Genomic DNA, 49367 nt, shown 5'->3' on the forward strand with positions numbered 1-49367 from the left:
GGTGGCTAAAAAAACCGTGGCGCTTTTACTGTGGGTCTGTCTTGCTTTTATTGCGGCTTCGAACTTTATGTGGTATTTCATTCCCCCTGAAGATTTTTTCCTTTACCTTCAATCCCCTGCTGAGCACCCTGTTTTATTTGGGTTCATTTTTGCTATTGCGGGATTTTTGATTTACGATATTCTCTTGCTTAAAGAAGGGTTTTGTATCTATGTTTGCCCTTATGCGCGCATCCAATCGGTCATGTACGATGATGATACGATTCAGACGATTTACGATGCTAGGCGTGGGGGCGTTGTGTTTGACGCCAAAGGTAAAAAACTGTGGAGTAAACCCCCAGGTGAAATGGATGAGTGCACGGGGTGCGAAGCCTGTGTGCGCATTTGCCCAACCCACATTGATATTCGTAAAGGAATGCAACTTGAGTGCATCAACTGCCTTGAATGTGCCGACGCCTGTACGAAGGTAATGAACAAATTAGGAAAGCCCACGTTGATTTCTTGGACAAGTCCAAACGCCATTAGTTCTGGAGGAAAAACAAAATTCTTACGCTTCCGCACCCTTGCTTATGGGGTTGTCTTGACGATTGCCTTTGCGTTGCTTCTCTTTATGGGAACAAAAAAAGAGTACATGCTTCTTAATATTAACCGCACGACAGAACTCTACAAGGTTCAAGAAGCAAGCGTTGAGAATGCGTATACCTTCTTATTTCAAAACACAGACAGAGTGGACCACACGTATTATTTTGAGGTGAATGACCCTGCGATTACAATCGAGCGTCCCACTGAGCCTTTCTTGCTCCAAGCAGGGCAAAAGGCAAAGCGCATTGTTATTCTCTCCACCACCCAAGAATTGGCCCGTGATGATCGAAAAGACACGCCTATTCCCATCGTTATCACCGCTTACGCAACCGACCAAAAAGACAAAATCATCATCACGCGCGATGCGGTTTTTGTCTACCCAAGACAAAGTGTCATCGAACACGCACGTACCCGCTAGCCTCCTACTGCCGCATGGCCTCTTCGCCTGCGGCAGCCTCTCTTCTTTATTGCCCTAAAACATCCTTACATGTAAGAAATACAAGAGAAATCTCTCCAATGGAACTATTGGGCGGTGCTTACATGTAGAGGTATCGCGGGAGGAAGAGTGAAAAATAGAGGAAGGGGAAAGGAAAGAAGGAGCAAGGAAGTTTCCTCACTCCTGAAAAATTAAAGGGCGGCTTTGGCTTTGGCTGCAACCAACGCAAAGGCTTCAGGATCGTTCATTGCCATGTCTGCTAGAATCTTACGATCAAGCACGATATTGGCTTTATTAAGACCATTGATAAACCGTGAATAGCTCACATCATTTAATCGGCACGCTGCATTAATACGCGTAATCCAAAGGCGTCTAAAATCTCGTTTTTTCTGTCGTCTGTCGCGGTATGCGTAAACTAAACTACGCTCAAGTTGCTCTTTTGCTTTTCTAAAATGTTTGCGACGTCCGCTAAAAAAGCCTCGTGCTAATTTTAATAGTTTTTTGTGCCGTCGTCGTCTGACAACCCCAGTTTTTACTCTTGCCATAGTGTCTCCTTGACCTTATTGGTGCCTACTGCTAGGACTTTCCCTACTCTCTAGGGGGATAGCAATCTTCAAATGGCGCAACCGCCAAAACCTTGTTTCTAGCGCGCTTATTTTTGGCAAAGCATGAGTTTCACACCGTTAACATTGGTGCTATCCACATACTGAGATTCTTTAAGTCCGCGCATACGCTTCGTGGGCTTTTTGGTCAAGATGTGGCTACGAAATGCTGAACCACGTTTAATCTTGTTTTTTGTCGCTTTAAAGCGCTTTGCCGCACCACGTACCGTTTTCATTTTCGGCATAGTAGTCTCCTTGCTGTGTCTCTTGAAAAATAAAGGGGAACCCCTAAGCATTTTTCAAAGCCAAACATGTTAGCCAAAAAATACTTAGAGGTGCGTTAAATTACTTGGAGTTGTCTTTTTTGGGGAAGGTCATCATGTTCACAAAGCGCCCCTCAAGGGCAGGTTCTTTGTCACGGTCTGCGATGTCTTCTACAAGGGGCCACACACGCTCAAGCACGTCAATGCCAGCTTGGGGGTTTGCCATTTCTCGTCCTCGCAAGAAAACACGAAATTTGACATGTTTGCCCTCTTCTAAAAATTCGCGGGCATGCTTAATTTTGTAATTCACATCATTTTGTGCGATTTTGACAGAAAGCTTAATCTCTTTAACCTCGATACTTTTTTGCTTCTTTTTTGCTTCTTTGAGCTTTTTGTCCTGTTGGTATTTGAACTTACCGTAGTCCATCACCTTACACACAGGTGGCGTGGCCTCAGGTGCTATGAGTACCAAATCCAAGCCCATTTTCTCAGCAATTAAGAGTGCTTCATTGCGGGAGATAATCCCATACTGGGTACCGTCGTCCCCAATACACCTCACTTCATGTGCTCGTATCTCGTCGTTAAGCATGACGTCTTTTTGTTTACTCAAAAGCGTACCTCACTCATTTTCTCCTTCATATGTTGTAATAGCTCCTCTAAAGACAACGTGGATTGTGTTCGCTCACGTCTGTCCCTTAGGGCAACACTTTGGTTTTTGACCTCTTCTTCGCCTACGACTAAAATCATCGGAACCCGCTGTTTTTCAGCAGTACGAATGCGCTTGTTGAGGCTTTCGTTCTTTGCTGAAACTTCTGCATCGATGCCAAGTTCAAGCAACTTACGTGCCAACTCTTTGGCATACCCGTGGTGTTCTTCACCAATAGGCACAATTACCGCTTGTGTTGGGGCGATAAAGAAGGGAAATTCCCCGCCGGTGTGTTCAATCAAAATCCCAATAAAGCGTTCAAATGACCCCAAGATAGCGCGGTGAATCATCACAGGCTGAGCGCGTTCGTTGTGTTGGTCAATATAACCAAGGTCAAAACGGCTAGGTAAATTGAAATCCACCTGTATGGTACCACACTGCCACTTACGTTTCAAGGCGTCAGTGATTTTGATGTCGATTTTTGGGCCATAAAAAGCGCCACCACCCTCATCAATCCCATAAACAAACCCGTGCTCATCTAGCGCGTCTTTGAGCCCTTGGGTGGCTTTTTCCCAGACCGCGTCCTCGCCAATGGCCTTAGCTGGTTTGGTGGAAATCTCCATCTCATAGGTAAAGCCGAAACTTTTCATGATTTGGTCAACAAATTCTAAGATTTCGATGACGTTTTCTTTGATTTGTTCGGGGGTACAGAAAATATGGGCATCATCTTGGGTAAACTCGCGCACACGAAACAAGCCGTGCAAGACGCCGCTTTTCTCATGGCGATGCACCACGCCGTATTCGAAAAATTTTAAAGGCAAATCACGGTAAGAGCGCACATCACTTTGAAAGACTTTCAAATGGCCCACGCAGTTCATGGGCTTGATGCCATACTCCATCTCATCAATCACCGTAAAATACATATTTTCGCCATAATTGTCGTAATGGCCGCTCACTTTCCAGGCATCTGCTTTGAGAATTTCAGGGCCCCGCACGGGTTGATAGCCTCGTTTACGGTGCGCAGCAAACAATAAATGCTCCAATTTGGAGCGCAATCTGCTGCCATTGGGAAGCCAAATGGGCAATCCCGAGCCGATTTCATCGTCAAAGGTAAAGAGTTTCAGTTCATTGCCAAGTTTGCGATGATCACGTTTTTTGGCTTCTTCGATCATGGCCAAATGCTCTTTGAGGGTTTCTTTATCAGCAAAGGCAGTACCGTAGATGCGTGTAAGCATCTCTTTGGTTTCATCGCCGCCCAAATACGCACCCGCAACGCGCATCAATTTAAAAAAGCGCAAGATGCTTACATTGGGCACATGGGGGCCACGGCAAATGTCTTCAAAGTCCCCTTGTTTATAAATAGAAACACTTCCCTCGGGAATGCGTTTTAGCACTTCTTGTTTTAAATCGTCGTGGGCAAATTTTTCCGCGACCTCCGCCTTGGTAAGCGCGTAGCGCTCAATAGGATGTTTTTCTTTGAGAATGTCGAGCATCGTTTTTTCGATGGTTTTTAATTCTGCCTCGGTGATCTTAACTTCTGTGCGAAAATCATAATAAAAGCCATCCTCAATCACCGGTCCTACGAAAAATTTCGCCTCGGGGTACAAACGTTTGATAGCATGTGCCATCAAATGGGCCGTGGAGTGACGAATTAGTTCAAGTGATGCTTCGGAATTGTCAAAAAAAAGGGGTGAGCCTTGGAGGGATTTTGCGGCAACGGTTTGTGTATCGACGGGCATGCCGTCCACGAGGTATGCGATAGGTTCGCTCATAGCTGTCTTTCCTTTTACCTGCTGAACTCCCATACGGGCGGGAGAACAAAAAATGGTGATCACGATTGGACTTGAACCAACGGCCCCTACCATGTCAAGGTAGTGCTCTACCAACTGAGCTACGCGATCCCACAATTTAAAGAGTTGAGATTATAGCTCTCAAAGGTTTTAATTTGGCTTAAATGCCGCTTTTTAGGCCTTACATGTAAGGCCTAGGTTGGCTCATTGGGGTGCTTTTTTAAACAGCACAAAGGTTTGCAATAAAATAATGGCTACGGCAACATTAATCACCACATCGGCAACATTAAACACCGCAAACTCAAACCAACGGTGCCAAAATACATAATCCACCACGCCCCCGTGCACAAAGCGGTCAAATACATTACTACTGCCCGCGCCCAAGAGCATCCCCAAAGGAATATGGTGGTCTTGCACCATGGTTTTGTTTTGCACCAAGTACCCTAAAATTCCCGCAATCAGTCCCACCTGAATCACCTTAAGCCACGGCCCCAACGAAGCAAACATGGAAAAAGCGACACCTTTGTTATAGGTTAAAATGAGGGAAAAATACTCCCCGTGCCACCGAAACCCGCTCTCAATAAAAAAGCCTTTTATCCACTGATCCAAAAGAAAAACAACACCAAAACTGACTGCAAAAATGGCCCAAACCTTAACCATTAAGTGCCTTTTTAAGGAAGGTTTCCAAGGTTTCCATGTGCTCGTGTAAACGTTGTGCGTCTTCCCCCTCGAGCAATAGACGCAGTAAATTTTCCGTCCCCGAATAGCGTACCAACACGCGAATTTTTTCCGCTTGAATACTTTGCTCTAGGGCTTCGTAGCCCTCGATTTTTTCCAAAGGTACCTTGGTGCCTACGGTGATATTGTGCAAAAGCTGGGGGTAAAGCTCAAAAGGAGAAAGTAGCACGCTCGCTTTTTTCTTGGAAACCAACAAATATGCCATCACTTGCATGGCCGCCACAAGGGCATCCCCTGTTTTAGCAAAATCAGAGAAAATGATGTGCCCGCTTTGTTCTCCTCCAAAATTCATCCCTTTTTCCCGCAGGGTTTCAAGAACGTATTTATCACCCACATTGCATCGGTGCAACACCATATCGTGTTTTAGGGCAAAATCTTCCAAGGCTTGGTTGCTCATGACGGTGGTAACCAAGCCTCCTCCTTGCAACATGCCTGCGTGTTTTAGGTGCAACGCCAACGCACCCAAAAGTTTATCACCCTGCACTACCGCGCCCGTCTCATCTACCACCACTAACCTATCCGCGTCCCCATCAAACCCAAACCCAATATCTGCGCGCAGTTTTCGCACTTGGTCGCTAAGTGCTTCAGGATGGAGCGCGCCGCAGTTGAGGTTAATATTGCTCCCATCGGGGTCATCGTTAATCACAAAGGTCTCCGCACCCAGTTCGTTAAAAATCGTCGGTGCCACTTTATACGCCGCTCCGTTAGCCACATCAAGCACCACACGCATTCCACTTAGAGTCAACGCTTTTGGAAAAGAGTTTTTAATCTGCACAATATACCGACCAATCACATCATCAATCCGCTTGGCACTGCCAATCTCTAGCTCTTCTTTTTGGTTTTTCTCAATTAAGGCATCGTTAAAAAAGATTTTCTCAATAGCCGCTTCGGCTTTTTCGTCTAGCTTATTGCCTTGGTGGTCAAAAAATTTAATCCCATTGTCGTAGTACGCATTGTGCGAAGCACTAATCATAATCCCCGCGTCACACCGCATATCTTCAGTTAAAAAAGCGATGGCAGGGGTGGGCATCGGGCCAATTTGCCGCACGTTGTACCCCACTGCTGTGAGTCCCGCGACAATCGCTGTTTCAATCATATACCCGCTACGTCTGGTGTCTTTGCCGATGATAATTTTATTGGTTCTGGAGTGTTTTCTAAAATAAATCCCTGCCGCCATGGCCAGCCGCATCGCGGTGGTTGCATCCAGTTTTCGCCCTGCTTTGCCCCGCACGCCATCGGTTCCAAAAAGTTTCATACCATAACCTTTACATGTAAGCTAAAAATCATGGCGGTATTGTAACACAAACTCTTTCAAAGCTTTTAGGGGTACTAAAGCGGGAAAAAGAGCCTTTTTTTCTTTAAATCTTACTGAAAATAAGTTTTGTTTAATTTTTAATTCTGTATAATCCAAGACTAAAATTTTACACGAAAAGGCATTTGAAATGGCGAATCATAAGTCCGCTGAAAAACGCGCGCGACAAACCATCGTAAGAACTGAACGCAACCGATTTTATCGCACCAGAATGAAAAATCTTACCAAGGCAGTGCACGCTGCTATTGCTGCTGGCGATGTTGACGCAGCACAAACTGCATTTAAAGCTGCAAACAAAAGTCTTCACAGCTACGTAAGCCGCGGGTTCTTAAAGAAAAACAGCGCTGCTCGCAAAGTTAGCCGTCTTTCTAAAGCAGTTAGTACCCTCAACAGTGCCGCAGAATAATTTCGCGGCCCTCTCTTTTTTTTGCACACTTACCACTAGTTTACCGCCATGTTAAGAGAAAAACTTCTTCCGTTTTTGAATCGTTACAATGAAATCACGAGGCTCTTAAGCGACCCAGGGATTGTCACAGACATCAAACGCATGACGGCACTCTCCAAAGAACAGTCCAGTCTTGAAGGCATCAAAGATGCGGCGACTTCGTATTTGGATACGTGCGAACAGCTGGCGCAAAATAAGCTCTTGCTTGACGATGCGGAACTGTGGGAATTGGCCAAAGAAGAGATAAAAGAGCTCGAACCCCGCAAAGAGGCCTTGGAAGAAGAGATTAAGATTCTCCTTTTGCCCAAAGACCCCAACGACGACCGCAATACCTTTTTAGAACTTCGCGCGGGCACAGGTGGCGATGAGGCTGCGTTGTTTGTCGCAGACCTTTTTAAAGCCTATCTGCGCTACGCCGAAGTGCGAAACTGGAAAGTGGAAATGGTTAGTCAAAGCGAAGGGGTGATGGGCGGCTACAAAGAGGTGATTGTTGTCATCAAGGGGCAGGGGGCGTATAGTCGTATGAAATACGAAGGGGGCGTTCACCGCGTCCAGCGTGTTCCAGCCACTGAGTCTCAAGGGCGCGTTCATACTTCTGCCATCACCGTAGCGGTCATGCCTGAAGTGGACGACATTGAGATTGACATCAACGCAAGCGACCTAAAAATCGACGTGATGCGCAGTTCCGGTAACGGCGGTCAGTCTGTTAACACCACCGACAGTGCCGTGCGCATTACCCACCTTCCCACAGGCTTGGTGGTTGTCAACCAAGACGGCAAATCCCAGCACAAAAACAAAGATGCGGCAATGCGTGTACTAAAAGCACGATTGTACGATTTGCAAGAGCAAGAGCGCATGGCCAAAGAGATGCAAGAGCGTAAGCTTCAAGTGGGGACAGGGGATAGGAGTGCGCGCATTCGCACCTACAACTACCCTCAAAATCGCATCACTGACCACCGCGCGAACCTCACTCTTTACCGCCTTGATGCCATCATGGAAGGCGGCTTTTTTGATGAGATTATTGACCCAGTAATAGCCCACTTTCAAGCGGAAGCAATGAAGCTAGCGGGGCTCTAGGCGTATCGTAAAGATGAAAGTTATTTTCCTGCATCGCTTTTTTTAGCATCTCCACGTACCGCTCTCTAATCTCCGAATAATAAATCATCGTCTTGGCGGCCTCTGTGCCGCCAAAGGCTTTTTGTTTTTGATGGGCTTGGGCCCTCTCTTTGCGAAACATTTCATAAGCATAATGACGGTTTAGGTTAAGCGCGTACGCTTCCACGGATTCTTTCAACGAGTCAAAAATGCGAATCCGATGGGTCATGCCCTCCGTGCGGTTTAACGGCACCAACCCTTTTTCACCCCACGTCCAGTGGCCAAAAATGTTATTGGCTTCTCGCACAAAACGGCTCTTTCCCCAGCCGCTCTCAATGGCTCCTTGCGCAAGTGCTAACGAAATAGGAATAATATCAATACGCCTCAAATACTCCGCACGATCGTACAAAGCCTCTACGCGGTACTTTTTTCGCAATGCGGCAAGTTTTAAAAGGTCATGGTCGGGCACCTCGCGAAAGGCGTGGGGCAAATAGGTCTGAAAAAATCGCTTTACAAAGGCGCGCTCGCTTAAAATCTCTTGGTTGGTTTTTTCCACCAAAGGACGCAAGATTTTCCCAAAAGCTTGGCGTTGTTCGTTGCTTTTTTGGATGGCATAGTACTCCTGCGGAAACCCTGCTCCATTCATCCACAGCACCGTCACCATGAGGCCTAGCCATAGCCGCATCATACGCTCTGCACCTGAGCAGTAAACGCGAGCTTTACAGCGCCTTTAAGAAAAAGGGTTTCGCCGCTTATACGCACTTGCAACCGTTCGCCACTGGTGGGAATGACTTCCAAGCATGCTGGACCATTTTGGTAGCGATAAACACTTAAAAAAGCAGCGACCATTCCCGTCCCACACGCTTGTGTTTCCCCCTCAACACCCCGTTCGTATGTCCTTACATGTAAGGCCTTGTCGTAGGTGCAAAAATTCACATTGGCATTGTACGTTTCCCGCATTGTTTTAGCCAAGGCAAGGTCAAAAGGCAGGTCAAACGTCACCACGTGGGGTACGCCCGTGTCAAAGAAAAACCACCGCGCGCCCTTGGCTTCAAAGGGGGCCAATACTTCCGAGGCAAGGGTAAGTTCACTCTCCACCACGTTTCCCTCTACCACCGCGCCAATTTCGCCCGCGCCACTCATGAACCGCATAGAAGAGGGTGCTAGTCCGTTAGCTAACGCGTAGTGCGCACAGGCCCTTGAGCCGTTGCCGCACATGGCAGGTTGCGAGCCATCACTGTTGTAAAATTCCCATTCAAAATCGCACCGCTCGTGGGGGATAAGGACTATCATCCCATCCGCACCCACGCCTTCATGGCGATCACACAGCTGTCGCGCCAAGGCGGAGCGGTTTTGTTTTGCTAAGGTGTGAAAAATGACAAAATCATTGCCACTCGCACTGTATTTACTCACTTGCATTGCATTCCTTTAACCAGCGGTAAAACCGCAAAATCTCCTCTTCGAGATGCGCTTCATCACGCGAATTATCAATCACATACTCCGCCCATTGGCGCTTATGTTCACTGTCTATTTGTGCTTCCAAGCGGGCTTTAATGGCCGCATCGCTTAGCCCATCTCGCTGCTTTACGCGGGCGTATTGCGCCGCTTTTGGCGCGTACACCAAGGCAACTTTAAAGCCCGCATACACACTCTTTGTTTCGTAGTACAAAGGGACGTCTAACACGCACAGTTGGCCGCTTTGGCGGCACGCTTCCCACGCTTCCATCATCGCGCGGTGGATTTTGGGGTGCAACAAGGCTTCAAGTTGCTTGCGCGCCTTGGGGTCAGAAAAGACAATCTCTCCCAAGACCTTGCGGTTTACAATCCCCTCTTCAACGCACGCTTTTGTGAACAATTGTTCGATTTCTTGATGGTGTTCTTGCAATAAGGCATGGGCAATACTGTCCGCGTCAATCACTTCTACGCCAAGGGCACGCAAACGGCGACACACGGTACTTTTTCCTGTGCCAATGCCTCCTGTAATGACCACCCCTTGCACCGTCTTAAATCCTTTGCTTCGTGCCTTGTATTAACCCCGATTTTAACATGTTTTAGCTAAAATCACCTAAAATTTTGCGTGCAAGAGTTTGTCTTGTGTGCGTAGAGCACCTTGGGCAACTCATGATGGCTTTCGTATTGGGGCTGATTTTATTCCTAGCGTGGAGTGATTTTGTATAATTTGCGGTGATCTTGCACCCCTTTGTGGGCGCAATGATTTTAATCTGGGCGGTAACAAACGTTTGTCCTTCAACCAGGACAGTACGCAAACGTGTGCCGCCATGCCAATGGGAAAAATAAATGAAACAGAGTGTGAGCTATAAAGAAGCGGGTGTAGATATTGATGCAGGAAATGCCTTTGTTGAGGCCATTAAACCTCTTGTAAAAGCAACATTTAGCCCCAATGTCATGGGTGGCATCGGGTCATTTGCGGGAGCCTACGAACTCCCCAAAGGCTTTCAAGAGCCTGTCTTAATGGGCGCGACTGATGGGGTAGGGACCAAGTTAAAACTGGCTATTGATTCCCACCGCTTTGACACCGTTGGGATTGACTTGGTGGCCATGTGCGTCAACGACCTCATCTGTAACTTTGCCACGCCACTCTTTTTTCTTGACTATTACGCCACGGGCAAATTGGAACTTGACGCGTCTATCGATGTGGTCAAAGGTATTGCCGAGGGATGTAAGCGGGCGCAAACAAGCTTGATTGGTGGCGAAACAGCCGAAATGCCGGGCATGTACCATGGGGGAGATTTTGACCTTGCGGGCTTTGCGGTGGGCATTGCAGAAAAAAGCGAAATGGACCGCGCCTTACATGTAAAGGACGGGGACGTGTTAGTGGCTCTTCCAAGTTCGGGCATTCACTCCAACGGCTATTCCCTTGTGCGCAAACTCTTTTTTGACAAACTAGGCTACAGTTTTGAGAATGAAATTGCAGGAAAACCCCTCATCGACATCTTGCTTGAACCTACGCGCATCTATGTTCATGAATTTAAAACCCTCAAACCCTACATCAACGCCCTTGCGCATATCACAGGTGGTGGCATCGTAGAAAACCTTCCTCGCGTCTTTCCTGAGGGCCTTGGGGCCGAAGTGGAAAAAGCCTCCATTCGCACCTTGCCGGTGTTCAATTTCATGAGCGACTACGTGGAAGAAGCAGAAATGTACCGCACCTTTAACATGGGTGTGGGCATGGTGCTAGTGGTGAGTCCTGAAAATCTAGATACCGTCCTAGAAGGCTCTGATGGCTATGTTATTGGCACCATGAAGGCGGGAATTTCGGGTGTTCGCCTCCTTTAATGTTTGTCCTTTCTAAACTTTTTACCGCTTTTGTGCTGCCCCCTGGGATGTTCATCCTAGTGCTTTTAGGGGCAGCCGTGTGGGCCAAGCGTTTTCGTTTTTTCTTCTTTTGTTGCGCTTTAGCGCTTTATGGCCTTTCTACCCCTTTTTTGGCCGCAAAGCTCCTCTCCCCTTTGGAAACTCCTTATCGTGTCTTTAATGCCCCATTGCAAGCACCTGATGCGGTGATTGTGTTAGGAGGTGGCGTGATTCAAGGACAACCCTTATCCCTTACCAGTGATGGCCTCAAACGCGCTCTTGCAGGCCTAGGACTTGCTAAAACTTATGACGTTCCGTTGGTGTACACTGGGGGTGGCGACAAACAACTTACCGAAGCCCAAGGGTTTGCAAACTCCCTTGAAGCCATTTTCTTGCCTTTTGGGATTGCATTTTCTGAAACAGGGGAGGGGTTTAGGGTTATTTTGGAAGACAGAAGCCGCGATACTTACGAAAACGCAGTGTTAACGCGCGCGTTGTTTGGGGAAACACCGCGCATCGTGCTTGTTACCTCTGCATACCACATGAAGCGCAGTGTGCGCTTGTTTGAACACGTAGGGTTTGAGGTAGTGCCTTACGCAACGGATTTTAAACTCGATGCGCCTCGTGAGGGCTCTTGGCAAGACTATTTTCCCTCTTTTGGAAATTTATCACGCAGTTACTTGGCTCTGCATGAGTATGCAGGGATACTAAGTCTCATTCGTCTGTGGAAGCCTTTTTAGGCGCGTCTTTCGTGCGGATTTTATGGAGCCACTCATCCAACGTTTTTTCAAACCCGACCCCACTGGAAGTGTAAAATTGCACAGGCTTGCTCGTGTACGCTTGTTTTACCCAACCCCCAAACGTGTGCGGGTAAAGGTACCCTTGACGGGTGGGCTCTTTAAGGTGGGCAGGCACCTCTAGGCGCGGCTTGTTTGTCACATAAGCTTGGGCTTTATTGATGGCATCATAAGCGCTATTAGATTTGGGTGAAGAGGCCAGATAGACCACACACTGGGCAAGAATGATGCGCGATTCGGGATAGCCTATCATTTTCACCGCCTGCATGGTACTCACTGCGAGATTAAGCGCGTTTGGATTAGCATTGCCCACATCTTCGCTCGCTAAAATCACCAAGCGTCTTGCGATAAACTCAGGCGTCTCAGCCCCGTCAATCAACCGTGCCAAATAATACAACGCCGCGTCCACATCTGAGCCTCGAATGCTTTTAATAAGCGCACTGGCAAGTTGATAATGGGTGTCGTCGCTACTTACGCCATCTTTAAGTGGGGCAGGGCGTAAGGATTTGAGCAAAGGCAAGTCAATGTGCGCGTTTACATGTAAGGCGTATTCAAGCAAGTTTAGCATGGCCCGCGTGTCTCCTGCACTTGAATCCACCACATAATCGGCAGCTTCAGGCGTGATGGTAAACCCAAGGGCGTTTTGAACCCGCACCAAAAGGGTGTGCAAATCCCCTGCTTCTAGGGGCTTGAATTCAAACAACATGGAGCGGGAGCGAATGCCATTACTTAGGGCGAAGTAGGGGTTTTCTGTGGAAGCGCCAATGACGGTGGCTTCGTGGTTTTCCATGGGCAAGAGTAGCACTTCTTGCTGGGTTTTGCTCAAACGGTGCACCTCATCCACAAAAATAAGCGGCTTGACAAGGGCGTGTTGATGGGAAGCGAAAATCTTGCGAAAGGATTCCACTTTCAAGCTCGTGGCATCCAACTCATAAAAAGGCGCATCAAGCATGCTTGCCACAATGCGCGCAAGGGTGGTTTTACCCGTTCCTGGAGGGCCAAAAAACATGGCGTGGGGCATTTTGCCCCCTTTTAAAAGAGCGCGAAGGGGGCTTCCCTCACCCACAAGGTGCCCTTGCCCCACCATCTCTTCGAGGGTTTTAGGGCGAAAGCGTAACGCCAAGGCGTCCATTAGTAGCGGATGCCTCGCTCTTTAAGGAAGCTACGCAAATCTTCGTACTCGCTGTTTTCCAAAAAGCGGTGCTTGCCAGGTTTTAGCATGTCTAGGCTCACGCGTCCGTAACTTACCCGTTTTAGCTCCACCACATCGGCATCAAAATAGCCAAAAAAGCGGCGTAACTCTCGGTTTTTACCTTCGCTAATAACCACTTTGAGCCGCGTATAGCCTCCTGTGCTGTTTAAAACACCATAAGCCAAAAAAGGTGCGAATGTCATAGACCTAATCTCACTTTTTTCATGCCCACCCTTGGTGGCATCGGCGGCAACCAGGCCATTGCGCATGGCTTCAATCATCGCTGGCGTCACGTCACCTTTGATTTTTAGGTAATACATCCGTTCCAAGTCACTGTGCATGAGGGCAGAAGCGATGACGGGAGAGTCCGTAAGGAGCAACAACCCCTCACTGGCAAAGTCCAAACGCCCCACACTGAGGTAGTTGGCATAGCGTTTGGGCAAGGTGTCGTAGATGGTTTTGCGTCCACGGTCATCCTTTTTACTCACCAATTCACCCTTTTGTTTGTGGTATACCAAAACGGTAAAATCTTCCTTGGGGTGAATAGGGCGCTCATTGATTTTCACCTTGTCACCCTCTTTAATCTGGATCGAAAGGTCAGTGGCAATGTGGTTATTTACCCGCACTTTGCCCTCTTGGATGAGCTTGTCCGCTTCGCGCCGCGAATACTTGGTGTTATGGGAAATAAATTTGTTAAGCCGTTTGGTTTCGGGGTTCATTGAATGCCTGCTTCCACGAGGTCGTGAATGTGTAACACCCCAAGGGGGCGCGAATGGGAATCCGTGATGACCACCAATTGAATCTTATAAGACTCAATCAAGGCTAACGCATCACTGGCTAACATGTTTTCGTTAGTAAACGTTTTGGGGTTTTTAGTGGCGTAACAAAGGGAGGCATTTTCCAGTGAAAAATCCTGATGCATCAAAGCCCTTCGCAAGTCGCCATCGCTTAAAATTGCGGTGAGCTTGCCCTCAGAATCCACTAACAGCACGCTTCCTAAGCGCCCTTCGCTCATCACCGTAATCGCATCTTTTAGCAAGGTAGTTTCGCTAATGATGGGTAGATTATCCTTGCGCATCACGTCACTAACACGCACAAACAACCGCTTTCCAAGTGTGCCACCAGGGTGGAAGGAAGCAAAATCTTCTTTTTGGAAATTACGGTGCTTCATGAGGCACACCGCCAGTGCGTCGCCAAGGGCCAACGTAAGAGTCGTAGAACACGTCGGTGCCGCGTCTAGTGGACAAGCTTCTTTTTCTACATGTACGGGCAAAAAAACGTCGCTGTAGCGTCCTAGTGTGGTATTTTTGGCGCGTGCCATCCCAATGAGCGAAATATTAAGACGCTTAATGTGTGGCAAAATACGCACCAACTCTTCACTTTCACCACTGTAGCTGATGGCTAAGACTGCGTCATCTTTGCCAATCATCCCTAAATCTCCGTGCATCGCCTCCGTGGGGTGGAGAAAAAAACTGCTCGTGCCTGTACTGGCCAACGTCGCAGCAATCTTCGCTCCCACAAGTCCGCTTTTTCCCACACCCGTAACAATCAATTTGCCCTTAGTGTTTGCCACAAGCATGACGGCGGCTTCCATCTCTTCACCAAGGGTTTGTGCTGTATTGAGAAGTTCTTTGGCTTCAAGCATCAGCACTTCCTTGGCGATTTGTTGGTAGTTGTTCATCTTTCCACCTTACATTACAAAAATAGTTGGCACGATGGTTGGATATTTTTTAAGGGAACGGAAAATATGTTTTCGCACCACTTGACGCACTTCGTTTTCAAGGGCACGTTGGTTTTGCAACAGCTCTTTTTTGGCATTAGTAATAAACTGAATCAGCACCTCTTCAAGCTCTTTTGAAAAGGCTTTGTCTTCACGATCAGGCACCAATCCATAGCTCACCACGCGCGGTTTACCTGCAAGCTTGTGGTCGTCTTTGTTAATTTGTGCAATCAACATCACCACCCCTGCTTCTGCCAATTTTTGGCGGTCGATAACCACATCATCGGCAATTTGTTTGTTGATTTGATTGTCGATAAACACCTTGCCTGTTTTGACGGTTTTGACTTTTTTGATGTACTTTGTGCACACTTCAATTTGATCACCATCGGACATAGTAAGGGTATTTCGTGCTTCTACGCCACACTTAATCGCCGTTTCTTGGTGTTTTAGCGTGTGGTTTAATTCCCCGTGCACAGGGATGAAAAACTGAGGTTTAACCAAGCGAATCATGAGCTTTTGCTCTTCTTGGGCAGCATGGCCACTCACGTGGATTTCACTAAAGTCTTGGTAGGCAACGCTCGCACCGCTTTTGAGCAAAAAGTTAAGCACTGTAGAGACGCTGTTTTCATTGCCCGGAATGGCCTTAGAAGAGATAATAATCTGGTCAGTAGGCTTGATTTTGATGTGACGGTGCTCGTCTGTTGCCATGCGATAAAGGGCCGCCATGGTTTCCCCTTGGCTTCCCGTGGTGACGATAAGCACCTCATTGTCGGGGTATTTGTGCACCTCATTGGCATCAATAAAAATACTCTTATCAAGGTCAATGTAGCCAAGCTCGCGCGCCATATCTAAGTTGCGCTCCATAGAGCGTCCAATGACCGCAACCTTGCGTCCGTAAATCAACCCGTGCTCAATCGCCTGATACACACGGTGGATGTTGGAGGAAAAGGTGGACATAATGACACGTCCTTTGGCTTTGGAAAAAATGGCATCAAAGGTTTTACCCACAGAACTTTCAGAGCGCGTAAAGCCTTCTTTGTGGGAATTGGTGCTGTCGCTTAACATACACAAAACGCCTTTTTCTCCATACTCCGCGAAACGGTTCAAGTCGCTCACATAGCCATCGATTGGCGTGTGGTCGATTTTAAAATCGCCCGTGTGGAAGATGGTGCCGGCTTTACATGTAATAGCCAACGCGGAAGCATCGATGATAGAGTGGGTGATGTGCATCCACTCTACATCAAACTCCCCAATCTGATAAATTTTGCGTTTTTCCACAGGACGAAACAGTTTTTTAGCTTGCTTTAGACCATGCTCGTCAAATTTATTGGAGAGCATTCCCAGAGGAAGTGGGGTAGCGTAAATGGGGAATTGCATCTCTTTAAAGAGGTAAGGAACCGCCCCGATGTGATCTTCGTGGGCATGGGTAATAACAATGCCTTTAACCTTGTCTTTGATTTTGCGAACGTAGTCAAAATCGGGCACCAAGATATCCACTCCGTGCATATCTTCGCTAGGAAAACTCATCCCTACGTCGATGATAATCGCACTGGTTTCTGTCTCAATTACCGTCATGTTTCCACCGATTTCCCCAAGACCACCCAAAGGTGTGATGCGTACTTTTGCAGTAGATGTATTTTTAGAAAACATGTTTAAGCGCTCATGGTGGGCTTTTTTGTTAGCTTCGATGACCCGCGCAATGTCTTTTTGCCATGGCTCATTACCCACAATAGGAGTAGGAGCGTTTTTGCGTCGGTTTTTATTGCCCTGGGCTGGTCTGCTTGGTTTGCCCTCAGACGTGTGTGCTACTGTCGCCTCAGGCGCGTCTGCTGATTCTACGGAAGGGGTTAGGGTAGCATCTTGAGGAACTGGTTTTTGTCCTTGAGGTTTTCGAGGACGTCTGCGTCTGCGTGGTTTTGCGGGTGCCTCAGAAGAGGTTGGGCTAGGGTTGTTACTGGAGTCGTTGTTGTTGCTGTTCATTTCTGACATAATCATTCACCTTTGTTAGTTGTTTAAAGAGGTGATGATGTGTCGCAGTGTCGATTTCATGGGCTCGAACGTCTAACGAGAGAGAGTGCGTTTCTAACAAAGAAGCAAGCAGTGTTTTATCATACTGAGCACTTAGGTTTTTCAACCAACGCTTGCGGGGAGCACAAAAAGCACTCTTGAGGTACTGTTCAAATGCGTGGTGCATTTGTCTGTTCTCAAAAACGCCATTTTCCCCCACAAACTCACGTTGCTTTTGTATCCACAATACCGATGAAACCACCTTAGGCGGTGGCTCAAAGGCACTCGGAGGGACATCGAACAAAATCTCTACCGTTCCTAACGTATGCGCTAAAATCCCCAACGAACCAAAGTTTTTTTCCTTTGGCTTGGCGGCAAATTTTTGCGCGACTTCCCGTTGAACCATCACCCGAAGGCTTTGGCATTGGGTGTCATTAAGGGCACGTAAAATGATCGCTGTTGCAATATAGTAAGGTAGGTTAGCGACCACGTCGTAACGTGTTGCACTAAGGCTTCCTTGCTGGTCCCAGATGGCTAATACATCGCCTTGATGCAAGGTAAAGTGTTTCGCCTTGCACTCTTTTGCAAATCTCTCGTTTAAATAGGCGCACAAGTCTCTATCGACTTCGTAGGCTACTACACCTCTTTTTTGGAGTAGCCACTGCGTCAAATCACCTAATCCAGGGCCGATTTCAATCAATTCGCGGGTTGAATCTTCGGGCATCGATTGGATGATTCGATGTAACACGGAGGTGTCTTTGAGAAAATTCTGTCCAAACATTTTTTTGGCTTTCACACTCATGCACGCTCCTAAAGGCGCACATTATAGCCGATTAATTCTGTAAAGTCTATGAAGCCCTTTTTCTGTTTGCCTTATTTTCTTTCAAAGAGGCATTTGATGGGCTTTTTTAGGCCTATTTTTTCACGCCTCTTGCTTTGGCTTAAGTAGTTTTTAGCCCCTTTTTAGCTAGACTTTGCCCACTAAACGCTGCAACCACGCACCGTTCAATGCTTGCTTAAAGGAATTCCATGGAAGAGTTTGCCAAACGCATCATCCCCTGCCTCGATGTAGACAATGGCCGCGTCGTCAAGGGCGTCAATTTTGTCGGGCTCAAAGATGCAGGCGACCCCGTGGAAGTTGCTAAACGCTACAACGAAGAGGGGGCGGATGAGCTGACATTTTTGGACATCACCGCTTCTCACGAAGGACGCGATACTATTGTTGACATTGTCGCTAAGGTTGCTAAGGAAGTGTTTATTCCCCTCACAGTTGGCGGGGGAATTCGCAAATTAGAAGACATTTACAGGCTCTTACATGTAGGGTGTGACAAGGTGAGCATCAATTCTGCGGCCATTCATCATCCTGAATTTATCAACGAAGCGGCCCAACGTTTTGGCACCCAGTGCATTGTCGTCGCAATCGACGCCAAACGCACAGGCGACGCGTGGCACGTGTACATCAATGGTGGGCGTATCGACACTGGAAAAGACGCGCTGACGTGGGCTAAAGAACTACAAGAACGCGGCGCTGGAGAGATTTTACTCACGTCTATGGATTGCGATGGGACGAAAAATGGCTACGACATCCCGCTGACTTCTCAAATGAGCCAAATGCTTGATATTCCTGTCATCGCCAGTGGCGGGGCAGGGACGATGGAGCACATCAAAGAGGCTTTTGAGAACCACGCTGACGCAGCCCTTGCTGCTTCTATTTTTCATTTTAAAGAGATTGACATCATGGATTTGAAGCGTTATTTGCATAATCAAGGCATTGCGGTGCGCCTATGATTGTCTGCGCGGGCAAAAGCGAAAGCTTCTCCTTTGCCAAACCTGTTGGCATTGGGCTTGTAGAAAGTGCTATAGCATTAACACGTTTGTGCCTTCAAGAATCCCCCAAACACTTACTTTTTGTGGGAAGTGCAGGGAGCTATGGCGGGGTACCTTTGCTGGATGTTTGCGTGAGCACCCATGCGCTCAACCTCGAAATGAGTGGATTATTGGGGCAGGCGTATTCGCCCATTTCCCCCGAGATTTCACACCACTCACCATTTGTTTCACGTGAAACATTTCCACAGGTTTCTGTGAATTCAAGCAATTACATCACCGCCAATTCTACCATTTCAAAACGCTATCTTGAAGCAAATTGCGACGTTGAAAATATGGAATTTTTTGCTGTGCTAAGTGTTGCAAAATACTTCAATATCCCTGCATTTGGTCTTTTTGTTGTTACCAACTACTGTTTTGAAGATGCCCATACTTCTTTTGTAGCCCACCACGAAGAAGCCAAAAAACGCTTGCATACTTTGGTTGTAGACCACTGGAGAGAATTATGTTAAAACCGTGCTTACTGGACTTTACCAAAGAGGAACTTGGTCTCGTTTTTTCTCCTGCTTTTCGTGCAAAACAGATTTTCAAATGGCTCTACCAAGGTTACGTGGATGACGCAGAAGCCATGAGCAACCTCCCCAAAGCTATGCGCGATACCCTTGCGCAAACCTATGATTTCACCCCGCTTACTGTTGCACACGAAGAGGCCAGTAAAGACGGAAGTATCAAAACCTTGTTTCGTTTGCGTGATGGACACACCATCGAATCTGTCCTTTTACCCATGAAAGAAGAAGTGGTAGACGAAGAAGGGCGGCGCGTAAGCCATCCTAAGTTTACCATTTGCATCTCTTCGCAAGTAGGCTGCAAGATTGGCTGCACCTTTTGCCTCACCGCCAAAGGGGGCTTTGTGCGTAACCTCAGTGCGGGTGAGATTGTCGGACAAGTCTTAGCTCTTAAAAAACGTCACGGCATCTCCCCTGAACGTCGGGTCAATATCGTCTACATGGGCATGGGTGAACCTCTTGATAATCTTGACGCGGTAGCCAAAGCGGTGAAAATTTTTGCGGATTTGGACGGCCTTTCCATCTCCCCTAAACGCCAAACTATTTCTACTAGTGGGTTGAGTCATCAGATTAAAAAACTCGGAGAGATGGATTTGGGTATTTTACTCGCTATTTCTTTGCACGCGGTGGATGACGCCTTGCGTCAAGAGCTCATGCCTATCAATAAAGCCTATAACATTGCCTCCATCATTGAAGCGGTAAAAGCCTTTCCTATTGATGAACGCAAACGCATTATGTTTGAGTACCTTGTCATCAGAGGACGAAACGATGATTTAGGAAGTGCGAAAAAGCTCGTAGCCTTGCTTCATGGGATTAAATCAAAAGTGAATCTCATCTACTTTAATCCTCACGAAGGCAGCCCCTACACCCGTCCTCATGTGCGAGAAATGGAAGCCTTTCGTGACTACCTTAATGCGCACGGCATCGTGTGTACTATTCGCCAATCCAAAGGCCTTGACATCAGTGCTGCCTGTGGACAACTCAAAGAAAGGAATGCCAATGTCAATGCTTGATTGGGGGCAGGTTATCTTTTTAGCAATCGTTGCACTTGTTAGTATCGGTGCAATGATTAAAGTTATTTTTATCGATAAAGACTAACACACCCGCCACGTTTGTTCTACTAACAGCTGCTCTTTTTCAAAGAGCTTCCCCACGAACACTTCGCCCACACGGCAGACTCCAACACCCTTTGGAGTCCCTGTAAAAACCAAGTCATTTTCCCTAACATCCACAAAACTTTCCAACTCCAAAAGAACTGATTGGGGAGGGTAAATCATCTGACTAACACCTCCTTCTTGCACTAACACATCATCAATCCACAGTTCCAAACGCAAATCTTCCATACATGTAAAACCAACGCAAGGACTGACCAAAGCAGCACCACGAAAAGATTTAGCACGCTCCCAAGGAAGACCTTTGGCTTTTAACGTGCTTTGCAATTCTCTTTTTGTCAAATCAAGCCCAACACCAACCCCCTTGTAACCACTTTCGCCCACCACAAAAACCAGTTCCGTTTCATAATGAATGGCTTCTTCCCACTTGCTTACATGTAAGGTTTCGGCCAAAACACTGTTGGGCTTGAAAAAAAGAACAGGGGACTCAGGGGCTTCATTGCCAAGCTCTTTAATGTGTTCAACATAATTTCTTCCCACACAAAAAAGTGTGCTAGGCGCTACGGTTTCCTCATTACATACAATTGTTCGCATATTTTTCCTTTCCAAAGGTGTAAAAAAGCGTTTCTATTTCCAAGGGTGACTGGTAGGTGTAGGCTATTTCTCCTACGCTAAAGGCTAACGTGTTAGCGTGCAAGAGCAATCTACTCGCGCCCATCCACTCTAACCGCTCCGCTAACGTGAGTGTTTCATCCAGATACTGCTCACTCACCCACGTGGGCACGCCGTACAATGGGTCGCCGAGGATAGGATGTTTCACGTGAAACAAATGGGCGCGAATTTGATGCTGTCTGCCCGTGTGGGGGGTTGCTTTTACAAGCGTCGCATCAATATCTGCAAAATACCGCAACGGTTCAAACTCTGTCTGAGAAGGTTTCCCTGCTGGGTCCACCACCATACGCAATTTAATATCGCTGTAGTCTTGGTTATTTAACAAGGGGGCATCCACATGCATGGGTTTTTGAAAATGGCCACGCACAAGTGCCACATAGGTTTTGTCCACACGTCGCTTTTCAAAAAGCTGCTTTAGAGTCACTTCCCACGGTTTGTTTTTCGCCACCAAAATCAACCCGCTCGTCTCGCGGTCAAGGCGGTGCACAATCTTGGCTTCTTCACCAAAATGGTGTAAGATTTCATCATGCAAAGAGTACTGTGTTTTGCGGCTAGTCGGATGCACAAGCAAACCGCTTGGCTTGTCAAAAAGTGCGAAGTTTTCCTCTTCAAACACGGGGCGAAGTCCTTGAGAAACGGGGGCGTATACCACCACCTCAATGGCACCCTTGAGCCGTTGGTTTTTTTCGGTAACAACCACATCGTTTTGGTACACACGCCCACGGTCGACGAACCGTTGGGATTCTTTGATACTAAGCCCCATGGCTTCCATCAAAAAAGCGTAAATAGGGGTTGGTTTGGGGATGAGAAATGGTTTTTTTATATAAGGCAATCTTTACTCACATTTCGATAAAATTCACCCTTTACATGTAACAGTTTTCTTACACGAAAAGAGAGAAAATATTATATCCAAAGAGGAGCTTTTTAAAGCTTTTCTCATAAAAAGGTAAGCCAATGGTAGAACGATACGCCCGTGAAGTGATGAAGGAAAAATGGACTGTTCAAGCAAAGTATGATGCATGGTTAAAGGTAGAAAAAGCCGCCGTCAAAGCATGGAATACCCTCGGACTTATTCCCGATGAAGATTGCCAAAAGATTTTGACCCATGCCGCTTTTGACATCGCGCGCATTGACGAAATCGAACAAGAAACCAAACACGACGTCATCGCCTTTCTCACAAGCGTTTCGGAGAGTCTTGGAGAGGAGAGCCGCTGGGTGCATTATGGCATGACCAGTAGCGACTGCATCGACACCGCTGTGGCCTTGCAAATGCGCGACTCTTTGGAGCTTATCCTTGAAGACGTAAAGGCGTTAATGGCAGCCCTAAAAACCCGCGCCATGGAACACAAAATGACTTTGATGGTCGGACGCAGCCACGGCATTCATGGCGAGCCCATCACCTTCGGACTCGTGCTTGCCATTTGGCACGATGAAATCAAACGCTCTTTAGAAAACCTCGAACATGTCATGAAAACCATCAGCGTTGGACAAATCAGTGGCGCCATGGGCAACTTCGCCCACGCGCCTTTAGAACTTGAAGAGTTTGTCTGCCAAGAACTTGGCCTCACCTGCGCCCCCGCTTCCAATCAAATCATCCAACGGGATCGCTACGCAGCACTCATGAACGCACTCGCGCTATTGGCGTCTAGTTGCGAAAAAATCGCCATTGCGGTGCGCCACTACCAACGCACCGAAGTCTACGAAGCGGAAGAGTTTTTTAGCAAAGGGCAAAAAGGCAGCTCTGCCATGCCCCACAAACGCAATCCTGTGCTCACCGAGAACATCACTGGCCTGTGCCGCATGATTCGCTCCTACGCCATGCCAGCCATGGAAAACGTCGCCCTTTGGCACGAGCGCGACATCTCCCACAGCTCCGTAGAACGGTTCATCTTGCCTGATGGCTTCATCACCACCGATTTTATGCTTACACGCCTCACGGGGGTTATTGAAAAACTGGTGGTCTACCCCCAAAACATGATGCGCAACCTCAACCTCACCGGCGGCCTTGTCTTTTCCCAACGCATTTTATTGGAACTTCCTGCCCTCAACGTTTCCCGCGAAGACGCGTATAAAATCGTCCAACGCAACGCCATGAAAGTGTGGGCCGACCTCCAACAAGGCAAACCCGCCCTTAACGCCCAAGGGGAAAGCCTCTTCTTGCAAAACCTTCTTGAGGATGCGGACTTGCGCGAAAAACTGGACGAAGCTCACATCCGCGCTTGTTTTGACTACAGTTATTACACTAAAAATGTCGATAAAATCTTTGCCCGTGTCTTTGGAGAACCCACATGCTAACCGTTCGAAAACGCAATGGCCGCACTGAGCCTTTGGATATTTCCAAAATCAAAAAATACACCTCCTCTGCCGTAGCAGGCTTGGACAATGTCAACCAAAGCGAACTGGAAGTAGACGCTAAGATTCAGTTTCGCGACCAAATCTCCACCGAAGAGATTCAAAAAACCCTCATCAAAACCGCTGTGGAAAAGATTGACATCGACCGTCCCAACTGGACCTTTGTGGCGGCACGTCTTTTCTTGTATGACCTTTACCATAAAGTCAATGGCCACTCCGATTATGGCCACCTTAAAGAGTACTTTGAGCGGGGTGAAAAAGAGGGGCGGCTCCTCATGGGCTTGCGAGAAAAGTACGACCTAGATGACCTCAACGCCTACATTCGCCCTGAGCGGGACTTGCAATTTACCTATCTGGGTGTCAAGACCTTGCATGACCGCTACCTCATCAAAGACCGCCAAGGTAAGAACATCGAACTGCCCCAGCACATGTTTATGGCCATTGCCATGTTCTTGGCCCAACACGAATTTAACTGCCAAGATTGGGCAAAGAAATTTTACGACCTTATTAGCAAATTTGAAGTGATGCTCGCCACCCCAACCCTCTCCAATGCCCGCACCACACGCCACCAACTAAGCTCATGCTACATCGGCTCCACGCCTGATAATATCGAAGGGATTTTTGACAGCTACAAAGAGATGAGTTTGCTAAGCAAATTTGGCGGAGGGATTGGCTGGGACTGGAACTTGGTGCGCGCCATGGGCGGCAGCATCGATGGCCACAAAAATGCCGCAGGAGGCATCATCCCTTTCTTGAAAATCACCAACGACATCGCCATCGCCGTAGACCAACTGGGCACGCGCAAAGGAGCCATCGCGGTTTATCTTGAGCCTTGGCACATGGACGTGTCTGACTTTTTAGATTTGAAGAAAAACTCTGGCGAAGAGCGCCGCCGTACCCATGAACTGTTTCCTGCTTTGTGGATTAATGACGTGTTTATGAAGCGGGTTAAAGAAGATGGCATGTGGACGCTGTTTGACCCGGCGGAAACCGCGGACTTGTGTGAGCTTCACGGAGAAGCCTTTGAAGCACGCTATGAGGCGTACGAAAAAGATGAGTCGGTGAGCAAAGAGCGCATGAAAGCCAAAGAGTTGTGGAAGAAAATCTTGCTCAACTACTTTGAAAGCGGCAGTCCTTTCTTGTGCTTTAAAGACCACGCCAACCGTGTCAACCCCAATGGCCACACGGGTATCATCCGAAGCTCAAACCTCTGCACGGAAATCTTCCAAAACACCCAACCCAACCACTACCTCATCAAAGTGGTTTACGAAGATGAGAGCGTGGAGCTCTTTGAAGAAGACGTAGACGTACGGGTTGATAGTGGTATTACTAAAAAAGCAAAAAAGATTACAGCCTTAGATTCCCTTGGAGGTAAGGCCATTTACATCGTCGAAAAAGAAAAATGCGAAGGTAAAACCGCCGTGTGTAACCTAGCAAGCATCAACCTCTCCAAGGTCAACACCAAAGAGGAGATTGAACGGTGCGTGCCCATTGCGATTCGCATGCTCGATAACGTCATCGGCCTCAACTTTTACCCCCACGCCAAAGTCAAGCGCACCAACCTTGCCTCACGCGCCATCGGCCTTGGTGTTATGGGAGAAGCCCAAATGCTCGCCGAACAAGGCATTGTTTGGGGTAGCTACGAACACCTCGCCAAAGTGGATGAAATCATGGAAGCGGTGAGCTACAACGCCATTTACGCCTCTTCTAACCTTGCGGTAGAAAAAGGGGTCTACCCCGAATTTCAAGGCTCCAAATGGTCGCAGGGGATTTTCCCTATCGACATGGCCAACGAAAACGCCAAAGCCCTTGTGAAGCGTGGCGGGCTCTTTGATGGCACCACCTACGACTGGGAAAAACTTCGCACCAAGGTTAAAGAACATGGGATGCGCAACGGCTATTTGATGGCCATCGCCCCCACCAGTTCTATCTCCATCCTCGTGGGCACCACCCAGACTATCGAGCCTGTGTACAAGCGCAAGTGGTTTGAAGAAAACCTCTCAGGGATGATTCCCGTGGTTGTGCCCAACCTCTCGCCCAATACGTGGAACTTTTACACCCCTGCGTACGAGCTTGACCAACGCTTGCTCATCAAAGCCGGAGCCGTGCGCCAAAAGTGGATTGACCAAGGGCAAAGCCTCAATATTTTTATCACCCTTGATAAAGCCAGCGGCAAATACCTCAACGACATTTACATGCTCGCGTGGGAACTTGGCATCAAGTCGACCTATTACCTACGCTCACAAAGCCCCGAAAACGCCCTAGACGTGGCAGATCGCAGCATCGAGTGCGAGGGATGTCAGTAAAGATATGCACCCATGATGGACGAAGCGTTTCACGTTTTTTTAAAAGACCATCATGTGCTAAACTTGGCTACATGTAAAGGAAACCAACCCTATACATGTAGCTGTTTTTACGCCTTTGACGCACCAAACGGGTGTTTTATCTTTGCCTCTGACCCCAAGACCCGCCACATACAAGAAGCCCTTGAAAACCCAAACGTTGCGGGTACCGTGACCTTAGAAACCAAATCTGTCGGCCTCATTCAAGGAATGCAATGCACAGGGCATCTCACCCAAAGTGATAAAACCGCTTACAAGCTCTACTACAAAGCGTACCCCTTTGCGCGCGCCATGCGTCCGACCCTATGGACACTGCGCATCGACTACGCTAAACTGACGGATAACCGCTTGGGTTTTGGAAAAAAGCTGGAGTTTTGGCGTTAGGAATCCTTACATGTAAGGCCTCTTGGCGCCGCCACCAAATACCCTTACATGTAAGGGTGTGATACAGGAGTGACAATGCAAAGTATCGGACTAATCGGCGGCATGAGTTGGGAATCTACAAGCCATTATTACACCAAGCTAAACCGCGCCATTGGTGCGGCTAAGGGCGGGTTACACAGTGCGCCTCTTTGGTTGCATTCGGTGGATTTTGCCCCCATAGAAGTGTTGCAGCGGGAGGGAAAATGGGAAGAAGCTGGACAGCAACTCGCCACTGCTGCGGCCGCACTTGAGCGCGCAGGCGCCCAAGGCATCGCCCTTTGCACCAACACCATGCACAAAATCGCCCCCATGATTAGCGCGGCGATTTCGGTTCCTTTTTTGCACATCGCCCAGGCTACCGCGCGTGCACTTTTGGATAAAAACGTTAAAGAGGTTTTATTATTAGGAACCCGTTTTACCATGCAAGAGGCCTTTTACAAGGACATTTTAATAGAACACGGCATTTGCGTGCATATTCCTAAAGAAACAGCAGAAATTGACCGTATCATTTTTGAAGAATTGTGCAAAGGAAAGGTGTGTGCGCCTTCCAAAACGTACTACGTTCGTACCATTCAAGAGCACTTACGCGCACACCCTTCAACCCAAGGCGTCGTGCTTGGATGCACAGAAATAGGGATGTTGCTAGAGGCTAATGATGTTGAAATTTCCTTGTTTGACACCACCGATATCCACGTCAACGCCCTTAAAGATTTCATCCTTGCGTAATTTTTTATTTTAAAAGTTTGAGTTAATTTTTAGTATTAAGTAAAACTTTTAAATGTCACAGAGAAAAAATTTAATTCTCTCAGTAAAGTCCTAAAAATAGGGAATGTTGAGAAGTAAAATTGATTTTTAAATTTTAATTTGTTTCATCTTTTTCCCTCTTTTTTAGGGAATTTCACCCATGTCACGGCCTTGTAACAAAATTAATTAAGTTTCAAACTACATCCTTTGTACTATAATAAAACCCTCAAATCTGATGCTATCGTTAGGACGCCCATGCTCACAACATTACTCAAACGCGACGGAACCACCCAAGAATTTCACCCTTATAAAATTGAAGATGCCATTAAAAAAGCGTTTAAAAGCGAAAACACCCTTTATGACCGTATGATTTTCCTCAACGTCATGGAAAAACTCAACGCCAAGCGCCTTGCCGCGGTGGAAGACATTCAAGACCTTATCGAACAAGAACTCTACCGTGGGCGCTATTTTGAAGTGATGCGCTCCTTTATGATTTACCGTCACACCCACAAAATGCAGCGTGAGCACGTGCTGGGGCTCTCAGAAGACACCACCTTCATCAATTCCACCCAGACCATCGAAGAGTACATCAACGGCAACGACTGGCGCATTAAAGCCAACTCCAACACGGGCTACTCCAACGCAGGACTCATCAACAACACCGCAGGCAAAGTCATCGCCAACTACTGGCTCGATAAAATCTACTCCAAAGAAGAGGGCATCGCCCACCGCAACGGCGACTACCACATCCACGACCTTGACTGCCTTACAGGTTACTGCGCAGGCTGGAGTTTGCGCAACCTTTTAAACGAAGGCTTTAACGGCGTGCGCGGACGGGTAGAGAGTCGCGCACCTAGACACTTCCGCGAAGCGTTAGGCCAAATGGCCAACTTTTTAGGCATCTTGCAAAGCGAGTGGGCGGGCGCCCAAGCCTTTAGCTCCTTTGACACCTACCTTGCCCCTTACGTCTTTAAAGACCAACTCAGCTACAAAGAAGTGAAAAAAGCAGTACGTAGCTTCATCTACAACCTCAACGTCCCTGCACGCTGGGGCCAAAGTCCTTTCACGAACGTCACCATCGACTGGAGCGTGCCAGAGGATTTGCGCAACCAAACCCCTACCTCACAAGACATTCATCTTTTCAAAAACATCCAAGACCCCTTCCTCCTAGAAGAAGCCAAAACCCGTGGGGTCACTAGCCTTGACGCGCTCACTTATGGCCATTTTCAACCCGAAATGAACCTCATCAACCGCGCCTTTTACGAAGTCATGACCGAGGGCGATAAAACAGGGCAACCCTTCACCTTTCCTATTCCTACGGTGAACATCACGGAAGAGTTTGATTGGTACGGGGAAAACACCGACTTACTCTTTGAAAACACCGCCAAAATTGGCTCTTCTTATTTTCAAAACTTCATCGGAAGCCAATACCTGCGCGACCCTGAATCAGGTCAATTGGTCGAAAACCCCAAAGCTTACAAACCCGGCCATGTGCGCAGCATGTGTTGCCGTTTGCAGTTAGACTTACGCGAACTCTTAAAACGCGGAGGCGGACTCTTTGGAAGTGCGGAAATGACAGGAAGCATCGGGGTCGTCACCCTTAACCTTGCGCGCCTTGGGTACTTACACAAAGGGGACAAAGAGGGCCTATACCTACGCCTTAATGAACTTTTAGAGATGGCTAAATCCACCTTAGAAAAAAAACGCGTCTTTGTGCAAACCATGTACGACCGCGGCCTCTACCCTTACACCGCGCGCTATTTGCCAGGCTTTAACAACCACTTTTCCACCATCGGCATTAACGGCATGAACGAAATGATTCGCAACTTTACCCACGGTGAGCATGACATCACAAGCCGTTTTGGCGACACCTTTGCCCTAGAGATGCTTGAATACCTACGCGATAAAATCCGTGGCTACCAAGAAGAAACAGGAAACCTTTACAACCTTGAAGCCACGCCAGCCGAGGGAACCACGTACCGTTTTGCCAAAGAAGACAAAAAACGCTACGCCGACATTATCCAAGCGGGCAATGGGAAGAATGTGTATTACACCAACTCCTCTCAACTTCCCGCGGATTATACCGATGATCCCTTTGAAGCACTGGACATGCAAGATGAACTCCAATGCGCTTACACGGGAGGAACGGTTTTACACCTCTACATGAAAGAGCGCATCAGCTCCGCCGAGGCGTGCCGGCGATTGATTAAAAACGTGATTAGCAACTACCGTATGCCCTACATCACCATCACCCCTGTCTTTTCCGTGTGCGAAAAGCACGGGTACATCAGTGGTGAGCATGAATTTTGCCCTATGTGCGACGAAGAACTGTTAAAAGAACATCAAGAAACCCAAAGGAGAGAACATGAACAAGCAACTGCCTAAAGAGTTGGAAGAAAAACGTACACGTTGCATGGTTTACACCCGTGTCATGGGCTACCACCGCCCTGTCGAGAGTTTTAACATCGGCAAAAAAGGGGAACACCGCCAACGAGTGAAGTTTGCCGAACCTGCCAAATAAACCCATCTTCGACATCACCCGCTTTACCACCACCGACTTTCCAGACCGCCTTGCTTGCGTGGTCTGGTTTAGTGGGTGCAATATGCGCTGTCCTTATTGCTACAATCCCACTATCGTATGTGAAAAAGGGACCCTGTGTGCATCAGACCTGTTTGATTTTTTGCGTTTGCGCCAAGGGAAGATTGATGGTGTTGTGTTAAGCGGTGGCGAATGCACTTTGTATCCCCACCTTCACGACCTTTGTGAAACCATCAAAACCATGGGCTTTGAAATCAAACTCGACACCAATGGCACCCAACCCTCAGTCATTCGCACCCTTGTGGAAGAGGGACTTGTAGACTACGTCGCGCTGGATTTTAAAGCACCTCAACACCTCTTCAAATCCCTCACAGGCTCGGGAGAATACGACGCTTTTCATGAAAGCCTTACCTACCTCATTGGCGCTGATGTAAGTTTTGAAGTGCGCACCACCGTGCATCCTGACCTCTTACATGTAAAGGAGGTAAATGCCATGATTGAAGAACTTCACGCCCTAGGATACGAGGGAACCTATTACCTCCAACACTATTTACATGTAGAGCCCACCCTTGGCAAAATAGCACCGCCCTCTAAAGCCTTTGCACTCGAATCTCTCACCCACCTCATTCCTGTTCGTTTACGCAATTTTTAACCCAAATTTCGCTACCCTTCGCTAAATTTGTGCGCGTTTTTACGCCAAGGAATTCTTATGAACCAACCCATCCTTCACCTGGCTTCTAGCTGTCTTGAATGCAAAAAACCCAAATGCCGCCCTGGCTGTCCCATCAATACGCCTATCCCACAGATGATTCGCCTCTTCTTGGATGGCAACATTCAAGAGGCAGGGCAATTGCTCTTTAAAAACAACCCCCTTTCCATCATCTGCTCCCTCGTTTGCCCCCATGAAAAACACTGTGAAGGACACTGCATTCTCAACAAAAAAGGCTCGCCGGTGAGCGTTGGTGCCATCGAACACTACATTTCAAGCAATTTTCTTGCCCGCACAACCTTGGAAAAACCTCGCCCTAACGGACGCCATGTGGCCATCATCGGCAGTGGGCCCGCGGGGATGGGGCTAGCGTTTTTGCTCGCCCTTAAAGGCTACGGGATTACTATTTACGACAAAAACGACAAAGTTGGCGGCGTCCTTCGCTATGGAATCCCTGATTTTAGACTTGATAAAACCCTCATTGACACACTCGTAGAGAAACTCAAATCCTTAGGCGTCAAGATTCGCCCCAACACCACCGTGGGCAAAAACCTCACCATCGACAACCTCTTTCGCGACGGCTTTGACGCGGTGTTCATCGGCACAGGCGTGTGGGCTCCCAAAGCGCTCAACATCAAAGGTGAAAGCTTGGGGCACGTGCATTTTGCCATTGACTACCTCAAAAACCCTGACGTGCACGACTTGGGTGAAAAGGTCATTGTCTTAGGAGCAGGAAACGTGGCCATGGACGTGGCCCGTACAGCGGTACGCAAAGGGGTTAAAGAAGTGCACATCATGTACCGCAAAGGGGAAGAAGAGATGCCCGCGTCCAAACATGAGATTCAATGCACCAAACTTGATGGGGTGATATTTGACTTTTACCGCACCCCCGAGGAAATCACTCCCGAGGGCGTACGCTTTACATGTAAGGGCGAAGAGGGTTTTGAACGTGCGACGAGCGTGCTAGTGGCCATCAGCCAAAACCCGCGGGATGTGATTGTCAGTAACAACAAAGGCATCGACGTTGACCCGCGCGGGCTCATCGTCACAGATGATAGCGGACACACCACCCATGCAGGTGTTTTTGCCTCAGGCGACGTGGTCACGGGTGCGCGCACCGTGGTTGAGGCGGTGGCGTTTTCCAAGCGAGTGGCCGAAGCGATTGAAGAGTATATTGCCCAAAAAGAGCAAGGAGAATAGCCCCCGCATGTGCGGGGGAGGGGGTTATTGCTTGCTAAGGTCGTATTGCAAATAGACTACTTTAGTTTGTAAAAACTCCTCCAGTCCGTGCTTTCCATCGGCCCCACCGATACCCGACTTACGCCATCCTGCGTGAAACCCTTGCATGGCTTCAAAGTTTTCGCGGTTGATGTACGTCTCGCCAAATTTAATCTCCTTGCACGCGCGCATGGCTACATCAATGTTTTGGGTGTAAAAAGACGAGGTGAGTCCGTATTGGCAATCATTTGCCAACGCAATAGCCTCATCAAGGGTTTCAAAGGTGAGGATGGGCAACACTGGGCCAAAAATCTCCTCTTGAACAATCTCCATCTCTTGCTTCACGCCGACCAACACCGTAGGTTCATAATAAAACCCCTCTTTCTTGTTCGCACGCTTTCCGCCGGTTGTCACCGTTGCGCCCGCTTTGACCGCGCTATCGACAAGGGCTTGAACGTGAGTGATGGCGGCCTCATTGATGAGTGGGCCCATGTCGCATGTTTCTGTTAAGGGGTTGCCGTACGTGGTTGCGGCCATGGCTTTGGTGATTTTTTCCGTGAACTCTTTGGCGATACTGCTGTGCACGTATACCCGTTCTGCGCAGTTGCACACTTGGCCGTTGTTGATGACCCGTGAGTTTTTGATGGCTTCCACGGCAAGGTCAATGTTGGCATCGCCCATGACAATTGCTGGGGCTTTGCCACCAAGTTCTAAAGAGACCTTCGTGACATTTTTCGCAGCCGCTTCCATGATTTTCACGCCCGCGGACACGCTTCCTGTAAAGCTCACAATACCTACATCTTCATGGCCTGCCAAGGCATTTCCCACCACAGACCCTGCGCCCGAGACTAGGTTAAAAACGCCTTTTGGTAAGCCCACTTCATCGACAAGCTTGGCAAACTCAAAGGCATTGTTGGGCGTGTCAGAACTTGGTTTAATGACAATAGTATTGCCCGTCACAAGGGCAGGGGCCATCTTGCGTGCGATGAGAAAAAAGGGGAAATTCCACGGCAAAATCCCCGCAGCAACCCCGATGGGAAGCTTAAACAAAAAAATGTTTTCATTGGGACGGTCACTTTGGATGATTTCTCCCTCGTAGCGGCGGGCCCATTCGGCCATGTAGTCCATATAATCCGCTGTAAAATTCACCTCAACTTCCGCCAAGCCCAAGACCTTGCCTTGTTCTTGCGTGATAGTGCGTGCGAGCATGGTAGCGTTGTCGCGAATCTTTTGGGCGATTTTACGCAAATAGGCTGCGCGCGCAATAGCAGGAAGCTTCTCCCACGAGAGTTGGGCAACCCTCGCTGCTTCCACCGCAGCATCCACGTCTTCTTGGGTTCCTTCAGGGATGTATGAAACCACTTGCCCATCGGCGGGATTGGTGACGGGTTTGGTTGCCCCAGGAGCAACAAAGGCCCCATTGATATACATGCGGTACACGGTAGGTTCTGCCATGGTAATCCTCCTTCAAAATATAATGATTGTCATTATAAAACGTTGAAGTAAACGGGACATAAACTTGCCCCGCGGAGGAAAAGAGGGAAAAAAATAGCCTTACATGTAAGGCTATAAAACGGAACTGAGCATTTTAAGACTCAAAACCATGAGCAAGAGGGCAAAAATCTTTTTGAGTTTTCCCACGGGAAGAGTGTGGGCCATTTTGGCGCCAAGGGGAGCGGTAAAATAACTCACAAGGGAAATCAGCACCACCGCAGGAAGGTAGACAAAGCCTGCGGTCATGGCAGCATCACTGGGATGTAAAAGGCCATTGACCACATACCCCAATGTCCCCGCAAGTGAAAGAGGAAGCCCGATGGCCGCAGACGTGGCGATGGCTTTTTTCACATCCACATTTTGCCACACTAAAAAAGGTACGCTTAGCGACCCGCCACCAATGGAAACCAGCGCCGAGACAACACCGATAAACGTCCCGCCGCCAAAAAGGGCAGGAGAGGGCAACAGTACACGACTGGGTTTTGGTTTTTTATCAATAGCCATCTGAATAGAAACATACCCCATAAACACGGCAAAAAAGAGGGCAAGGTGGGCCGAGGCCATCCATGTGGCTAAAAATGTCGCGGCAAAAGTGCCTAAAATAACCCCGCCAGCCATAAGCTTAACAATATCCCACTGCACGGCACCCCGTTTGTGGTGGGCGCGCATGCTAGCAAATGAGGTGAAGACGATGGACGCCATGGAGGTGCCAAGAGCCAAATGTACCACGTTCTCTACGGGCACCCCTTGGGCAAGAAAAATGGCTGTGAGTACTGGCACCATAATACCGCCCCCGCCAATCCCTAAAAGTCCTGCCATAAAACCCACCACCGCGCCTAAAATTAAAAAGGCAATTATCCATTCAATGCCCACGGAAATCCTTTACATGTAAAGAATAAAAGCATTATTGTAACGCAAATCACTCCAAAGTGCAGAAATGCTACAATATAAAAAATTTCACCAAAGGGCAATCCTATGGCGCTTTTGAAAAAAAATATATGGTCAATTTTTTATATTTTAACGGCGCTTTTTACTCTTTATTTTGGCTTTGTTTCCTATGTCCAATGGCAAAGGCTTTTTGCTAATGCCACAAGCTCCCAAGAAAACACCCTAAGACTCATCGCCAACTCCACCCAAGCGCTCTATAGAACCAACGAAGTGATGCTAGACATCCTTGGGCATCGGTTTTTAGAAGACGGCTCCTATCAGGATAACCAAAGCGCCATGGCTATTCTTGATGCGGCCCTTGAAAAAAGTCCTGCCATTATCGCCATCGCGTTGGTCAACCCCCAGGGCAACATGCTGTTTGCCACCAACAACCTTGATGTCTCAGGCTTCCCCAATCTTTTAAAGCAACCCGAATCTCGTGACTCTTTTATCAAAACCATGGAAACAGACGGAATGGTTTTTGGGCGTACCTATTTTTTCAAGCCTTTTCAAGACTGGATTGTTCCCATTCGCAAAGCCATGCGCAACCCTGATGGAAGCGTCCACCACGTCATTACGGCCGCCTTGCGCTTGGAGGATTCCTTTGGACATTTGGTCAAAAACATTGACCACGAGAACCGCTATCTCTCCTTGATTGTGCGCGAAGACATGCACGTGCAATACGCCAGTAACGGTCAAGAGCATGGTTATGACATCTACCAAGACGCGCTTTCACGCAGCAAACAAGAGGCAATGAAAGAAGCGATAGAAAAAGCCCATGGAGGCGCGCTGGATAGTTTTTGGCATTCGCGCCACCCTCTCTCTTTTGTCTACGACGCAGAAGGCACCCCTCAGCTAGTTTCCCTTCAATACGATGCAACCTACAAGCTCTGGTTTGTTCTCATGACGCAGATGAAGCTTCTTTGGATGGATTTTGCCAAGCTACTGGGAACTTATTTTCTCATTTTTATGTGCGTGGAGGGGTTGCTTTACTTTCTCTTTCGCATCATTGCTGCCGCTGAAGCCAAACGCAGGGCCGAGTTGCTACACCAAGCCACCCACGACCAACTCACAGGCCTTTTAAACCGAAGTTATCTCAAAGACGATGCTTGGCGATGGGTACACCCCAAAGCGCCCCCTTTTGGATTGCTTTATGTGGATTTGGATAATTTCAAAAACGTCAATGACAGTTTCGGGCACCACCACGGCGATATGCTCCTCGTGGAGCTTGCCCAGCGCTTGCGCGCCATTTTGCCCCAAGATGCGGTTTTGCTACGGCACGGGGGCGATGAATTTATCCTACTAACACCCACGCACGACGAGAGCAGTTTGTTAGCTTTAGCAAAAAAACTCATCAAAACTGCCTCGGCACCCTACCACATCAACGCCATGCGTTTACATGTAGGGGCAAGTGTCGGAGTTGCCAAATACCCCGAACATGGCCAAAGTATCGATGAACTCCTGCGGGCAGCGGACATTGCCATGTACGAATCCAAGCGCCTTAAAAACAGTGCCAGTTTATTTAAAAACACCATGCAAGAAGGGTACTTGCGCAATGTCAACATCGAACAAGCCCTTCGCAGCGCCATCGAAAACCGTGAATTCTTCATGGTATACCAACCTCAAATAACCACCCAAGGCGCCTTTTACGGCGTGGAAGCCTTAGCCCGCTGGAACAGTCCGATTTTAGGCAATGTGCCTCCCGATGCCTTTATCCCTGTGGCGGAGGCTTCTGGGCAGATGCCCGCCCTTGGCCGGTGCATTATTGAAGCCAGTTTTGCCGATATTAAAGGGGTGCAACAGGCCCTTGGCGGCACTTTTTACACCTCCATCAACCTTTCCGCCCGCCAACTGTTAGAGCCTGATTTTGCGGCCTATTTTATTGGCAAAATGCGCGAAGAGGGCATCCAAGGGGTGTGGGCGGCGTTGGAAATTACTGAGAGTTTACTGATTGAAGATGTTCAAAGTATTTTACCCCTACTCCAAGAGCTCAAAGCCCATGGTATCAAGCTTTCTATGGATGATTTTGGCACGGGGTACTCTTCGTTGAGCATGTTGCGGATGCTTCCCATTGATGAGCTTAAAATCGACAAAAGCTTTATCGATGCGGCCTTAACAGACAAGGGCGCCCAACAAATGGTGCAAAGCATCATCACCATTGGCAAAAACCTCGAAATGGACGTGGTTGCGGAAGGCATTGAGACCAAAGAACAGCTAGACATGCTGACCCATTTTGGGTGTGATAGGTTCCAAGGTTACCACTTTGCGCGTCCCCTTAGCAAAGAAGCATTGGCTGATTTTATCCAAAAAAACCACCCTTACATGTAAAGGTTTTTTTCTTCCCTCTTAGCAAACTTCGTGTACAATACCACGAAAATATCACAGGGAGTTTTTATGGAACGCAAACGTATTTATAACCCAAACTCTAACGAAAGCCTAGGTGATCGCAAAATTTTTGGCGGAAATCCCCATGGCATCTTGAACTTCACCAAAGCCAAATACACGTGGGCACTGAAACTCTGGGACTACATGGAAGGCAACACGTGGTTTCCCAAAGAAGTCGACACCACCAAAGACGTACTTGACTACAACCGCAACCTCACGGACGCCGAAAAACGCATGTATGACCTTGTCTGGTCGCAGCTTATTAGCATGGACAGTTTCCAGACCAACAACCTCGCGGACAACATCAACCCCTACATTACCGCTCCCGAGATTAACGCGTGCCTTGCCCGTCAAGCCTACGAAGAAGCCAACCACTCCAAATCCTACGCGGTGATGGTGGAAGCCATTTGCGACAACACCGACCTCATTTACGAAATGGAAAAACACGACGAAGTGTTGCGCCGCAAAAACGACTACATCTCAAGCGTCTACGAAGAACTTGCTGGCGATGTGACCGACGAAAAACTCGTCCTTGCCATGTTTGCCAACCAAATTTTAGAGGGCATCTACTTTTACTCGGGCTTCACAGCCATCTACGCCCTAGCGCGCGCAGGACGGATGCTAGGAAGTGCGCAGATGATTCGCTTTATCCAACGGGATGAAATCACCCACTTGTTGCTCTTTCAAAACATGATTAACTCCGTGCAAAAAGAACGCCCCGACCTTTTCACCCCGCAGCTCAAAGCCAAAGTCGTCGAGATGTTCAAAAAAGCAGGGGATTTGGAAATCGAATGGGGCAAGTACATCACCCAAAACCAAATCATGGGCTTCACCGATGACATCATCGAAGAATACATCCACTACCTCATCGACGACCGCTTGCGCGCGGTGGGATTTGAAAAAATCTACGGCGCCCAACACCCCATCAAATGGGTGGATGATTTCTCCAAATTCAACGACCAAAAGACCAACTTCTTTGAAGGCAATGTGACCAACTACAGCAAAGGAAGCTTGTCCTTTGATGATTTCTAGTCTGCCTCTACACGCGCTAAGTTTTCCTTACCAAGAACGGCCTTGGGAGGAAAACTTAGCCACCCTTTTCGCCCTGCTCGAACACGCCCAGCCAGACTCCTTGTGCCTTGCCCCCGAACTGTGCCTCACCGGCTACAGCTACGACAAGATGGAAGCAGCCGCACGCTTTAGCCAAGAAGCCCTCAGCAAGCTCGCCAGCGCCACTTGCGACAAAGCCCTTGGCCTTACATGTATCGTGCAAACACCCCAGGGCTTTGCCAACCGTTTTTACCTGCTTGAAAAAGGGGAAATAGTCCACACCCAAGACAAGGCCAAGCTCTTTCCTTTAGGCAATGAACCTGCCCATTTCACCCCAGGCGACACAACCGCTATTGCCCCTTTTTTGTGGCGCGGTATGCACGTGGGCGTGCTCATTTGTTTTGAATTGCGCTTCCCTGTTTTATGGGAACAGCTCAAAGGTGCGGAGATACTCTTAGTGCCCGCTCTGTGGGGGAAAGAGCGTAAAAGCCATTACGAGACCCTGTGCGACGCCCTTGCCATCACCAACCAATGTTACGTCATTGCCGCCAATGCCAGCGACGAAGCCGCAGGAAGTGGGCTCATCGACCCTTTTGGCGTAAGCGTGCGCGATGACGCCAAAGCCTTGCTTACATGTAAGGCCACTGCCAAAACCCTTCACACCATGCGACGCTATATCAATACAGGACGCTCATGCCCTTCCACCAAAAACTAAGGCTGCACAAAAGCCACAACCTTGCCACCTCCCTTGCGGACCACATTCTCCTTGACCCGCCCATTTTTGACGCCTTTGCCTCCACAGAGCGAGAGCTGTTTGTGCCCCAAGGCATGCGCCACAATGCCTACACGCTCGACGCCCTGCCATTGGCGGGCAACCAGTGGATAAGCTCCCCGCTCACGGTTGCTAAAATGACCCAAGCCCTTAACCCCTTAGGTGTTGATGCGGTGCTAGAGATTGGCTGTGGGAGTGGCTACCAAGCGGCGATTTTAAGCAAGATTGTGCGGCGGGTGTTTACTATTGAGCGCATTGAAAAACTCTTGCGCGAGGCCAAGGTGCGGTTTGAAACACTAGGCATTCGCAACATTCATGCGCGTTTTGATGATGGGCAACGGGGATGGCGTGATTATGCACCCTTTGAACGCATCTTGTTTTCAGCTTCGACACCCAAGGTGCCTGAGATTTTGTTTGACCAACTCAAAGAGGGTGGGCTACTTGTCGCCCCTATCGAAGAAGGGGAGAAGCAAATCATTACGCGGTTTGTGAAACGCGAGGGGAATATTTGTGAAGAGAGGGTGGGGGAGTGTTGGTTTGTCCCCGTCCAAGACGGGGTGATTCGCTAAGCGCGCCGAAAGGGGCGCACCGCCAAGGAAAGCACAAACCGAAAAATAACCAGTACCATGTAAAAGACAAAGGTGTACACAATCGGATGCCACGGCATCCCATGACTTCCAAGGTTTGCTAAGTGTGCCAGTGGCGCACTTAGCCACTTGTCCATATGCATCCCTAAAGCCAAAACCCCAAACAAACCGAAAAAAAAGAGCACCTCGCGGACGATGTGTCGCATTTCACCACCTTGCGTTTTTGGTTATATTCTTGTCTCAATCTTTAGGGAGAAAGATTGAAAAAATAATACGTTTTTTAACACGGGTCATTTTAACCAAGAAAAGTAAGGGATCGGTAAACGACCCCTTCTTTTTTGTGTTATTTTTTCGCATCCTTGTTGTAATGAAAATAAATATGGGCCGCCATATCTTTAGGGTGGTAAAACATCCCTTTGTTTTCAATACGTTTCAAGGTTTCACTCATGACCTCGTGGTGTCCTCCTGAGGATTGAAAGCCTTCGCGCAAGGAGAGCAATTCCATCTCTAGCTCTTGCAAACTGTAGGTGTTGAGGGGTGGGCCTTTTTTCTCAGCATTACCCTCAGCCATGGCACCGTGGCACTTGGCGCACATGTGTTCGTACACTTGGGCGGTGCTGTATTTTCGGTACCCTTTTTCATCCACTTCCACCCCTGCAGCAGGGTTGAAGCTAACAAAGATATACCGCGCCATGTCATCAGGATGGTAGCGTATCCCTTTTTCAACAATCTTTTTTTGATTGTGCTCCATAATCTCATGGTCACTGCCCGAAGACTGGTTTGTAGCCGTGAGGTTAAACAACTCATAGGAAAGAGCGTTTACTGGCATCGTATTAAGAGGGGGTGCTTTTTTATCTGGCATCCCTTGGGCTTTTTCCCCGTGACAGTGGGCGCAGGTTTGCTGGTAGATTTCCTCCATGCTCACCATCTGCCCCCACGCCAAAGAACTCCCCAAAAAGAGTCCGACAAGTGCTGCTTTCACCAACGGAGAGGTTCCGTTTCGCGTCATTTTAGATGTTTTCATGGCGTTACGCTCGCCCTTTGAGCATGCCGTGGAAATACATAGGCTTGAGCATGTACACCTTCATCACCCACCACAGCCAACGCTCTTTAGCGGGGTCAAGAAGAGGGAAAGAGGGGGTTGGTTTGCCACTCCAGTCAAATTCTGCCATCATCACCGTACCAATCCCTGTCACCAAAGGGCACACGGTGTAGCCATCGTACTTAGCCTTGGGTTCTTTACCGTTCATGACCGCAATGAGGTTATCGGCACACACAGTATACTGCTTGCGCACAGAACCCCCCGTTTTGCCCATGGGAATCCCTGCCACGTCGCCTAGGGCAAAGACATTGGGGTAGCGGTAGTGTTGCAGGGTCTCTTTTTCTACTTCCACCCAGCCTCCCGCAGCTGCACTGCCCCGCTGCCATGCAAGAGAAGAGTTCCTCACCGCATCTGGGGCGGTCATAGGGGGCGTTACATGTAAGAAGTCATAGGGCACTTCCACGTGTTTCATTTCTGGAATCATCTCAAATTCTTCCAAATCCTCATCCCACGCGCCTTTAACAAGGTAGTGGTGGTCAAAGGTGGCGATTTTTTTACTTGCATCCACAGCAACCAGATTGTGTCGGTAGTTCCATTCCATGCCACGGGCTTCGTACTGCTTAATGATAGCATCGTGGTATTCGGGCACATCGAACATCAACCCGCCATTGGGGTAGAAGGTTAGGGTGGCATTTTCGCGCGCCTTAGCTTCTTTTAAACGGTCATGGGTAAGGTACATGATTTTTTTAGGGGCACCGCCACATTTAATAGGTGTATTGGGGTGGGAAAAAACACCTGCTACCTTTTGGCCCGATTTGGCCTTGGCAACAAACTCCTGAAGCACACCCCATGTCTTGAGCGCGCCTTGAGGGGTGTAAATAGACCCGATGCCTTCTGTGCCAATCATCTCCTTGGTTAGCCCGTCTATGGTCTCATAATGCAGCTGCAACCCCGTGGCCACTACTAAAAAATCATAGCGAATTTGACCATTGGCGGTTGTTTCTACTGTGTTGTTTTCGGGATCAAAGGAAACCACACTGTCTTGAATCCACTTCACTTCTTTGGGCAAAAAGTCCTCCGTTTGGGCCACAATATCCTCAAGCTTGTAAATCCCTGTGGCCACAAAGGTTTGGCCAGGTTGGTACGTTACACTTTGGGGATTGGGCTCAATAAGGGTAATGTCTGGGGAAGAAATCTTTTTTACCAAGGCATTGGCAAGAGAACATCCCGCTGCCCCGCCACCGACGATAAGGATTTTTCCAGTGACGCTGCTTGCTGCTGCCAAGGTTGCACCCACCGATGCACTCGGGTTTAGCAAAAAAGCTGCAGAACTAAGGCCCGCGAGCTTCAGCGCATCCCTGCGCGATAATCCCTGACGTTTTAGCTCTGTGTCTAACACTTCACAAAGCGTGTCTAACTCCTTCTTCTCCATAGCTTCTCCTTGTAATATTTGGGACAAGGAGAAGGATAACACAGGGGGTTTTAGGTGTAGCTTAAAATCTGCTTTATAAGTAATTGCGGTGTTACTAATCCGCGATAACTGTTTTTTTGGACGGAAAAAATAATGTCAATCTTGTCACCTTTTTTGACGCGCGTATCAAAATTAAAAAAGAGAGACTCTAGGGTTCGTGTCGGAGTTTGCAAAATAAGCTTCAAATGGTTGTTTTCCTTGCCAATGGTGCGGTCAATTTTTACCTCAACCCCTTTGATTAAAAAAGAGGGGCGCGGGTTTTTTTGGCCATAAGGTTCGTAAAATTCCAAAATCTCCAACAGCTCAAAGTCAATCTCATCAGGGTCCACTTCTCCTAAAATATCCTCTTCCATAGCAAGTTCATGGTGTGCGATGTCTTTACATGTAGCCTCTAGCGCCACTTTAAATGCTGGTAAATTCGCCGGGTCGATAGCCATCCCAGCAGCCCCTTTGTGTCCACCAAAGCCCAGCAACAATCCCTCATGTTGCGCCACGATAGACAAAATATCGACCCGCCCCACGCTTCTTGCACTCCCCTTGGCACGCCCTGCGTCCACAGAAAAGACGATGGCAGGCTTGTGAAAGCGCTTAGCAAGGCGCGAAGCAACAATCCCAATCACCCCCTCGTGCCACGCCTCGCCCCACACGATGATGACATGTTCGTCTTCTTTGATTGCCTTTAAAGAAGCCTCAAACAGCTGTTGTTCTTCTTCTTTGCGCAAATTATTAAACGTAACAATCTCTTCCAAAAGCGCCGTAGCCTCGCGCACAGAAGGGGCTTTTAAAAATCGATAAGAGACCATCGCGTCGTCCATGCGACCAGAACTGTTAATGAGGGGTGCGAGCAAAAAGGAAATATCATCACTTTCAAATTGCTCTTTTTTAAAAAAACTTTTGACCGCCTCAAAGGCAGGGCGCGCGGAACAATTAAGCGCGCGGATACCGCTTTTGACCATGGTGCGGTTCATGTTTTTAAGCTCCATCATGTCTGCCATGATGGCAATGGCAAGCAAGTCAAGGCATTTGCCCAAGTCGTACTCCACCTCGCACACGTCTTTGAGCGCGGCAACAAGGTACCACGCCACTTGTGCCCCGCAAATCTCACTGTGGGGAAAGTCGCAATCCTCTTGCTTGGGGTTGATGATAGCATACGCTTCGGGAAGAATTTCAGTAGGAGTGTGGTGGTCAGTAATGATGAGGTCGATGCCCCGCTTCAAACAACACTGGGCAGCTTCGTACGCCGAGATACCATTATCTACTGTGATAATCAAGGCTACATCCAGGGTTTCTACAATCTTGGGGTTTAGCCCGTACCCATCGGTAAAACGGTTAGGGATTTTGAGGGTATAAGGCACCATCAACGCGTCAAAAAATTCGCTTAAAATGACCGATGAAACCACGCCATCTACGTCATAATCCCCCACAATAGCAATGGATTCTTGACGTTCGATGGCGCGCTTAATACGCTGTGCCGCCTTATCAATGTCTTTAAACTGGTGCGGAGGAGGAATCATGGAGAGCTTGGTGCACACGTCTTCTTCAAACCGTGCCGCCAAAATCTCCCGAATAGCCTCTTTGGTGAGCCGCCTAACCATGTTGTGCGGTAAGTGCAGCCTGAGCAAACCCTAAAATCACTTTATTGGGGTTTGTTAACCGTGAAGTAAACTCTGGGTGAAACTGCACGCCAATAAACCACGGATGCCCCTTAAGCTCCACCGCTTCAATCAACCCGCTTGACTCGCCACTCACGCTCAGTCCCGCAGCCTCGAAAGCTTCGCGGTATTTGGGGTTGGCTTCGTAGCGGTGGCGGTGGCGTTCTTTGATCGTGGCCTTGCCTTGATACACCTCACGCAACAAAGAACCTTTTTTGGTTTGACATTCGTACGCCCCAAGACGCATCGTGCCCCCCAGCGGGCTTTGGTAGGTGCGCAGTTGTTTTTGACCACTCGTATCCAAAAAGGTGTCGATGAGGTAAATAATCGGGTTCTTACATGTAGCGTTAAATTCTACCGAATTAGCATCCTCAATCTTTAACACGTTGCGGGCAAATTCAATCATGGCCAACTGCATCCCAAGGCAAATGCCAAGGTAAGGGATGCCGTTTTCTCGCGCGTAACGGATGGCACGCATTTTTCCCTCCACCCCGCGCTCTCCAAAGCCTCCTGGCACCAAAATGCCATCCACATCCCCTAGCAAACTCTTTTCTCCTTGTTCTTCCAAGGTTTCGCTATCAACCCACTTAATGGTGACGCGCGCATTAAGGTGTGCACCCGCATGAATGAGGGATTCGGTGAGGGATTTATAAGACTCTTTCAGGCCCAAATACTTGCCCACAAACGCAACGACAATCTCATCTTTTGGCGCAATCACCCGTTTTACCAAGGTGTCCCAGTGGTCCATATTGGGCTTAAGTTCTCCCAAATCTAGCACTTCGGAGATAGGCACAAGAATGTTGTCTTTGAGAAAATTTAACGGCACTTGGTAAATAGTCGGTGCGTCCGCAGACTCAATCACGCTGTTGCGCTCCACCCCGCACGAAGAGGCAAGTTTGTTGCGAAGCTCTCTAGGCAACGGACGCTCTGCGCGGCAAATGAGCATATCGGGCGTGATGCCGATACGGCGTAATTCTTGCACGGAGTGTTGGGTGGGTTTGGTTTTAAGCTCCCCTGCTACGGTGATGTAGGGAACAAGGGTGAGGTGAATATTCATGGCATTTTTTTTGCCCACTTCTGAGCGCAACTCGCGAATGGCTTCTAGAAAAGGGAGTCCTTCGATGTCCCCTACCGTCCCGCCAATCTCTACAATCAAAATATCCTGCCCCTTGGCGGCTTCTTTCATGCGTCTCGTGATCTCGCCCACGATGTGCGGAATCACTTGAATGGTTTCGCCCAGATAATCCCCACGCCGTTCTTTTTCAATGACCGTTGAGTACACCTTGCCCGTGGTAAAATTGTTGGTTTGCAACAAATCCACATCTAAAAAACGCTCGTAATGCCCAAGGTCAAGGTCCGTCTCCGCCCCATCATCGGTAACAAACACTTCGCCGTGCTCCAAAGGACTCATGGTGCCAGGATCGACATTGATATAGGGATCTGCTTTTAAAATACTAACCTTGAATCCAACATTTTTAAGAAGTGTTGCAATACTCGCTGCGGCAATGCCTTTGCCCAAAGAGCTAAGTACGCCACCCGTGACGAAGATATATTTAGTAGGGGAAGTGGGCATGAATATCCTTGTTTTTTTGGACTAAATTATAACCAATGTAAGGTTATAAAGGGTTTACATGTAAGGCAAAGAGGTGTGCTACAATATCTTTCACAGTTTACTTACCCAGGAGGACAACCATGCGTTTTTTAGCCCCCTTACTTCTTTCTAGTCTCCCTTTGATGGCCAACACCGCCTTGCTTGAAATTTACACCAACAAAGCCTTTCTGACCCAGCGGTTTGATGTGGGAAGCGGGGTGTTTGAAACAACCCTTCCAGAATTTGTCCACAACGACACCCTCTTTATCCGCACGCCATGTTCGACTAAAGACATTAGCATTGGCACGCCCACCAAAGCCAACACACCCCTAGAAGCACAAATCGAAGCAGCAACCCAAACCCTGCAAAACGCACGCCAACAGCTTTTAGCCCTTGAAGCAAAAGCGCGGCTTTTGGAGCGGGTGAGCTTTACCAACAGCTCTTTTGGGGAGTTGCAAAAAAACGCCGAAGGGTTCGCTACCCTTGCCCTTGAAACCCTAAACGCCCAAAAAGACCAAGAAGCGGCTGTAAGCCGCGCCCAAGAAGCGTTGGATTTGCTCACCGCCAAACGCACTACGAGCAAGGTCAAACCTCTCTCTCTTTCCCTTACATGTAACGCGCCGAGCATGCTAGAGATTCGCTTTGAAATCCCCAATTTGCAAGCCAACCGCGTCAACACCTTTACGGGCGAGAGTGTTGAGGGACGGCTTGCAATCACCCAATCCCTCTTCGTCTCCCACGCCCTTGGGGAAGATTTAAACAACATCGTTTTGCGCCTTTATTCTTTTGGTTACAACCACGCCCTCACACCCGTGCCTTTTTATCCCCAGTATGTGGGTTTGCCAGAAGCACTGCCCATGATGCGCACCATGGCGCTTAAATCCATGAATGAATCCACCCAAGATGTGGCGGGTGCACCTGTGGAGCTTGAGAGCAAAGAGATGTGGGAAGCCTCGGGCGTCACCTTGCCAAGCGGGGAACGCACGCAAGTCGTCTTTCACCAACAGAAGGTTTTTGCCCAGTATGGCGTAGAAATAGACGGGTACGGTACGGCCATGCCTTACATGCGTGCTAGCTTTACCCCGGAAACAACCATCGAGCCAGCCATGGCTAATTTTGTCCTTGATGGAATGCTTCTGGGAGAACGCAGCAATCTTCAATTTCTTGCCGCGGAAAACGCGCACGTTTATTTTGGCAAACACGATTTGATTGGGGTTGAAAAAAAGCTTGTGCGCAACTTTACCACCGAGTCAGGATTTGGCTCCACCAAAACCACCGAACGTATGTGGCGCTACACCTTGTCTAACCGCTCTTCCAAATTACAGCAAATTGATTTTTTAGAAAGACTGCCGCTTTCTAGCCATGAAAAAGTGGTGATTAAACGCTTAGGAGATGCGCCCGATTCCCTCGACGCAGAAGGAAAGGCGCGTTGGAGCTTTACGCTAACAGCGGGAGAGCAACGCACCCTAGAGTTTGGCTACACTCAAAGCGAGCCTATTTCCAAATAGGGGGATTAAAGCCCTGTACTCCACAGGGCGGAAACCCCGCCTACGACAAATTGCACCGCGATGGCCCCCACAATGAGGCCCATCAAACGGCTGATGATCTTTTGGCCCGTAATGCCTAAAAGTTTGCGGATTTTAAGGGAGTTGCGAAAGCAAACATAGGTTAGCACCGCCACCACTAAAAATGCCAAGGTTAACGCTAGCAAGTCAAGGTAACTCGTGGCACTGGCTTTAAAAATGACGATGGTGGCAAAGATGCCTGGCCCAAAGGTGATGGGAATTCCTAAAGGAATCACCGCAAACTCGTGGCTATGTTTGGCCTCTTCGCGCTCTTCGGGGGTTTGGTTTTTAGGCTCCAAACTCCCCTCGACCATCTTAATGGCCATCAGCAACAACACAAGCCCGCCCATCACTTTGAGGGCGTCTAGTTCAATGCCAAAAAGATTGAGCACAAACTTTCCTGTAAGCAATACCACAAAAAAGGCGATGATGATGGTCAGTGTGGATTTTTTGGCGATGCCATTCATCTGCTCTTGCGTCGTAGAGGCAGGAAGCATGGAGAGTAAAATGGCACTGACCCCCAAGGGGTCAATGATGGCAAAAAGGGTAATGGTCTGCTGTAGAAACAGGGCAAAAAATTCGTTCACTCAAGCTCCGTCTTTAACATCGCACCGTTGCTCGCGTTGGTGACAAGTTGGCGGTATTGTTTGAGCCACGAACCTTTGACGGTTTTGACCTTTGGTGTGAAATGCGCCTGACGGGTTTGGATTTCGATTTCGTCCAAATGGGCATGGATTTCATAACTATCTACATCAATTGTAATGGTATCCCCATCTTTAAGGAGTCCAATCAATCCGCCCTCAGCCGCCTCAGGGCTCACGTGTCCGATGCTAAGTCCCCGCGTGGCCCCCGAAAAACGCCCATCGGTAATGAGCGCCACATCCGCGCCCAATCCCATCCCCATGATGAGTGAGGTAGGGGAGAGCATCTCTTGCATCCCAGGCCCTCCGCGTGGGCCTTCGTAGCGAATCACCGCCACATCGCCCGCTTTCACCTTGCCTCCAATGATGCCTGCGATGGCTTCTTGTTGGGAATCAAAACAAACCGCCTTGCCCTCAAAGCGGCGCGCCCCTGTGATACCCGCGGTTTTAATGACGCACCCTTCTTCGGCGATATTGCCAAACAAGATGGCCAAACCGCCCACCTTGGAGTAGGGCTTGTCGATAGGGTGAATCACTTCAGGATTGGTAATGACCGCATCTTTGATGCGCTCTCCCATGGTTTCGCCCGTTACGGTGAGGTTATCAAGGTGCAACACGCCGTTGTCGCGCTTGCTAATCTCTTTCATCACCGCGCTCACGCCACCGGCTTTGTGGATGTCTTCCATGTGCACCGTGGAAAGGGAAGGGGCGATTTTAGCGATGTGTGAAACGTTTTTGCTGATGGTATTGATGTTTTCAATGCCAAAGTTCACGCCCGCCTCTCTCGCAATGGCGAGCATGTGCAAGACCGTGTTGGAACTGCCGCCCATGGCCATATCGATGGCAAAGGCGTTTTTAACCGCGTTTTCATTGAGAATATTTTTAAGCTTAAAGCGCTCATCCAGCGCAATCTCACACACGCGACGTGCCGCTTTACGGATGAGCTCTTCCCGCTCAGGGGTGAGGGCCAAGATAGTTCCATTGCCTGGCAATGCGATGCCCATAGCTTCCATGAGGGTGTTCATGGAGTTGGCCGTAAACATGCCCGAACACGACCCGCCACTTGGGCACGCATTGCACTCGATGTCGTACAATTCCGCTTCGTCGATATCCCCCTTGCTAAACTTACCCACCGCTTCAAACGCTGTGGTGAGGTCGATGGGTGTGCCGTCTTTTTTGTAGCCTTTCTTCATGGGTCCGCCACTGACAAAGACCGTAGGCACATTGACGCGCAATGCACCCATAATCATCCCAGGAACGATTTTATCGCAGTTGGGGATGCAAATCATGGCATCTAACATGTGGGCATTCATGACCGTTTCGATAGAGTTGGCGATGAGTTCGCGACTCGGCAAGGAGTAGAGCATCCCCTCGTGCCCCATGGCGATACCATCGTCCACGCCGATGGTATTAAACTCAAAGGGCACACACCCACAGGCACGGATTTCTTCTTTAATAATTTGGCTATAGTGGTTGAGAAAAAAGTGCCCTGGAATGATTTCAATAAAAGAATTAGCTACGCCGATAAACGGCTTATCAAAATCTTCGTCTTTCAGACCCGTAGCACGAAAAAGGCTGCGGTGCGGGGCGCGGTCGTACCCTTTCTTGACAATATCACTTCGCATGGGAGGTTCCTTTACATGGTGAGAATTCGTGATGGCATTATACCTTAAAGGTCAAAAACAGTAAAAACGCCCAAAAAACGCCCGTTCATCTTTACTTTTAAAAAAACTTCTGATATACTTTCGTCTCTTTTTACAGTGCGGGAATAGCTCAGTGGTAGAGCACAACCTTGCCAAGGTTGGGGTCGCGAGTTCGAACCTCGTTTCCCGCTCCATTTTTTTTCTTTTTCATAGCAAAGTCTGCCCGGGTGGCGAAATTGGTAGACGCAAGGGACTTAAAATCCCTCGAACATTATGTTTGTACCGGTTCAAGTCCGGTCTCGGGCACCACCAAAAAGCAAAGGGCGGCATAGCCAAGTGGTAAGGCAGGAGCCTGCAAAGCTCTCATCCCCGGTTCGAATCCGGGTGTCGCCTCCAACCCTTTTTTAACGGAGACAAGGAGTTCACATGCGTACTCTTTTGATTGTTCTAATGAGTCTTTTTTTTGCGGGATGCGCCACATGGCAAGGTGTCAAACAAGATACTGGCGATGCGGCGGAGTGGTCCAAAGAAAAGGTCAACAAAGGCGCAACCTACGTCAAAGAAAAAACCGAATAACCTTCGGTACTACACCGGGAGATGGCTGAGTGGTCGATAGCGGCGGTCTTGAAAACCGTTGAGGGTAACACCTCCGGGGGTTCGAATCCCTCTCTCCCGGCCATACATTCTTAAACCCCTAAATCTAGGGCTTTTCAAGCTCTCCTTAAAAACTATTCCCACCTATTTCCCACCTGATTTGATTTTTTGTATTTCCCAACTGCGACCAAAACCGTTTGGGAGCATTACGCGAAACGGCTACGTTTCGCGAGGCAAAGCCTCTTGAAAAAGAGGTGCAGCCGTTACGCTACACCATCTTCATCATTGTTTTTTTTAATCGCTTCTACAATTTCATGCCAGTCTACTTCCGAAACAAACGCAAGCGCATAATCCAAAGCATTGCCAGAAGCTTGCTGTTCTAGCATAGCTTCAACATATTCTTTCAGGCTTTCTGCGCTGTAGTCTTTGAAATTTTCCGCGTCATCACACAATCCAAATTCCATATTTACTCTCCAGGTCGCGCAGTTGTTCCAACCGTTGTACTTTTCCATCTA

General features: G+C 48.4%; 48 protein-coding genes and 5 tRNA genes (1 of these 53 cut by a window edge). 26 read left to right on the top strand and 27 right to left on the bottom strand.

Features of this window, described 5'->3' with window-relative positions; genetic code table 11:
• Nucleotides 1-997, top strand: partial view of a cytochrome c oxidase accessory protein CcoG gene (gene ccoG, locus AC5SLM_RS05355; RefSeq protein WP_495249898.1) — the 3' portion only. The gene continues 386 nt to the left of window position 1, outside the view; the window shows 997 of its 1383 coding nt (coding positions 387-1383); its start codon lies beyond the left edge, outside the window; the stop codon is at nucleotides 995-997.
• 209 nt (nucleotides 998-1206) lie between these two features.
• On the opposite strand, the gene rplT is transcribed toward ccoG, so the two are convergent.
• The 7 genes from rplT to glmM all read right to left on the bottom strand — a co-directional run bounded on the left by rplT (nucleotide 1207) and on the right by glmM (nucleotide 6309).
• A complete protein-coding gene (gene rplT, locus AC5SLM_RS05360; RefSeq protein WP_495249899.1) occupies nucleotides 1207-1560 on the bottom strand; it encodes a 50S ribosomal protein L20 in 354 nt (117 codons plus the stop codon).
• Nucleotides 1561-1667: 107 nt separating this feature from the next.
• The gene (rpmI, locus tag AC5SLM_RS05365; protein ID WP_495249900.1) at nucleotides 1668-1862 is read right to left on the bottom strand and encodes a 50S ribosomal protein L35; all 195 of its coding nucleotides are present in this window, start codon (nucleotides 1860-1862) and stop codon (nucleotides 1668-1670) included.
• A gap of 100 nt (nucleotides 1863-1962) precedes the next feature.
• Nucleotides 1963-2490, bottom strand: coding sequence for a translation initiation factor IF-3 (gene infC, locus AC5SLM_RS05370; protein ID WP_495249901.1), 528 nt, complete (start codon nucleotides 2488-2490; stop codon nucleotides 1963-1965).
• Nucleotides 2487-4298, bottom strand: a complete 1812-nt coding sequence (gene thrS / locus AC5SLM_RS05375) for a threonine--tRNA ligase (RefSeq protein WP_495249902.1) — start codon at nucleotides 4296-4298, stop codon at nucleotides 2487-2489. Before thrS ends, infC begins: the two co-directional genes overlap by 4 nt.
• Before the next feature lie 53 nt (nucleotides 4299-4351).
• Nucleotides 4352-4427: transfer RNA gene (locus tag AC5SLM_RS05380), tRNA-Val, on the bottom strand.
• A gap of 93 nt (nucleotides 4428-4520) precedes the next feature.
• Entirely contained in the window at nucleotides 4521-4976 is a 456-nt protein-coding gene (gene lspA / locus AC5SLM_RS05385; RefSeq protein ID WP_495249903.1) for a signal peptidase II, read from the bottom strand.
• Nucleotides 4969-6309: a phosphoglucosamine mutase gene (gene glmM / locus AC5SLM_RS05390; protein WP_495249904.1), complete on the bottom strand. Its 1341-nt coding sequence runs from the start codon at nucleotides 6307-6309 to the stop codon at nucleotides 4969-4971. The genes lspA and glmM overlap by 8 nt, the downstream gene beginning before the upstream one ends.
• A gap of 187 nt (nucleotides 6310-6496) precedes the next feature.
• Between glmM and rpsT the strand changes: the two genes are divergently transcribed.
• Both rpsT and prfA read left to right on the top strand, forming a co-directional pair.
• The gene (gene rpsT, locus AC5SLM_RS05395; RefSeq protein WP_495249905.1) at nucleotides 6497-6772 is read left to right on the top strand and encodes a 30S ribosomal protein S20; all 276 of its coding nucleotides are present in this window, start codon (nucleotides 6497-6499) and stop codon (nucleotides 6770-6772) included.
• A gap of 48 nt (nucleotides 6773-6820) precedes the next feature.
• A complete protein-coding gene (gene prfA, locus AC5SLM_RS05400) occupies nucleotides 6821-7888 on the top strand; it encodes a peptide chain release factor 1 (protein WP_495249906.1) in 1068 nt (355 codons plus the stop codon).
• On the opposite strand, the gene AC5SLM_RS05405 is transcribed toward prfA, so the two are convergent.
• Genes AC5SLM_RS05405 through coaE form a run of 3 tightly spaced genes read right to left on the bottom strand, consistent with a single transcriptional unit; the run spans nucleotide 7830 to nucleotide 9905 of the window.
• The gene (locus AC5SLM_RS05405; RefSeq protein ID WP_495249907.1) at nucleotides 7830-8594 is read right to left on the bottom strand and encodes a glucosaminidase domain-containing protein; all 765 of its coding nucleotides are present in this window, start codon (nucleotides 8592-8594) and stop codon (nucleotides 7830-7832) included. The genes prfA and AC5SLM_RS05405 overlap by 59 nt on opposite strands.
• Nucleotides 8591-9325 (bottom strand): diaminopimelate epimerase, encoded by a 735-nt coding sequence (dapF, locus tag AC5SLM_RS05410; protein ID WP_495249908.1) that lies wholly within the window; start codon nucleotides 9323-9325, stop codon nucleotides 8591-8593. The genes AC5SLM_RS05405 and dapF overlap by 4 nt, the downstream gene beginning before the upstream one ends.
• Complete coding sequence (gene coaE / locus AC5SLM_RS05415) at nucleotides 9312-9905, bottom strand: dephospho-CoA kinase (protein ID WP_495249909.1); 594 nt, start codon at nucleotides 9903-9905, stop codon at nucleotides 9312-9314. The genes dapF and coaE overlap by 14 nt, the downstream gene beginning before the upstream one ends.
• 299 nt (nucleotides 9906-10204) lie before the next feature.
• Between coaE and purM the strand changes: the two genes are divergently transcribed.
• Together purM and AC5SLM_RS05425 are read left to right on the top strand one after the other, a co-directional pair.
• On the top strand, nucleotides 10205-11203 hold the full coding sequence (purM, locus tag AC5SLM_RS05420) for a phosphoribosylformylglycinamidine cyclo-ligase (protein WP_495249910.1): 999 nt from the start codon (nucleotides 10205-10207) through the stop codon (nucleotides 11201-11203).
• Nucleotides 11203-11961 (top strand): YdcF family protein, encoded by a 759-nt coding sequence (locus AC5SLM_RS05425; protein WP_495249911.1) that lies wholly within the window; start codon nucleotides 11203-11205, stop codon nucleotides 11959-11961. Before purM ends, AC5SLM_RS05425 begins: the two co-directional genes overlap by 1 nt.
• On the opposite strand, the gene AC5SLM_RS05430 is transcribed toward AC5SLM_RS05425, so the two are convergent.
• Genes AC5SLM_RS05430 through rsmA form a run of 5 tightly spaced genes read right to left on the bottom strand, consistent with a single transcriptional unit; the run spans nucleotide 11936 to nucleotide 17739 of the window.
• Nucleotides 11936-13150 carry a replication-associated recombination protein A gene (locus AC5SLM_RS05430; RefSeq protein WP_495249912.1) on the bottom strand — a complete coding sequence of 405 codons (1215 nt, stop codon included), beginning with the start codon at nucleotides 13148-13150 and terminating at the stop codon, nucleotides 11936-11938. The genes AC5SLM_RS05425 and AC5SLM_RS05430 overlap by 26 nt on opposite strands.
• Entirely contained in the window at nucleotides 13150-13929 is a 780-nt protein-coding gene (locus AC5SLM_RS05435) for a pseudouridine synthase (protein WP_495249913.1), read from the bottom strand. The genes AC5SLM_RS05430 and AC5SLM_RS05435 overlap by 1 nt, the downstream gene beginning before the upstream one ends.
• Complete coding sequence (locus AC5SLM_RS05440) at nucleotides 13926-14891, bottom strand: KpsF/GutQ family sugar-phosphate isomerase (RefSeq protein WP_495249914.1); 966 nt, start codon at nucleotides 14889-14891, stop codon at nucleotides 13926-13928. The genes AC5SLM_RS05435 and AC5SLM_RS05440 overlap by 4 nt, the downstream gene beginning before the upstream one ends.
• 9 nt (nucleotides 14892-14900) lie before the next feature.
• Entirely contained in the window at nucleotides 14901-16919 is a 2019-nt protein-coding gene (locus AC5SLM_RS05445) for a ribonuclease J (RefSeq protein WP_495249915.1), read from the bottom strand.
• Nucleotides 16882-17739, bottom strand: coding sequence for a 16S rRNA (adenine(1518)-N(6)/adenine(1519)-N(6))-dimethyltransferase RsmA (gene rsmA, locus AC5SLM_RS05450; protein WP_495249916.1), 858 nt, complete (start codon nucleotides 17737-17739; stop codon nucleotides 16882-16884). The genes AC5SLM_RS05445 and rsmA overlap by 38 nt, the downstream gene beginning before the upstream one ends.
• Before the next feature lie 227 nt (nucleotides 17740-17966).
• Between rsmA and hisF the strand changes: the two genes are divergently transcribed.
• The 3 genes from hisF to rlmN are packed head-to-tail and all read left to right on the top strand — an operon-like array spanning nucleotide 17967 to nucleotide 20340.
• On the top strand, nucleotides 17967-18725 hold the full coding sequence (gene hisF, locus AC5SLM_RS05455; RefSeq protein WP_495249917.1) for an imidazole glycerol phosphate synthase subunit HisF: 759 nt from the start codon (nucleotides 17967-17969) through the stop codon (nucleotides 18723-18725).
• On the top strand, nucleotides 18722-19273 hold the full coding sequence (locus tag AC5SLM_RS05460; protein ID WP_495249918.1) for a 5'-methylthioadenosine/S-adenosylhomocysteine nucleosidase family protein: 552 nt from the start codon (nucleotides 18722-18724) through the stop codon (nucleotides 19271-19273). The genes hisF and AC5SLM_RS05460 overlap by 4 nt, the downstream gene beginning before the upstream one ends.
• Nucleotides 19267-20340 carry a dual-specificity RNA methyltransferase RlmN gene (rlmN, locus tag AC5SLM_RS05465; RefSeq protein ID WP_495249919.1) on the top strand — a complete coding sequence of 358 codons (1074 nt, stop codon included), beginning with the start codon at nucleotides 19267-19269 and terminating at the stop codon, nucleotides 20338-20340. The genes AC5SLM_RS05460 and rlmN overlap by 7 nt, the downstream gene beginning before the upstream one ends.
• A gap of 81 nt (nucleotides 20341-20421) precedes the next feature.
• Here the strand turns inward: rlmN and AC5SLM_RS05470 are convergent, their stop codons facing one another.
• Both AC5SLM_RS05470 and AC5SLM_RS05475 read right to left on the bottom strand, forming a co-directional pair.
• Nucleotides 20422-21033 (bottom strand): fumarylacetoacetate hydrolase family protein, encoded by a 612-nt coding sequence (locus AC5SLM_RS05470; protein ID WP_495249920.1) that lies wholly within the window; start codon nucleotides 21031-21033, stop codon nucleotides 20422-20424.
• Entirely contained in the window at nucleotides 21014-21874 is an 861-nt protein-coding gene (locus AC5SLM_RS05475) for an RluA family pseudouridine synthase (protein ID WP_495249921.1), read from the bottom strand. Before AC5SLM_RS05475 ends, AC5SLM_RS05470 begins: the two co-directional genes overlap by 20 nt.
• A gap of 191 nt (nucleotides 21875-22065) precedes the next feature.
• Here AC5SLM_RS05475 and purB point away from each other — a divergent pair, with 191 nt between their 5' ends.
• The 8 genes from purB to AC5SLM_RS05515 all read left to right on the top strand — a co-directional run bounded on the left by purB (nucleotide 22066) and on the right by AC5SLM_RS05515 (nucleotide 31420).
• On the top strand, nucleotides 22066-23406 hold the full coding sequence (gene purB / locus AC5SLM_RS05480) for an adenylosuccinate lyase (protein ID WP_495249922.1): 1341 nt from the start codon (nucleotides 22066-22068) through the stop codon (nucleotides 23404-23406).
• Nucleotides 23400-25769, top strand: a complete 2370-nt coding sequence (locus tag AC5SLM_RS05485; protein WP_495249923.1) for a ribonucleoside-diphosphate reductase subunit alpha — start codon at nucleotides 23400-23402, stop codon at nucleotides 25767-25769. Before purB ends, AC5SLM_RS05485 begins: the two co-directional genes overlap by 7 nt.
• Nucleotides 25770-25781: 12 nt before the next feature.
• Nucleotides 25782-26189, top strand: coding sequence for a hypothetical protein (locus tag AC5SLM_RS05490; protein ID WP_495249924.1), 408 nt, complete (start codon nucleotides 25782-25784; stop codon nucleotides 26187-26189).
• A 75-nt stretch (nucleotides 26190-26264) separates the two neighbouring features.
• Complete coding sequence (locus tag AC5SLM_RS05495; RefSeq protein ID WP_495249925.1) at nucleotides 26265-26954, top strand: aspartate/glutamate racemase family protein; 690 nt, start codon at nucleotides 26265-26267, stop codon at nucleotides 26952-26954.
• 273 nt (nucleotides 26955-27227) lie between these two features.
• Nucleotides 27228-29357 (top strand): ribonucleoside triphosphate reductase, encoded by a 2130-nt coding sequence (locus tag AC5SLM_RS05500; RefSeq protein ID WP_495249926.1) that lies wholly within the window; start codon nucleotides 27228-27230, stop codon nucleotides 29355-29357.
• Nucleotides 29338-29493, top strand: a complete 156-nt coding sequence (gene nrdD, locus AC5SLM_RS05505) for an anaerobic ribonucleoside-triphosphate reductase (protein ID WP_495249927.1) — start codon at nucleotides 29338-29340, stop codon at nucleotides 29491-29493. The genes AC5SLM_RS05500 and nrdD overlap by 20 nt, the downstream gene beginning before the upstream one ends.
• Entirely contained in the window at nucleotides 29474-30163 is a 690-nt protein-coding gene (locus tag AC5SLM_RS05510) for an anaerobic ribonucleoside-triphosphate reductase activating protein (protein WP_495249928.1), read from the top strand. Before nrdD ends, AC5SLM_RS05510 begins: the two co-directional genes overlap by 20 nt.
• A gap of 57 nt (nucleotides 30164-30220) precedes the next feature.
• Nucleotides 30221-31420, top strand: a complete 1200-nt coding sequence (locus AC5SLM_RS05515) for an NAD(P)-dependent oxidoreductase (protein ID WP_495249929.1) — start codon at nucleotides 30221-30223, stop codon at nucleotides 31418-31420.
• Between the two features lie 24 nt (nucleotides 31421-31444).
• On the opposite strand, the gene aldA is transcribed toward AC5SLM_RS05515, so the two are convergent.
• Nucleotides 31445-32893, bottom strand: coding sequence for an aldehyde dehydrogenase (aldA, locus tag AC5SLM_RS05520; protein WP_495249930.1), 1449 nt, complete (start codon nucleotides 32891-32893; stop codon nucleotides 31445-31447).
• 111 nt (nucleotides 32894-33004) lie between these two features.
• The gene (locus AC5SLM_RS05525) at nucleotides 33005-33805 is read right to left on the bottom strand and encodes a sulfite exporter TauE/SafE family protein (RefSeq protein WP_495249931.1); all 801 of its coding nucleotides are present in this window, start codon (nucleotides 33803-33805) and stop codon (nucleotides 33005-33007) included.
• A gap of 102 nt (nucleotides 33806-33907) precedes the next feature.
• Between AC5SLM_RS05525 and AC5SLM_RS05530 the strand changes: the two genes are divergently transcribed.
• From AC5SLM_RS05530 to AC5SLM_RS05545, 4 genes are all read left to right on the top strand, one after another.
• Nucleotides 33908-36187, top strand: a complete 2280-nt coding sequence (locus AC5SLM_RS05530; protein WP_495249932.1) for a bifunctional diguanylate cyclase/phosphodiesterase — start codon at nucleotides 33908-33910, stop codon at nucleotides 36185-36187.
• A 66-nt stretch (nucleotides 36188-36253) separates the two neighbouring features.
• Entirely contained in the window at nucleotides 36254-37276 is a 1023-nt protein-coding gene (locus tag AC5SLM_RS05535) for a ribonucleotide-diphosphate reductase subunit beta (RefSeq protein WP_495249933.1), read from the top strand.
• Nucleotides 37266-38009: a carbon-nitrogen hydrolase family protein gene (locus AC5SLM_RS05540; protein WP_495249934.1), complete on the top strand. Its 744-nt coding sequence runs from the start codon at nucleotides 37266-37268 to the stop codon at nucleotides 38007-38009. The genes AC5SLM_RS05535 and AC5SLM_RS05540 overlap by 11 nt, the downstream gene beginning before the upstream one ends.
• Complete coding sequence (locus AC5SLM_RS05545; RefSeq protein WP_495249935.1) at nucleotides 37988-38635, top strand: protein-L-isoaspartate(D-aspartate) O-methyltransferase; 648 nt, start codon at nucleotides 37988-37990, stop codon at nucleotides 38633-38635. Before AC5SLM_RS05540 ends, AC5SLM_RS05545 begins: the two co-directional genes overlap by 22 nt.
• Here AC5SLM_RS05545 and AC5SLM_RS05550 read toward each other — a convergent pair.
• The 5 genes from AC5SLM_RS05550 to pyrG all read right to left on the bottom strand — a co-directional run bounded on the left by AC5SLM_RS05550 (nucleotide 38632) and on the right by pyrG (nucleotide 44391).
• Nucleotides 38632-38859, bottom strand: a complete 228-nt coding sequence (locus AC5SLM_RS05550; RefSeq protein WP_495249936.1) for a hypothetical protein — start codon at nucleotides 38857-38859, stop codon at nucleotides 38632-38634. The genes AC5SLM_RS05545 and AC5SLM_RS05550 overlap by 4 nt on opposite strands.
• A gap of 137 nt (nucleotides 38860-38996) precedes the next feature.
• Nucleotides 38997-39677, bottom strand: coding sequence for a c-type cytochrome (locus AC5SLM_RS05555; RefSeq protein ID WP_495249937.1), 681 nt, complete (start codon nucleotides 39675-39677; stop codon nucleotides 38997-38999).
• Between the two features lie 4 nt (nucleotides 39678-39681).
• Nucleotides 39682-41127, bottom strand: coding sequence for an NAD(P)/FAD-dependent oxidoreductase (locus tag AC5SLM_RS05560; RefSeq protein WP_495249938.1), 1446 nt, complete (start codon nucleotides 41125-41127; stop codon nucleotides 39682-39684).
• 50 nt (nucleotides 41128-41177) lie between these two features.
• On the bottom strand, nucleotides 41178-42761 hold the full coding sequence (recJ, locus tag AC5SLM_RS05565; protein WP_495249939.1) for a single-stranded-DNA-specific exonuclease RecJ: 1584 nt from the start codon (nucleotides 42759-42761) through the stop codon (nucleotides 41178-41180).
• Nucleotides 42754-44391, bottom strand: a complete 1638-nt coding sequence (gene pyrG, locus AC5SLM_RS05570) for a CTP synthase (RefSeq protein ID WP_495249940.1) — start codon at nucleotides 44389-44391, stop codon at nucleotides 42754-42756. Before pyrG ends, recJ begins: the two co-directional genes overlap by 8 nt.
• 119 nt (nucleotides 44392-44510) lie before the next feature.
• On the opposite strand from pyrG, the gene AC5SLM_RS05575 reads away from it, so the two are divergent.
• Nucleotides 44511-45917 (top strand): DUF4139 domain-containing protein, encoded by a 1407-nt coding sequence (locus AC5SLM_RS05575; RefSeq protein ID WP_495249941.1) that lies wholly within the window; start codon nucleotides 44511-44513, stop codon nucleotides 45915-45917.
• A 5-nt stretch (nucleotides 45918-45922) separates the two neighbouring features.
• On the opposite strand, the gene AC5SLM_RS05580 is transcribed toward AC5SLM_RS05575, so the two are convergent.
• Nucleotides 45923-46561, bottom strand: a complete 639-nt coding sequence (locus AC5SLM_RS05580; protein ID WP_495249942.1) for a MarC family protein — start codon at nucleotides 46559-46561, stop codon at nucleotides 45923-45925.
• Complete coding sequence (gene ilvD, locus AC5SLM_RS05585) at nucleotides 46558-48240, bottom strand: dihydroxy-acid dehydratase (RefSeq protein ID WP_495249943.1); 1683 nt, start codon at nucleotides 48238-48240, stop codon at nucleotides 46558-46560. Before ilvD ends, AC5SLM_RS05580 begins: the two co-directional genes overlap by 4 nt.
• Before the next feature lie 137 nt (nucleotides 48241-48377).
• On the opposite strand from ilvD, the gene AC5SLM_RS05590 reads away from it, so the two are divergent.
• The 5 genes from AC5SLM_RS05590 to AC5SLM_RS05610 all read left to right on the top strand — a co-directional run bounded on the left by AC5SLM_RS05590 (nucleotide 48378) and on the right by AC5SLM_RS05610 (nucleotide 48937).
• Nucleotides 48378-48452: transfer RNA gene (locus AC5SLM_RS05590), tRNA-Gly, on the top strand.
• A 27-nt stretch (nucleotides 48453-48479) separates the two neighbouring features.
• Nucleotides 48480-48567, top strand: a tRNA-Leu gene (locus AC5SLM_RS05595).
• 13 nt (nucleotides 48568-48580) lie between these two features.
• A tRNA-Cys gene (locus tag AC5SLM_RS05600) sits at nucleotides 48581-48654 on the top strand.
• A 30-nt stretch (nucleotides 48655-48684) separates the two neighbouring features.
• A complete protein-coding gene (locus tag AC5SLM_RS05605) occupies nucleotides 48685-48834 on the top strand; it encodes a hypothetical protein (RefSeq protein WP_495249944.1) in 150 nt (49 codons plus the stop codon).
• 15 nt (nucleotides 48835-48849) lie between these two features.
• Nucleotides 48850-48937, top strand: a tRNA-Ser gene (locus AC5SLM_RS05610).
• Nucleotides 48938-49115: 178 nt separating this feature from the next.
• Here the strand turns inward: AC5SLM_RS05610 and AC5SLM_RS05615 are convergent.
• Nucleotides 49116-49316, bottom strand: coding sequence for a hypothetical protein (locus AC5SLM_RS05615; RefSeq protein ID WP_495249945.1), 201 nt, complete (start codon nucleotides 49314-49316; stop codon nucleotides 49116-49118).
• Nucleotides 49317-49367: the final 51 nt, after the last annotated feature.

It is taken from the genome of Sulfurospirillum sp. HTRB-L1, assembly GCF_059415125.1.

What these genes read in the sequence shown, in the direction of transcription:
- rplT (WP_495249899.1), bottom strand. Translation starts at nt 1,560, where the DNA reads ATGGCAAGAGTAAAAACTGGGGTTGTCAGACGACGACGGCACAAAAAA.
- rpmI (WP_495249900.1), bottom strand. Translation starts at nt 1,862, where the DNA reads ATGCCGAAAATGAAAACGGTACGTGGTGCGGCAAAGCGCTTTAAAGCG.
- thrS (WP_495249902.1), bottom strand. Translation starts at nt 4,298, where the DNA reads ATGAGCGAACCTATCGCATACCTCGTGGACGGCATGCCCGTCGATACA.
- lspA (WP_495249903.1), bottom strand. Translation starts at nt 4,976, where the DNA reads ATGGTTAAGGTTTGGGCCATTTTTGCAGTCAGTTTTGGTGTTGTTTTT.
- glmM (WP_495249904.1), bottom strand. Translation starts at nt 6,309, where the DNA reads ATGAAACTTTTTGGAACCGATGGCGTGCGGGGCAAAGCAGGGCGAAAA.
- rpsT (WP_495249905.1), top strand. Translation starts at nt 6,497, where the DNA reads ATGGCGAATCATAAGTCCGCTGAAAAACGCGCGCGACAAACCATCGTA.
- prfA (WP_495249906.1), top strand. Translation starts at nt 6,821, where the DNA reads ATGTTAAGAGAAAAACTTCTTCCGTTTTTGAATCGTTACAATGAAATC.
- AC5SLM_RS05405 (WP_495249907.1), bottom strand. Translation starts at nt 8,594, where the DNA reads ATGATGCGGCTATGGCTAGGCCTCATGGTGACGGTGCTGTGGATGAAT.
- dapF (WP_495249908.1), bottom strand. Translation starts at nt 9,325, where the DNA reads ATGCAAGTGAGTAAATACAGTGCGAGTGGCAATGATTTTGTCATTTTT.
- purM (WP_495249910.1), top strand. Translation starts at nt 10,205, where the DNA reads ATGAAACAGAGTGTGAGCTATAAAGAAGCGGGTGTAGATATTGATGCA.
- AC5SLM_RS05425 (WP_495249911.1), top strand. Translation starts at nt 11,203, where the DNA reads ATGTTTGTCCTTTCTAAACTTTTTACCGCTTTTGTGCTGCCCCCTGGG.
- AC5SLM_RS05430 (WP_495249912.1), bottom strand. Translation starts at nt 13,150, where the DNA reads ATGGACGCCTTGGCGTTACGCTTTCGCCCTAAAACCCTCGAAGAGATG.
- AC5SLM_RS05435 (WP_495249913.1), bottom strand. Translation starts at nt 13,929, where the DNA reads ATGAACCCCGAAACCAAACGGCTTAACAAATTTATTTCCCATAACACC.
- AC5SLM_RS05440 (WP_495249914.1), bottom strand. Translation starts at nt 14,891, where the DNA reads ATGAACAACTACCAACAAATCGCCAAGGAAGTGCTGATGCTTGAAGCC.
- AC5SLM_RS05445 (WP_495249915.1), bottom strand. Translation starts at nt 16,919, where the DNA reads ATGTCAGAAATGAACAGCAACAACAACGACTCCAGTAACAACCCTAGC.
- rsmA (WP_495249916.1), bottom strand. Translation starts at nt 17,739, where the DNA reads ATGAGTGTGAAAGCCAAAAAAATGTTTGGACAGAATTTTCTCAAAGAC.
- hisF (WP_495249917.1), top strand. Translation starts at nt 17,967, where the DNA reads ATGGAAGAGTTTGCCAAACGCATCATCCCCTGCCTCGATGTAGACAAT.
- AC5SLM_RS05460 (WP_495249918.1), top strand. Translation starts at nt 18,722, where the DNA reads ATGATTGTCTGCGCGGGCAAAAGCGAAAGCTTCTCCTTTGCCAAACCT.
- rlmN (WP_495249919.1), top strand. Translation starts at nt 19,267, where the DNA reads ATGTTAAAACCGTGCTTACTGGACTTTACCAAAGAGGAACTTGGTCTC.
- AC5SLM_RS05470 (WP_495249920.1), bottom strand. Translation starts at nt 21,033, where the DNA reads ATGCGAACAATTGTATGTAATGAGGAAACCGTAGCGCCTAGCACACTT.
- AC5SLM_RS05475 (WP_495249921.1), bottom strand. Translation starts at nt 21,874, where the DNA reads ATGGGGCTTAGTATCAAAGAATCCCAACGGTTCGTCGACCGTGGGCGT.
- purB (WP_495249922.1), top strand. Translation starts at nt 22,066, where the DNA reads ATGGTAGAACGATACGCCCGTGAAGTGATGAAGGAAAAATGGACTGTT.
- AC5SLM_RS05485 (WP_495249923.1), top strand. Translation starts at nt 23,400, where the DNA reads ATGCTAACCGTTCGAAAACGCAATGGCCGCACTGAGCCTTTGGATATT.
- AC5SLM_RS05490 (WP_495249924.1), top strand. Translation starts at nt 25,782, where the DNA reads ATGATGGACGAAGCGTTTCACGTTTTTTTAAAAGACCATCATGTGCTA.
- AC5SLM_RS05495 (WP_495249925.1), top strand. Translation starts at nt 26,265, where the DNA reads ATGCAAAGTATCGGACTAATCGGCGGCATGAGTTGGGAATCTACAAGC.
- AC5SLM_RS05500 (WP_495249926.1), top strand. Translation starts at nt 27,228, where the DNA reads ATGCTCACAACATTACTCAAACGCGACGGAACCACCCAAGAATTTCAC.
- nrdD (WP_495249927.1), top strand. Translation starts at nt 29,338, where the DNA reads ATGAACAAGCAACTGCCTAAAGAGTTGGAAGAAAAACGTACACGTTGC.
- AC5SLM_RS05515 (WP_495249929.1), top strand. Translation starts at nt 30,221, where the DNA reads ATGAACCAACCCATCCTTCACCTGGCTTCTAGCTGTCTTGAATGCAAA.
- aldA (WP_495249930.1), bottom strand. Translation starts at nt 32,893, where the DNA reads ATGGCAGAACCTACCGTGTACCGCATGTATATCAATGGGGCCTTTGTT.
- AC5SLM_RS05530 (WP_495249932.1), top strand. Translation starts at nt 33,908, where the DNA reads ATGGCGCTTTTGAAAAAAAATATATGGTCAATTTTTTATATTTTAACG.
- AC5SLM_RS05535 (WP_495249933.1), top strand. Translation starts at nt 36,254, where the DNA reads ATGGAACGCAAACGTATTTATAACCCAAACTCTAACGAAAGCCTAGGT.
- AC5SLM_RS05540 (WP_495249934.1), top strand. Translation starts at nt 37,266, where the DNA reads ATGATTTCTAGTCTGCCTCTACACGCGCTAAGTTTTCCTTACCAAGAA.
- AC5SLM_RS05545 (WP_495249935.1), top strand. Translation starts at nt 37,988, where the DNA reads ATGCCCTTCCACCAAAAACTAAGGCTGCACAAAAGCCACAACCTTGCC.
- AC5SLM_RS05550 (WP_495249936.1), bottom strand. Translation starts at nt 38,859, where the DNA reads ATGCGACACATCGTCCGCGAGGTGCTCTTTTTTTTCGGTTTGTTTGGG.
- AC5SLM_RS05555 (WP_495249937.1), bottom strand. Translation starts at nt 39,677, where the DNA reads ATGAAAACATCTAAAATGACGCGAAACGGAACCTCTCCGTTGGTGAAA.
- AC5SLM_RS05560 (WP_495249938.1), bottom strand. Translation starts at nt 41,127, where the DNA reads ATGGAGAAGAAGGAGTTAGACACGCTTTGTGAAGTGTTAGACACAGAG.
- recJ (WP_495249939.1), bottom strand. Translation starts at nt 42,761, where the DNA reads ATGGTTAGGCGGCTCACCAAAGAGGCTATTCGGGAGATTTTGGCGGCA.
- pyrG (WP_495249940.1), bottom strand. Translation starts at nt 44,391, where the DNA reads ATGCCCACTTCCCCTACTAAATATATCTTCGTCACGGGTGGCGTACTT.
- AC5SLM_RS05575 (WP_495249941.1), top strand. Translation starts at nt 44,511, where the DNA reads ATGCGTTTTTTAGCCCCCTTACTTCTTTCTAGTCTCCCTTTGATGGCC.
- ilvD (WP_495249943.1), bottom strand. Translation starts at nt 48,240, where the DNA reads ATGCGAAGTGATATTGTCAAGAAAGGGTACGACCGCGCCCCGCACCGC.
- AC5SLM_RS05605 (WP_495249944.1), top strand. Translation starts at nt 48,685, where the DNA reads ATGCGTACTCTTTTGATTGTTCTAATGAGTCTTTTTTTTGCGGGATGC.
- AC5SLM_RS05615 (WP_495249945.1), bottom strand. Translation starts at nt 49,316, where the DNA reads ATGGAATTTGGATTGTGTGATGACGCGGAAAATTTCAAAGACTACAGC.